Here is a 57,671-nt window from a genome sequence, read left to right on the forward strand (position 1 = left end):
GGCCTGCGCTCGGCCTCCTGAAGTCGCAATCTGCGTCGCCTGAACTACCGCGCGCTTAGAAGCAAGATCAAAAGCGAAAAGCGAAAAGCGCTCAGCGCCGCACCTGCTTGAGGGTTTCGGCAATCAGGAATGCCAACTCCAGCGACTGATCGGCATTCATCCGCGGATCACAATGGGTGTGATACCGGTCAGACAACGCATCCTCGGTGATCGGCCGGGCACCGCCGATGCATTCGGTGACGTTCTGCCCAGTCATCTCGATATGGATACCGCCGGCATGGCTGCCCTCGGCCTGGTGTACTTGGAAGAACTGCTTCACCTCATCCAGAATCTGCGCAAAATCGCGGGTCTTGTAACCGCTGCTGGCCTTGATGGTGTTGCCGTGCATCGGATCGGAACTCCACAGCACCTTGCGCCCCTCGCGCTCGACAGTGCGGATCAGCCCCGGCAAGTGGTCGCCAACCTTGCCCGCGCCCATGCGCACGATCAGGTTCAGACGCCCCGGGTCGTTGGCCGGGTTGAGCGTGTCGATCAGGCGGATCAGCTCTTCGGGGTTCATGCTCGGGCCAACCTTGACCCCGATCGGGTTGTGCACGCCACGCAGGAACTCCACATGAGCGCCATCGAGCTGGCGGGTGCGGTCGCCGATCCACAGCATGTGCGCCGAGCAGTCGTAGTAGTCGCCAGTCAGGCTGTCCTGGCGCACGAAGGCTTCTTCATAGTTCAGCAGCAGCGCTTCGTGGGCTGTGAAGAAGCTGGTTTCGCGCAGTTGCGGCGCACTGTCCAGGCCACAGGCACGCATGAACGCCAGGGTTTCATCGATGCGATTGGCCAACTGGTGGTACTTGTCGGCCAGCGCCGAGTTGGCAATGAAGTCCAGGTTCCACTTGTGCACCTGGTGCAGGTCGGCAAACCCGCCTTGGGCGAACGCGCGCAGCAAGTTGAGGCTGGCGGTGGCCTGGTGGTAGGCCTGCAGCAGGCGTTCCGGGTCCGGAATGCGGCTTTTGGCGTCGAAACCGATGCCGTTGACAATGTCGCCACGGTAGGCGGGGAGGGTGACGTCGCCGATGGTTTCATCGCCAGATGAGCGCGGTTTGGCGAACTGCCCGGCCATACGCCCCACTTTCACCACCGGGCAGCCGGCGGCAAAGGTCATGACAATGGCCATTTGCAGCAACACCTTGAAGGTGTCGCGGATTTTTGCAGCCGAGAACTCGGCGAAGCTCTCGGCGCAATCGCCGCCCTGAAGCAGAAAGGCACGGCCTTCGGTGACCTCGGCGAACTGCCGGCGCAGCTCGCGCGCCTCACCCGCGAACACCAGCGGCGGGTAGCTGGCCAGGGTCTGTTCAACCTTCAGCAGGTGCGCGGCATCGGGGTAGGTCGGTTGCTGCTGGATCGGCAGGGCGCGCCAGCTGTCGGGGCTCCACGGTTGGTTCATCTTGGGCTCGGTCTTGTCGGTTGTAGGCTATGGGCCATGGTAACAGTTGGCGCTGCGCTTGTTGCATCAAGGGTGTTGGCGGACAATGCGCGTTTTTGCGCAGGTGGGTGGTGGACATGACGGCGGAACGGCAAGAGCGGCTGCTGGCACGGGTAGAAGATGCTTTTGGCGTCATCAGCGTGTACGAAGTAGACGACTACCGATTTCTGGAATTCGGCGATGCGATCGAGCAAAGCTGCGTGTTCACGGCCGACCCCAGCTGGCTGGAGTACGACTACACCCGCGCCATGCTGGTGGGGGCGCTGTGTCACGAACTGCCGGAGAGTGCGCTGTTTCTGGGCCTGGGCGCCGGCACGCTGACCCAGGCCTGCATGAAGTTCCTGCCGCTGGAAGACATCGAGGCCATCGAGCTGCGCCCGGATGTGCCGCGCCTGGCCATGGATTACCTGGGCCTGGACGACGACCCGCGGCTGTATGTGCGCATCGGCGATGCGCTGGAGCTGCTGCCCACGGCAGAGAAGGCCGACCTGCTGTTCGTTGACTTGTACACCGACCATGGTCCTGGGGTCGGGCACCTGGCGTGGAACTTTCTGGAGAACTGCCAGCAGCAGCTGAACCCGGGCGGCTGGCTGGTGATCAACCAATGGGCCACTGATGATGGCAGGCCGCTGGGCGCGGCATTGCTGCGCGGGTTGTACCACCGGCATTACTGGGAACTGCCTGTGAAGGAGGGCAATGTGATTCTGCTGGTGCCGGCAGACCTGGAGCAGTCGCTGGACCTGGACGGTTTGAGAGCCCGGGCCGAGGCGCTGGCGCCGCGTTTGGGGTACAGCCTCGAGGGGCTGATCCGCGAGATTCGGCCGGCTACCTGAAAGGCTCAACCGCTCCGACACCGAGCGCGTAAGGCTTAAAGGGATTATCGATTCAGCCTGTTGCGCGCGATGGCCCGATACTGGCCCTGCCTCCATGAAAATTTTCCTCACGTACGCGACTATTTCAGGTATAGTACGCGCCGGTCTTTTAGCGGACCTCAAAATCAGGTGGTGCAAATCCTCCGAGTCCAGCTTCGGCTGCGCGTCCGCTAGGCGGACCTTCCCAAGTTTTCTTTTTCAATCGTTTTCGCAAATCCCCGCCGCCAAAGCTGCCTGGGTGACCTGACGGTCTTTCAAGGCATGTGCAGCTTTGGAGCATGGGTCTTTGCGGATGCACCTAGAGGCAGACCCATGACCCAGGAAACCGGCGGCTTCGCCGCTCTCGATCTTAACCCGAACATTGTTGCTGCCGTTGTGGCTACCGGCTACGAAGAGCCGTCCGCCATTCAGCAACAATCGATCCCGATCATCCTCGCCGGTCACGACATGATCGGCCAGGCGCAGACTGGCACCGGCAAAACCGCTGCCTTCGCCCTGCCGATCCTGAACAAGATCGATGTGAGCAAGCGCGAACCGCAAGCCCTGATCCTGGCGCCAACCCGTGAGTTGGCGCTGCAAGTTGCTACCGCTTTCGAAACCTACGCCAAGCAGATGCCGGGCGTGAACGTTGTCGCCGTCTACGGTGGTGCCCCGATGGGCCCACAGCTGCGTGCGATCCGCAACGGCGCGCAAATCGTCGTGGCCACCCCGGGCCGTCTGTGCGACCACCTGCGTCGTGACGAAAAAGTCTTGTCGACCGTACAGTACCTGGTACTGGACGAAGCCGACGAGATGCTGAAGCTGGGCTTCATGGACGACCTCGAAGTGATCTTCGACGCAATCCCGGCTACCCGTCAGACCGTACTGTTCTCCGCAACCCTGCCGTCGTCGATCCGTTCGATCGCCGAGCGTCACCTGCGTGAACCCAAACACGTCAAGATCCAGACCAAGACCCAGACCGTTACCGCGATCGAGCAGGCCCACCTGATGGTCCACGCGGACCAGAAGATCCCGGCTGTGCTGCGTCTGCTGGAAGTGGAAGAGTTCGACGCGCTGATCGCCTTCGTGCGTACCAAGCAAGCCACCCTGGACCTGGCCGCCGCGCTGGAAGCCAAAGGCTACAAGGCTGCTGCACTGAACGGCGATATCGCCCAGAACCAGCGTGAGCGCGTGATCGACTCGCTCAAGGATGGCCGCCTGGACATCGTCGTCGCCACCGACGTCGCTGCCCGTGGCCTGGACGTACCGCGCATCACTCACGTATTCAACGTTGACATGCCGTACGACCCGGAGTCCTACGTACACCGTATCGGCCGTACTGGCCGTGCCGGTCGCGATGGCCGTGCACTGTTGCTGGTTACCCCGCGTGAGCGCCGCATGCTGCAGGTGATCGAGCGTGTTACCGGGCAGAAGGTTGCCGAAGCGCGCCTGCCGAATGCCCAGGCCGTGCTGGATGCCCGCATCAAGAAGCTGACCTCGAGCCTGGCGCCGCTGGTAGCCGAAGCAGAAGCCACCCATGGCGAGCTGTTCGACCGCCTGACCACCGACCTCGGTTGCAGCGCGCGCGCCCTGGCTTCGGCCCTGCTGCGCAAGGCCACCAATGGCCAGGCGCTGGACCTGGCGGCGGTAGAGCGTGAGCAGCCGCTGGTGCCGAGCTTCGCCCCGCGTGGTGAGCGTACCGAGCGCGGTGAGCGTGGCGAGCGTCCTGATCGTGGTGACCGTGAGCGCCGTGCACCGCTGCCGTTGGCCGAAGGCCGCGTGCGTTGCCGTACCGCCCTGGGTGCCCGTGATGGTATCGCTGCCAAGAACCTGCTGGGTGCGATCCTCAACGAAGGTGGCCTGGCGCGTGACGCTATCGGCCGCATCCAGGTGCGCGACAGCTTCAGCCTGGTCGAGCTGCCGGAAGACGGCCTCGAGAAGCTGCTGTCCAAGCTCAAGGACACCCGCGTGGCTGGCAAGCAGCTGAAGCTGCGTCGCTACCGCGAGGATTGATCCTGGCGTAATGAAAAAATCCCCGGCTTAGGTCGGGGATTTTTTTTGCCTGTACCGGCCCTTTCGCGGGCCTTCAGTCGAACCGATAGATGTCCATCCCCAGCGCGCCCAGGGTAAATCCCTGATGCACCACGCCGAACTTGCTCCCGGCCCCAAGGGCAAAGAACAGCGGCAGCAAATGCTCATCACTGGGATGGTTGCGCACCGCAAACGGCGCCTGCTGCCGGTAATCCAGCAACGCCGCCTGGTCATCCTCCTGCAGCCGGTCTACCACCCAACCCCTGAACGCCAGCGCCCACGGCTCGATCACATCCGGCCCTGCATGCCAGTCCAGCTCACCCAGGTTGTGGGTAATGCTGCCCGAACCCATCAGCAGTACATCCTCGGCACGCAACCCCGCCAGTGCCTGGCCCACCTTCAGCTGCAGCGCCGGCCCCATGTGGCTGGGCAGTGAAACCTGCACCACAGGAATGCGCGCATCTGGATACATCAGCGACAGCGGCACCCAGGCGCCATGGTCGAATGGGCGCTGCATGTCCAGCCGCGCGGGTAGCCCCGCAGCCTTCAACCGCTCACTGACCTCGCCAGCAAGCCCGGGCTCGCCCGGCGCCGGGTACTGCACCGCATACAGGGCCGGTGGGAAGCCGTAGAAGTCATGCCAGGTTTCGGGCTGTGCGCTGCCGGTGACCAGCAGCTCGCGGCTTTCCCAGTGTGCCGACACCACCACGATCGCTTTCGGCCGAGGCAGCGCGTTGGCCAACCCGGACAGTGCCGGCCCGCTGGCGCCGGGTTGCAGGGCAAGCATGGGGGAACCATGGGAAATGAACAGGCTGGGCAGCATGGCGGGGTCCTGAAGGTTAAGATGCAACCATCTTCGATTAAGTACAGATCGAAATCCAAACCAAGTTTTACCGACAAATCATCAAAAAATCGGGAGTGATCATGGAACCAGCGTTCTGGCAGCAACGGTGGGCCGACAACCAGATCGGCTTTCACCAAGCGCAGGTGAACCCCTATCTGCAGACGTATTGGCCACAGTTGCAGTTGGCGCCCGGCAGCCGTGTGCTGGTGCCGTTGTGTGGCAAGAGCCTGGACTTTGCCTGGTTGGCAGGGCAGGGCCATCGCGTATTGGGTGTGGAGCTGTCGCGGCGGGCGGTGGAGGATTTTTTCCGTGAGCACGGGCTTGAGGCCGAAGTGCGGCAGCAGGGCGCATTTGAGGTTTGGCGCAGTGGAGATGTGCAGCTGTGGTGTGGCGACTTCTTTGCCTTGCGGGCAGAGGATGTGGCTGACTGCGTGGGGCTGTATGACCGGGCGGCGGTGATTGCGCTGCCGGTGCAGATGCGTGCGCGGTATATGCAGCTGTTGTCGGGTTTGCTGCCGGCGAATTGCCGTGGGTTGGTGGTGACGCTGGAGTATGACCAGTCATTGTTGGCCGGGCCGCCGTTTTCGGTCAGGGATGAAGAGCTGAGGCAGGGGTTTGCGGGGTGGCAGGTGGAGCAACTGGAGGCTGTGGAGGTGATTGAGGAGAGCCCGAAGTTTGTGCAGGCCGGGGCGTCGAGTTTGTTGGAGCGGGTGTACCGGCTCAGCCGGTAAGCAGATAGGGCAGGCTGCGCCGACCCATGTGGGAGCGGGCGTGCCCGCGAAACAGGCGACGCGGTAGATGGCACCGGCTTTGCCGGTGTTCGCGGGCGCGCCCGCTCCCTCAGAAACTGCGTGAGGCCGGGTGAATAAAAAAGGGCGACCGAAGTCGCCCTTTGTTTTTATCAGGTGGATCAGCCGCGCTGGCGCAGGGCCTCGATGCGGTCTTCCAGCGGTGGGTGGCTCATCAGCAACCCAGCCAGGCCGTGCTTGAGGCCGCCATTGATGCCGAAGGCCTTCATGGTGTCCGGCATGTGCACTGGCAGGCCTTGTTCCACGCGCAGGCGCTGCAGGGCGCCGATCATTGCCGCGGTACCGGCCAGCTGCGCACCGGCTTCGTCGGCGCGGAATTCGCGGCGGCGCGAGAACCACATCACGATCATGCTGGCCAGGATGCCAAGGATCAGCTCGGCAACGATGGTCGCCACATAGTAGGCAATGCCTTGGCCCTCTTCGTTCTTGAAGATGACCTTGTCGACAAAGTTGCCGATGATGCGTGCAAAGAACATCACGAAGGTGTTCACCACGCCCTGCACCAGCGCCAGGGTGACCATGTCGCCGTTGGCAACGTGGCCGATTTCGTGGGCCAGTACCGCGCGCACTTCATCGGGCGAGAAGCGCTCCAGCAGGCCCTGGGACACCGCGACCAGCGCGTCGTTGCGGTTCCAGCCGGTGGCGAAGGCGTTGGCCTCGTAAGCCGGGAAGATACCCACCTCAGGCATTTTGATGCCCGCTTCGCGGGACAGCTCTTCGACCGTTTGCAGCAGCCATTGCTCGTGGCGGGTGCGCGGCTGGCTGATGATCTGGGTGCCGGTGGTCATCTTCGCCATCCACTTGGAGATGAACAGCGAGACGAGGGAGCCGGCAAAGCCGAACACGGCGCAGAACACCAGCAGGCTGCTGAGGTTCAGATCGACCCCGTTGGCGGCCATGAACCCGTTGAAACCGAACAGGCTCAGGGTAATGCTTGCAACCAGCACCACCGCGAGGTTGGTGGCTACAAACAACAGAATGCGCATCATGGTTGTTACGTTCTCCTGACGGATGAGTTGTCGCTTACTGCGGGGTATATAAGGGGCCTGCCGCGCCGATTCAATCGGGGGACTATTTCAAACTGTGTACGGCGGAGTATGGCAGAGGATGGCGTGGGGGCTGTGGGATAGAGCGTTGCAGGATGTAAGAAACATTCGGCTTGGGGTTGCGTCAAGGCCGCTGGGTGTTTGCCGCAAGTGGTGTGGCGCCTGTGAGATCGAGCGCCGCCCGCGCGGCGCTTCGCGGGTAAACCCGCTCCTACGTTTGTTTCGGACCAATTATGCCTGTGGGATTTGCGCGCGAACGCCCTGGCGCATGGCTCGATATCGCGTCGTACGAACAAGGCGATCGCGCGCTCCTGGCACAGGATGGACTGGCCCGAAACAAACGTAGGAGCGGGTTTACCCGCGAAGCGCCGCGCGGGCGGCGCTCGATCTGCGCCCCACCACCACCACCTCGTCGAACCTCTCGTCGCCCCCACGGCGCTCCCATCAAATCCTACTGCGAATAACCCTTCAGGAAATTGCCGATCCGGCCAATTGCTGCTTCCAGGTCATCCACGCGCGGCAAGGTCACCACGCGGAAGTGGTCCGGCCACGGCCAGTTGAACGCCGTCCCTTGTACAATCAGCAGCTTCTCTGACAGCAGCAGGTCAAGGGCGAACTTCTCGTCGTTGAGGATCGGGCAAACCTTCGGATCGATCCGCGGGAACGCATACAGCGCCCCCATCGGCTTCACGCAGCTGACACCGGGGATATCGTTGAGCAGTTCGTAGGTGCGGTTACGCTGCTCCAGCAGGCGGCCTGGCGGTAGCACCAGGTCGTTGATGCTCTGGTAGCCGCCCAGCGCGGTCTGGATGGCGTGCTGGGCCGGCACGTTGGCGCACAGGCGCATGTTGGCCAGCATGTCGATGCCTTCGATGTAGCTTTGTGCGTGGTGCTTGGGCCCGGAGATGATCAGCCAGCCGGAGCGGAAACCCGCCACCCGGTACGACTTGGACAAGCCGTTGAATGTCAGGCACAGCAGGTCCGGGGCCAGCGAGGCGGTGCTGATGTGCACGGCTTCGTCGTACAGGATCTTGTCGTAGATCTCGTCGGAGAACACCACCAGGTTGTGCTGGCGCGCCAGCTCCAGCATGCCCAGCAGCAGCTCCTTGGAGTAGACGGCGCCGGTCGGGTTGTTCGGGTTGATGATCACCAGCGCTTTGGTGTTCGGGGTGATCTTGGCCTTGATGTCCTCAAGGTCAGGGAACCAGTCGGCCTGCTCGTCGCACAGGTAGTGCACCGGCTTGCCGCCGGCCAGGCTCACGGCGGCTGTCCACAGCGGGTAGTCGGGGGCCGGGATCAGTACTTCGTCGCCGTTGTTGAGCAGCGCCTGCATCGACATGACGATCAGCTCGGACACACCATTACCCAGGTAGATGTCCTCGATGGTGACGCCTTCGATTTCCTTCTGCTGGCAGTACTGCATCACGGCCTTGCGTGCGCTGAACAGGCCCTTGGAGTCGCTGTAGCCCTGTGCGGTGGGCAGGTTGCGGATCACATCCTGAAGGATTTCATCAGGCGCCTCGAAGCCAAACGGCGCCGGGTTGCCGATGTTCAGCTTGAGGATGCGGTGGCCTTCCTCCTCCAGGCGTTTGGCGTGCTTGAGCACTGGGCCGCGAATGTCGTAGCAGACATTGGCGAGCTTGTTCGATTTGCTGAACTGCATGATGGGATCCCGATTGAGAAAACGCGCTACGCCCCGCCGAAAGGTTTGAAAGGGCAGGAAGCGGGTGCCAGACTGAACGCCTGGCACACGAAGCCAACTAATATACGTGCCACCCGCGCCCCGGAAAAGACGGTGTGGGGTGAAATTCAGCCTGCCGAGGTTTCTACATGAAAAAGATCGAAAAAACCCTGGACGAATGGCGGTCGATGCTCGACCCCGAGCAGTACCAGGTCTGCCGCCTCAAGGGCACCGAACGGCCATTCAGCGGCAAGTACAACAGCGAGCGCCGCGACGGCATCTACCACTGTATCTGTTGCGGCCTGCCGCTGTTCGATGCGCAGACCAAGTTCGACGCCGGCTGCGGCTGGCCGAGCTTCTACGCGCCGATCGAGGACAGCGCGATGATCGAGATCCGCGACACGTCCCACGGCATGATCCGCACCGAGGTCACCTGTGCCCGTTGCGACGCGCACCTGGGGCATGTGTTCCCTGACGGCCCGCCACCGACCGGCCTGCGTTACTGCATCAACTCGGTGTGCATCGACCTTCGTCCGCGCGACTGACCGGAGCCCGATCATGGCTGCAACGATGCTGAACATCCCCTGCGTGACCCTGGGCGGCGAGCACAAGACGCTCGGCGACTTCCCGGGCAAGGTGCTGTTGGTGGTCAATACCGCCAGCCAGTGCGGATTTACCCCGCAGTACAAAGGCCTGGAGCAACTGTGGCAGGCCTACCGCGACCGTGGCCTGGTGGTACTGGGTTTCCCGTGCAATCAGTTCGGCAAGCAGGAACCTGGCGATGCGCGGGAAATTGCGCAGTTCTGCGAGCGTAATTTCGGCGTGAGTTTTCCGCTGTTTCGCAAGGTCGAGGTCAACGGCCCGGGCGCTCACCCTCTGTTCGTTGAACTCAAGCAACGCGCGCCGGGTATTTTGGGTAGCCAGAAGATCAAGTGGAACTTCACCAAGTTTCTGGTCGACCCGGCCAGTGGCCAGGTCAAGCGCTATGCCCCCACCACCAAGCCACAGGCCCTGGAGGCGGACATCGAGCGATTGCTCAGCCGCTGAAGGGCACCCAATGGTCGACCAGGGCCAGTAGCTCTTCGCGGCGGAAAGGCTTGGCCAGGTAGTCGTTCATGCCCGCCGCCCGGCAGCGTTCGCGCTCTTCGGGCATCGCGTTGGCGGTGAGGGCGACGATGGGCAACTCGGGCCAGCGGCCGCTTTGGCGGATACGCCGGCTGGCCTCGTAGCCGTCCATCACCGGCATGTTGCAGTCCATCAGCACCAGGTCGAATTCCTCACGCGCCAGCAGCTCAAGGGCTTCCGCACCCTGGGTGGCCAGTTGCACCTGGCAGCCGAGCTTGGCCAGCATGCCCTTGGCCACCAGCTGGTTCACCGGGTTGTCTTCTACCAGCAGTATCCTCGCACGGCCTTGCTCCTGGGTAAGGACCGGGATGGCCAGCGGGTGTTCGGGCTCATGGCCTTGCAACGTGCGGCGCAGGGTCTGGTACAGGGCGTTGCGTGCCAATGGTCGGGCCAGCTGGTGCAGCGGTGCCAAGGCCAAGGACTGCTCGTTGGGCAGGAAGTTGCCGTAGGCAGTCACCAGCAGAATCGGGGTTTTCAATGCCGGGCGCAGTTCGAACAGGTGCTCGACGTCGTCGGTGATCAACAGGTCGACCACTGCCGCATCCAGCGTGGCGTAACTGTCATGGCGCTGGTAGGTCAGGCCCCAGGCGGGCAGCAAGTGCTGTAACAGTTCATTGAGCCCGCTGCCGGCTGCGCTCAGTGCGGCCACGCGGCCATGCAAGGGCGCTGGCGGGATGGCTTCGGTGTGCACGGTCAGCGGCAGCTCGGCGGTAAAACTGCTGCCAAAGCCCGGCTCGGAGCGAATGTGCAGGTGGCCTTGCATGGCCTTGCACAGGTTGCGCGTCAGCGCCAGGCCCAGGCCGGTGCCACCGTACTGGCGGGTGATGCCGGCGCCGGCCTGGGTGAAAGGCTGGAAGATGCGCGCCTGGGCGTCTTCGGGGATGCCGATGCCGGTATCCCGTACCTCAAGACGCACACCACCGACAATGGCCGCCAAGCGCACATCGACGCGGCCGAAGCGGGTGAATTTCAGCGCGTTGGACAGCAGGTTGCTGACGATCTGCCGCACACGCGTGGGGTCGCCGAGCACGCTGCTGGGGAAGTCGCTGGCGATCAGGCAGGTCAGCTCCACACTTTGCGCGGTGTTCTGCGACAGCAGGTTGGCAGTGTCTTCCACCATCGAGCCCATGTCGAACGCAATGCGTTCCAGTTCCAGCTGGCCGGCATCGAACTTGGACAAGTCGAGAATATCGTTCAGCAGCTCTACCAGCACCTTGCCCGAGTCGTGGGCGATAGCCAGTTGCTGGCGTTGTTCGCTGGGCAGCGGGTTGTCCAGCGCCAGGGCGATCATGCCCAGCATGCCGTTGAGCGGGGTGCGGATTTCGTGGCTCATGTTGGCCAGGAAGGCGGCGCGAGCCTGGGCCATGTCCAGCGCTCGGCTGCGGGCTTGTTCCAGCTCCTGGTTGGACAGGCTGAGGCTGCTGTTGCTGGCCTTGAGCTCGTTGGTGCGCGCCGACACGATGTCTTCCAGCTCGTTCAGGTACTGGGTCAGACGGTTTTCCGCAGTGCGCCGCTGTTCGATCTCGGTGGCCATGCTGACGAACTGCTGGTTGGCGACCTTCACCAGCACGCCGATTTCGTCATGCTCATGTCCGTGTGGGCATTCCAGGCGCGTTTGCCGGGGTTTGCGCGGGTCGCTGCCGCTGAGTGCGCCAATCACCGTCACCAGCGGCTTGGTCAGCATCATGTAGAACAGCGCCAGCAGGAGGCCGGTGAGCACCAGGCTGCGGGCAAAACCATTGAGCAGGGTGATGCCGGCACGTTCGAGAAAGCGGCTGCCGAAGGCGAAGGTGTCGATGTCCAGGTACAGGGTGCCCAGGTATTGCTCCGGCATCTGGGTCAGGTACAGGCGCTCCTTGAACTGGCGTTGCTCGCCGAACAGGAAGTCGCTGAGTGGCCGGGAGCGGTCCTGCAGTTTTGGCCGCTCGACATCGGCCAGTACCGTTTCGTTGTTGTCGATCAGTCGTGCGCGGATGACGGCCGGCGACTGCAGCAGGCCGCGGGTCAGCTCCAGCGCCAGTTCCGAGTCGATGTTGTAGGCGATGCGCGAGGCCGGGTTGTGGCTGATTTGCAGCAACGCGTTCACTTCACGGTTGATGGACGCGTCTTCGCTGGCATAATCGATGCCGATCTGGATGAGACTGAGCAATGTTCCCAGGATGAAGCCGACCAGGACTGTCAACCGGGCTTGCTTGTATGACAGGCGATTGGTGAACTTGATATCCATGAGTCCCGAGCCGGTTTCCCGTTCCTTGCGCTGCGCAAGCATAGCCGAATAGCCCCGGCTGCTGGTGGGTCTGTCTGTTCATTTCAGTTGATCGCCAAGCGGGGGCCGCTTGGCGCCCCTTCGCGGGCTTGCCCGCTCTCACAGGTACAGCTTAGCCCCAGGCTGAAGGCAAGCCCTGTGGGAGCGGGCAAGCCCGCGAAGGGGCGCGCAGCGGCCTCCAAAAAACTGAAATTGTTAGGAGTCGTCATGGACGCTCGCTTGATCGCTTTTCTGGACCGCGCCGAATCGGTACTGGCGCGCCTTGAACCCCTGTTGCCGGCACAACGCCCGCACATCGACTGGGGCACCACACTGGCCGCGCGCTGGCAGCGTGATGGCCGCAGCGGCTACCTGCTGCCGCTGGACGTCAGCCTGGACATCCGCCTGACCGACCTGATCGGCATCGACAAACAGCGCGACCAGCTGGGCCGCAACACCCACCAGTTCATCAACGGCCTGCCAGCCAACCACGCGTTGCTGTGGGGCTCGCGTGGTACAGGCAAGTCGTCGCTGGTACGTGCCCTGCTGGCCGAGCACGCCAGCGCCGGCCTGCGCCTGATCGAAATCGAACGTGACCACCTGGCCGACCTGCCGCGGGTGGTCGAGCAACTGCAGAAGCTGCCGCAACGCTTCATCCTGTTCTGCGACGACCTGTCGTTCGAAGCCGGGGAGGGCGATTACCGGGTGCTCAAGAGTGTGCTCGACGGCTCGCTGGAGCAGGCCCCGGACAACGTGCTGCTGTACGCCACCTCCAACCGCCGCCACCTGGTGCCCGAGAAGGAAAGCGACAACGAGAACTGGAAGCGTGTCGACGGCGAGCTGCACCCCAGCGAAGCGGTGGAGGACAAGATTGCCCTGTCTGACCGTTTTGGCCTGTGGCTGTCGTTCTACCCGTTCACCCAGGACCACTTCCTGAACGTTGTCGAGCACTGGATTGGCCAGTTGGCGCAACCTGCTGGCCTTGCCTGGCAGCGCACCGAAGAACTCGACATCCTCGCCGTGCGCTGGGCCACCGGCCGCGGTAACCGTAATGGCCGTTGTGCCTATCAGTTCGCCCGCTACTGGGTCGGGCTGCAATTGCTGGAGCAAAAGTAAATGATCGACCTCAATGCCAGTGGCGCCGGCCTCGACGGCTATAACCTGCTGGCGGCGCAAGTGCAGGCGCTGTTCGCCGACGAGCGTGACTTCATCGCCAACGCCGCGCAGTTTTCCGCGTTTCTGTATAACCAGGTGGACGACCTGAACTGGGCGGGGTTCTACCTCAACCGCAACGAAGAGCTGGTGCTGGGCCCGTTCCAGGGCCAGGTGGCGTGTGTTCGCATTCCGTTCAGTAAAGGTGTGTGCGGGGCCGCGGCGGCAACGCGGCAGACCCAGCGGGTAGAAGATGTACATGCATTCCCGGGCCACATTGCCTGTGACAGTGCCTCCAACAGTGAGCTGGTGATCCCGTTGGTGAAGGACGGCAGGTTGATTGGCGTGCTGGACCTGGATAGCCCGACGGTCGGGCGGTTCAGCGAGGCGGACCAAGTGGGGCTGGAGCGGTTGGCGGCGATCTTTCTGGCGTTGACTGACTGCTGATCGATGTTGCCTGTGCCGGCCTTTTCGCGGGCAAGCCCGCTCCTACAAGGGCCTGTGTCCGGCCGCCGATGTGTGTCCACCTTTGGTGTAGGAGCGGGTTTGCCCGCGAATACGGTGGCGGCGGCCGCGATGAATGACCAGGGATATTGGCCAGCAGCCCCGGCCCTTTCGCGGGTACAGGTTAACCAATCAGTCGTAGATCACCTTCTTCTTCCAGGTTTCTTCCTCATCGGTCTTGAGCCCATCGGTCAATTCGTTGTGCTCGTCCTCCGCCGGTGCCATGCGGTCCAGCACCTGGGCATTGGCCCGGGCCAACAGTTTCTCAAGATACGTCAGCTGCTCTTCATACACCTTAGGCTCGGGCTGCTTGCGCAAATACTGCACACCGCGCTCGAAGGCCAGGCGCGCCTGGCCGGGCTGGCCTTTTTGCAGGGCCTGTTGGCCGAGGTTGTTGAAGAACTCTATATGCAGCAGCACCAGGATATGGCGGATTTCCTTGACCCAATGCTTGGCCTCGACGGCGGGCAAGAAGCCCTCATGGGCAGCGCGGGTCACCTGATTGTGCAGCGCCTCCAGCAAGAAGCGTACGTCCTTGGCCTTGATCTCGGTGTGGATCGGGTTGGGTGGGTTGTTGACCGGGATCTTGTCGCCCAGGGCAATCAGCCCTTCCAGTTCGGCGATGCGCGCCTTGTATTCGGCATTGCGCTTGTCCACCGCCAGCAGGCGCTGGTTGAGGTTCAGCTCCAGGCGGGTCAGCAGCAACTTGAGGGGCGGGGTCATGAACTGGCCGGGGAACGTCTCGGTAATCTCGCCACAGCGGCGCAGGCGGTCGGCGAGCTCGATCTTCGTCCGGGCGCGTTCAAGCTTGCCATTCTCGACCACATTGTTGAGGTAGCCGATCACGATCAGCAAGGCGATGCCCGCCACGATGAGCAGGGTGATCAGAAGTGGTGTCACCGTTAATGCCTCATGAATAGGTTTGCATGATTGAGTGTAGGAGCGAGATTGCTCGCGAGAGGCCCTGACAGCCATTCTCTTTTTCTATCGGCAAACTGTGCCATGACTGGATGCTGGCACATTAATGCTGACTTGACGCCAGAAAATCAACGCCAAACCCTGGCAGGGGTACCAAAACAGCGCTGGGTGTACCCGGAAGTCATTGATTTAAATAAATTTCTACAAAGGGGTTGACGCCTTCCCGAACCATCCATAGAATGCGCGCCACTTGCAGCGTAAAGCACACAGCGAAACGCGGCAGGGAGTGAAAGCAGGCAGTAATGCCAGCAGCGTGTCCCCTTCGTCTAGTGGCCTAGGACACCGCCCTTTCACGGCGGTAACAGGGGTTCGAGTCCCCTAGGGGACGCCAATGCGGGAATAGCTCAGTTGGTAGAGCACGACCTTGCCAAGGTCGGGGTCGCGAGTTCGAGTCTCGTTTCCCGCTCCANGGAATAGCTCAGTTGGTAGAGCACGACCTTGCCAAGGTCGGGGTCGCGAGTTCGAGTCTCGTTTCCCGCTCCAGTTTCTCCGGCACTGCTTAACGGCGGGGCAGGAAAAGAAAATCCAGGCTGAATCGTGAGGTTCATGTTCTGGTGCACTGAAAAGTGTTGTGTGTCCCCTTCGTCTAGTGGCCTAGGACACCGCCCTTTCACGGCGGTAACAGGGGTTCGAGTCCCCTAGGGGACGCCAAATGCGGGAATAGCTCAGTTGGTAGAGCACGACCTTGCCAAGGTCGGGGTCGCGAGTTCGAGTCTCGTTTCCCGCTCCANGGAATAGCTCAGTTGGTAGAGCACGACCTTGCCAAGGTCGGGGTCGCGAGTTCGAGTCTCGTTTCCCGCTCCAGTTTAAATACTGTGGCGTCTATGCGGTGCAGTGGTGGTGAAGGCTGTAAAGGCGCTTCACGCCGAACGTGGTAAAGCTTCAAATTGCGGGAATAGCTCAGTTGGTAGAGCACGACCTTGCCAAGGTCGGGGTCGCGAGTTCGAGTCTCGTTTCCCGCTCCANTGCGGGAATAGCTCAGTTGGTAGAGCACGACCTTGCCAAGGTCGGGGTCGCGAGTTCGAGTCTCGTTTCCCGCTCCAAATCAAGATCTACAGAGTTCCATGAGATTCTGTAAATCCTCGAAAACAGACGCTTCGGCGTCTTTTTTCGTTTCAGCGCAGTTCGCCCAAATCCATCATCAGCCTTGAAATTCAATGTGCCACTGCTAGGCGCCCTTCGCACAGACGACAGTGCAAAGCCTGCGGGGGCTTTGAGGGCGTGGTTCCTTGTCGAAGCCGGTTTCCTTGATCAGCAGAGGGAGTGGTTTTTGTCAACCCACCAGTGTCACGGGTACGTAAGGGAACGGGATCCAGGTGAGTTTGTTGTCCACGCTGAAATAGCACAGGATGTCGATCTGATAAGAGACCGTGAACACGCTCAGCGCTGCCGGGGTTACCGAACCTACCGTCATGATCCCTGTTGCCGACGTTACCGGGGTCGCGTCTGTGACCACGACAGGAGCGTCGCCTCCATCGTTACGCTTGCCGGTGATGTGCAGCCTGACGAACTGACTGGTATCCCTGAGTGGCCACGTGTTGAGGGTAAAGGTGGCTTGGTCTCCCATCCCACTCAGGCTCAGCTCACCACTCTGGATCGCCTCACACTGAGGCGCGGGCAGATTGGTGGGGGTTCGTACCGTCAGCGTGTGAAGCCCGGATGTATGAGTTGTGCCGCGACGGGTTACCGTGTAATACAGCGCAAGGCTACTGCCCATGCGTGCCGCAACGTTGGTTCTGGGGATGGGGCAGGCAATGTCGCCGGTAGCCACCTCGACGGGGGCGTCATAGGCGCCGTGTTCCCCTGGGTTTGCCCAGTATACCCTCACGCTGTCAGCGGGCTCGAAGGGGTTACCCGCTTTTATGATGATGGTTGCGCCATTCGAGGCCCGAACCGGGTCCAGCGTGCTGCTGCTTCCCGTACTGCCCGTTTCCTTCAGGTAGGGTGTGGAGAAGTTCACGGGTAACGGAGTGGGTTTGGCGTCCAGCAGCACAATTTGCGACTGTAGTTCTGGCGTGCCCAAATAATCCTGAACCGTGTACCGCGCATAGCGTAGGCCGTCAGCCATATCACGGATGTGCTTGCCTGGGATGATCACCTTCAGCGGTTTGTTGATGTCTCCCTGTGTTACGGGCCTGCTCCCCGCCTGGTGCATGCCGGAGGGGGAGGTGGACCAATACCAGGTCAGCACATCACCCACACGGATACCTGAATAAAGGGGCACAGTGGCCTCCAGTTCTTCATTGTGCTCCACCAGATAGGCGTCGGTGACACCGTTTTGGACTACCTCAGGGTCGAACACCAGCATGTTGTCCGCCGGTAGTTGAGGGGGCGTTCGGTCGATGGTGATGTGAAAGGGTAGTGAAGACGAAGGGTTGCCGCTGTAGAGCTTTACATGATGAAACAGGGTATGTCTCCCCTCGCTGAGCAACAGGTGTTGCGGTACGTGGAGGAACAGGTCGTCCTCGGGCACCGGCGCTGTCCATGACTTTTGAGCGACTGCTGTATCGTCCCAGTACAGCGTCAGCGTTTCCTCACCCATTGCGGGATTGGAGTTCTTCCACATCTTGAACCTGACTTCAAGCGGCTGATGCGTTGCGCTGAAACGCAGTAAATGGGTTTCGCCACCCTCAAGGTCTGGTAGCAGCGCCGCGATCTCGGGTGGATCGAGTGGGTCTGCCTGAGTGGTCCGCCCCTTGAGCGAGGACCAGAGTGAACGGATCAGGGTAATCAATGGCATGGCTTGGTCTCCTGTCAAGGACAAGCATTGAGTGCTGATTTGTGCCCTGCGTGCGCCGGACTGCGCCGCAGGGTGCTGCAATCACCAGTTGTAACGGACGCCCACGCTCACCCCCCAAGGCTGTTCGAGCTGCTCGCCGTTGGCATAGTCGAACTCCGCATGTACCTGCCATTGCTGGTCCCAGGCTGCCACCACACCGGCGCCCAGTTCGGCGCGCGAGCCCGCCAGGTCATTGTCGAGGCTGTTGCCGTTCACCTTCACGCGGTTGTTGTTGACGAACTCGTGAGCCCCGGCAACCCGTACATAAGGCTGAATCATGCGGCCCTGGCCGTAGTCGAAGGTGCGCCCGGCAGTTGTACCCAGCTTGCCCTGCAGCGAGCGGGTGTCGTCACCGCTGGCCTGCAAGCCATTGGCCAGGTGATACGACTGACCTTCGATGGCCATGGCTGCCAGTTGGGCATAAGGCTCGATGAAGTAACCATCCTCCAGCTTGATATGCCGACCGGCCTCCAGTGACACCCCGATGCCGTGATTGCTGTAGTCGCCTTTGGTCTTGCTGCCATCACTCAACTGCACATCGGCACGGTTCTGGTAGCGGTTGACTTTTACAACGCCATCGAAGTAGTAGCCGTTTTGCGAGTCGAGCCAAGTGGTGTAGGCCCCCATGTGGTAACTGTCGACCTTGCCCGAGCTGCCGCCCTGCAAGTTGAGGTCTGAGTTGCTGTAGCCCGCTGTGACCCCGATCAGCCAGTTGCCATCGCCGATTGGCAGGCGACCGTCGGCACCGAACGACAGCCCTTGTTGCTGCTGCTTGTAGCCGAAGCCGGAGGTAGAAGCGTTGAACTGGTTGCCATAGCTGCGCATCCAGCCACCCGATGCGCCGTCGTTACGGCGTACCTCACCCATGCGGCTGCGCAAGGTGGTAAGTTCGCCATACCAGACGGTAGGGGCGGTATTGGCCAGTGCCAGGATGGTCTTGGTGCCATTGCTGAGCGAGCGCATCGAGGCGTCCAGGTACCAGTCATTACCGCGCTGGGTCAGGCCATAGGCGAAGGTGCCCAGGTCAACCGGGCCGCCAGCCAGCGAGAAGCTCGCATCGCCTGCGGCGGTATGCACCAGATGCAGTTCGGTGTCGGCCAGCGGGTCTTTGCCTGTGCTGGTCACGCGGATCTCATGGTTGCCGGTGGCGGTACCCGTCACCTCGAGCAGGTCGCTTTTGCCGTCGGCAAAGTCGGCGTTCATGATGAAGGTGCCGCTACCTTCCAGGTTGGCCACCTGCAAGGTGTAGAACTCGCCATCATCACCAAACGCCACTGCGCCGCCGTCCAGCGCCAAGTCCTTGAGCTGTGCGTCGCCAGTCATGGTCCATTGGCCACCGCTGTTCAAGGCCAGCAGGTCAAGGTTGTGCAGGCGGCCTTTGAGGGTTGCCTGGTTGGCCAAGGTCAGCTTGCCGCTGCCGCCTTCGGCGACGACGATATCGCCCTCCAGGGCGCTGGCGCTCACCACGATGTCGGCGGTGCCGACGGCGCCGACTTCCACCAGTGTGCCATTACCGGCCTTGAGGGTGGAGCCGTTCAATACCTCGATCCTGGCACTCGCCGGTGCGTTCCCCGCCGTAGCGACGGCAATGGCAGAACCGTTCAGGCCCTCTACGTGGCTGGCATCCAGTACCACTGTGCTGGTTCCGGCGGGCTGGCCGCTGTCGCCACGCACGCGGAGGCCATCCTGGTCGCCGACGATGCGGCTGCCTGCAGTGGCCTGCAGGTTGCCATCGAACAGGTTGATCCCGGCACTGTTGGTGTTGGTGCCAGTGACTTGGCTGGCTGACAGCGTCAACAGGCTATTGTTGATGACCGCGCCCACCGCGCCGCCGCTGATGGTGCTGTCAAACGCGTCAACCCGTGCGTCGCTGCCTATGGACAGGCCCTGGAAGGCAGATGTCACGCGGCTGTTGCTGATAGTGGCCCCGGCCGCGCTGATGCGCAGGCCTGCGGCGTTGCCAGTGGCGTTTACCTGGCTACCATTGAGCACCAGCCTTGAGCCCTCCAGCACCCTGATGTCACGGGTAATGGCGCCGTTGGCCGTGAGGGTGGCGCCGTCCATTACCGTGTAGTTGTCAAGTGCTGCGCTGCCATCGATCGTTGTGTCATTCTTGATCAGTGTCTGGGCCCAGCTGTCCGGGCTGAGCAGAAGCGCAGGGGCCAATGTGGCTGCGCGCAGAACCTGGCGTAGGGGCAAGGGGGAGAATGCTGACATACGAATACCTGTGTCTTGTCCAAGTCGGAACCGGCCAGCGCCTGTTGCAGGCTGGCCATTGGCGCCGAAGTCTATGGATTTAGCGGACATTTCCTGTAGGAAAAGCCTGATTAAGCTCGCGGCTTTTCCTATCTATGAGCGCGGGCTACCTTGCCAGCCCGTCCTTGGGCGCCCCGTTCATGGAACCGCACAGGTGCCTGTTCCAGCAGTGCCCAGGCTGACCACAGCTTCGGCTGTTTTCGATGTGACGGTTTCTCCCCCGTGCTGGAAGCTGTACTGCACGCGGCCGCGACCATCCGCGCCAAAACCAGTGGGGTCATAGATACTGAGGATGTGGGGATTGTAGGGTTTGACTTCCCAATAAAAGCCCTCAGCCGCTTCTGCTGCGTTGATTGTGCGGGTCTCGGTCAGTCTGGCTTCTGGGATCTCATTATCCCCGGTGTAGCCACCCCATCCAGTCCATGTCAGGGTTACCTCACCGCCATTGGGCAGGTACTGGTTCAGTGGTGGCACGAACACCTTGAACGCAGGGTCGCCAGTTGGCTTCAGTGGGTCTTCCCAAAGGGATTCACAGTTGAGGAATCTATTATTGTACAGACGTTGAAACTCGGGAGCCTCCGGCTCGATGACAACGGCGTTGGCATTGACCATTGCAGTAGGCGAATTTTGCTCGTTACCTGCCCCGGTCGCTTTGCGGATGGTGTAGTGCACCGGTAACGTGGGGTTATTGCTGGCATTAAGTATGTAGGTCCAGGGAAGCGGTCGCTCGATATCTGCAGGGTGGCTTAAATCGACATCATACCTAGCCTCGGTGACCAGCGTGCCGGCCCAATAGAATTCCATGATGTCAGTATCTTTGGCATCGTCATGACGTTTGACCTTGAACGTTGCCGCCTCGCCGGTATCACTCCGATCCAGCACGTTTTCCTGTTGAGAGTTCTTGCCCCAGACCGCAGGGGCGTCGAGTTTGCTGTTGATGGGGTCTGGCCAATCAGGGTCGGGGTCGGGACGGCCGGGGCCTGCGACAGAGAAATCAACCTTCAGCGTGGTGCTTTCAGGGCCATAGGGAACACCATGGCGCAGTACACGATAACTGACGTCGGTCTCAAGTTCGGTATCTGCGGCGCCATAGGCTTCACGCAGGCGATCGGGCGGTACACTGATGTAAAACGGCAGATTACGCGAGCCAATCTCTTCGGTGAAAGGTTTGGAGGTGCCCCAGGTGACCTCGACAATGTCGCTTCTCCGATAGTTGGTATAGTCGACTTCAACCGTGACGCCTGCCTGCGCATCGGCCAGGTCGATCATGCCATCACCTTGGGCGAGGGGTACTACCGGCGCTTGCAGCGCGGTGGGTAATGACCCAAGGTTTACATAAACCTCTGCGATCTTGGAGATGCGGCTGCGGTTGGTGGCTTTATCCAACAGGATATAAACAATGTAGAAGTGACCGTCACTCAGGCTTTCTATGTCGGTCTTGGTTATCAGCAGTTCCCGGTTCGCGGGTAGTGTGCCATGACCAATGGGGGGCGGTATTTGCCCCTCAACCGGAACGGTGTCAGAGTAATAAAGTGCGTAAGTATCCTTTTCGTCCTGATCAGTATAAGGCGGTAATGTTACTGTCAGGCCGTTTGGGTTGGTGCTGAAAAAAGCGTCTGTCACCACGTTTCCATTGAGTGCCGCTGGTTCAGGTTCAACAGCATCCCACGGTGGTGTTTTATCGAAAATCAGATCGATTGCGGGAGAGTATTCTGGCGTAGGTGTATTGTACCTGTCGATTCTATAGCGCAGTTGGCGCTTGCCATCATGGGGGTAATCAGCTTTGGGGATCTGCAGCGTCGTAGGGAATACACTGTCCTTATCGTATTGGGCGCTGGCGCCAACTTCCAGAAAGTCACCGACACCTGGCCCGTCAACGATAGCCATTTCCAGTTGCAATGTGTCCTTGTCACCCTGGGTTGGGTCGGGCAGGTTTAGCCATGCCCGTATGAGCACATCAAGGTCCGCATCGAGGACGTCCTTGTTCAAGGTCCCGTCCGCTGGGTCGACTATCCCTTGGACTTCAGGGGGCGCCACGTCATCGACCTGCTGCGCCGCCAACCTGGCAACACGCTGTTTTTGATAGTCAAGACGTGCTTTTGCTGCAAGTAGACGTGCCGAGTCATTGCTCATGCGAAGTGCTCCCATACACATCACGATAAGGAGGGGCCGGGTTGGCCTGCTACCGGTTGTTGGTGAGAGAAGGCTAGCGTGGAGTGGAAGTTGTGGATACTGGTAAAAATGCTAGGTGGGTCGATAATAAGTAAATAAAAAGCCAGCCCAGTTTAAGCTGCAGCCCAGGATTCGGGTTGCAGGTACTTGCTGAGCAGGCTTTTTAGGTGGCATCTACTAGGGGTTTGAGAATGAGCTGCTCCAATTTTAATCAAGTACTAGGCTCTGTACGAAAAGCCTTGATACTTGTTCATGCTGCGTTGAAAACAGCCTCGGAATGCTCATGTACTCCAGTACAGTCGGGCGCGACCCCGGCCGTTCCTCGGCTGTTTTCGCCTTGCCTGACCTGCGTCTCAAGACTTTTCGTACAGAGCCTAGTAGATTGTGTTGCTCAGTTAGGCGCGGGGGCGTAGATGAAGCGACCCAGTTTTGTATGTCTGTTTACCCACTGGGTAAACAAAAAACTAGGTTGATTATTACCCCCGCCAGCTGCGCCAGCGGCTTCGTCCAGATTGCTAGCTGTATTCTGCACAATACCCGTTGGCACTACATTAGTCGCTTTGCTGCCAGAGAAAGCCAACTTGCCCACAGAGAATGCTACTTTGCCAACTGCTACAGAGGCAGCTGTTATACCCAGAATCATTGCCGCCGTTCCCGCAGCCTCATCGTTGTTGATGACTGAAACTGCCTGCGCTACGGTACCGCCAAGGGACAGCCCTGCAAAGAGGGTGTTCGTGAGCGTTCCTTTAATGGTGGTAGCTGCAACCTTGACCAATAATCTTTGCACGAAACCGGCGGTACCTGCTCTGACGGCCATGGTCGCAGCGCTCATCCCGGCTTCCGCGGCAGGGCCGAGTGCCCCTACCGCAGCCAGTGACGCACCTGCGGTAAATACTGCTGCAACGGTAAGCGCTACCCCAAGGCCCAACATGATCCAGTTCAATGTGCCGCCACCAGGCTTCCTGCGCCCCAGCCAGTTAGGGTCATCTTCGTCAGGGCGCCGCGGTCTGCCACCGTCGCCCGTGGCAGTCAAGCCGCTGGGGTCGCGCAGGGCAATCGGGTTGTTCAGGCAGTAGGTGTAGGGGTTCAGTTCACCGGTGTCGAACACGCTGCGCGGATCGGGGCTGTTGAAGCGCCTAAGCCCCGGATTATAGGCACGCATGCCCCGCCCCAGCAGGTACCAGTCACTGCCTTCATCCAGTGCCTCACCGTTGAAGCCCAAGTTGCTGTGGACAGGCACCGTGACGTGCCGCTGACCATAGGCGCTGTAGCGTATGTCGCGAACCGCGCCAGCTTCGCATTCGGCGATGACACTGTGGCTGGAATCGGTTTGCAGCAACAATGTTCTGGCGGGGGCATCGCTTTGCTGGGCCAGTGGTATATCGGCATGGAAGCTAAATCGTGTGTAGTTGCCGTCCTGGATGGCCAGACTCAGTCGGTTCTCGTCGAACCACAGTTGCCTTGGCGAGCCACTGGCTGTCTGGCTGGTCAGTAGTTGCCCTTCACCGTCGTATTGATATTGGCTTTGGCCTCTGATTTGCAACAACTGGCTTTCTTCGTCGTACTCCAGCACGCGGCCATGCTGGTCGACCGTCAGGTTACCATTGGCATCATGGAAGAATGTGACGGTTTCTGGCGTACTGCCGCTCGTGGAGAGCGTCAACGATTTCAGCAGGAAACGGTCGTCTTTGTTGTATTCATACGTCGCACTCTCACTGGTGCCGTCATCAAAGCGGGTGAAGCAAACACGAATATTGTCAATGCTGTCGTAATCGAACGCCTGTTGGCGGGGGGTGCGGCCTGCCTCGTCTTTGGGGATCTCGCGGCCGCTGTATTCGACCATGCTCAGTCGCCCCAGCCGGTCGTAGCGGAATGCTTCCCCGAGCACAACATCATCATCAGGCCCGGGCCCGTCGTGCAATACGCGGCTTTGGAGCAAATTGTCCTTGCCCCACACCTGAGTCAACGTAGGCAAAGGCCTTGTGTCTAGCTGCTGGGTGCGCTTGTTCTCACGCCCATGGTCGTCGTACTCAAGAGATGTGGTCAGTGTGCTGTTGTTAACTGTGTCGGTGCTGGTTACGGATATCAGCCTGCCCAGGCCGTTGTAGCCGAAACATGCCAGCAGGTTGCCTTGGCGTGTCGCCGTGATGAGCCCTTTCTCGTCGTATTCATGGACGGCAGTCATGCCCCCGGCATCTTTGCTCGATGTCAGGCGGTTGTGGAAGGTGCGGACATACTCGGCCGTGCGCGGCACATCGCCTGCCGTTTCGAGGGTTTCGCCGGTCAACTGATCATGCGCATTGTAGTGATAGACCCGTTTGCCGTTGGCACCGCGCGACTCCTTCATCCTGGCTGTGATCGGGTCATAGATGTACTCGTCGCCTTTTTCGTCAGCATTCACGCGCATATGGGTAGGAAGAGGGGAGAGCGCCAGGTTGTACTCGTAGCTGATGGTATCGCGCGCGCCGGTGATCATGGCCGCTGGTTTCGATTGGCCGGGTTTGTACCGCAACTCTTCGGTGCGCTTGCCAATGGTGCGCGAAGTCACCTTGCCCACCCCGTTATAGCACTGGCTGCCCACCTCGAAGGGTGGGTCGGACTCGCGGTTGGAAAAGGCGGTGATACTGGTCGACCATTCGGCGTCCGTGTGGTGGGCATAACGATGCTCGATACGCGTTTCGGTTGGCCGCGTGCTGGCACTCAAGCGGCCGAACGGGTCGTATTCGAATGTTGTCTCATACTGGCGTTCATCGAATTTGCTCACGCACCGGCCAAGGCCGTCGTAGTGCATCACCTGTTCCGCCTCGATCACATCGACAGGGCTCAGGCGTTCTATCCGTACCGCCTTCTCGAACGCGTTGCTCCAGGTCCTGACCTTCTCGCTTTTCTCCGTTTGCTGCGCCACCTGCAACCATGTGGTCTTGCACACATTCCTGTTTTCATCTTCCACGGTGGGGTCGAAAAGCGTGTGTTCCTGAACGTTGTCGTGGCGGATCACCACACTGCGCCCTTCCCAGTTGTCGTACAGGTATCGCTGGGCCAGGTACGGCACGTCGGCAGGGAAGGGTTTGCCCTCCAGCCAGTCGTACTGCCTGTCTTCAATTTCGCGTCCCCAGGCGTCGTGCACCAGTTCCTGGACCTGGAACAAAGCGTTGGGCCTTGTCGGGTCTATATGGCTCGCCAGCACCTGGTGCACGCGGCCCAAACCATCGAACCGCGTTTCAGTGATCACGGATGTAGGTGAGGTATAGCGCTGGCTCGCCTGCTCACCCTCTTCGGCACAAAGCGCATACTCATTACTGCGCACCGCTTCGCTGGCGCCACCCCCTGCCACGACTTCAAAGGTCTTGCGGTGCAGTTTGTCGGTGACGATGCGTCTCTCTACCCTGTCCTCGTCGTTGCTCAGCACCAGTTCGCCAGAGAACAGTGAGTGCCCTTCGCTGGTCTGCATGCTGGCCTGGTCATGCCCCACGGTGTCATGCACCGTTTTCAGCACGGTAATTGGAGCCAAATCATGCAAGCGCTCGTCGTGCATCTTGTCCCAATCGAGCGTCTCGAACTGGTAGGCATAGTCAACAGTGCTTTCCAGCATTTCAGGCTGGCCCGGCTCGCCAAAGGCGGGGTTCGGGAAGCCCGTGGTGCGTTTTTGCAGGCGACCATGTTGCAATGGCTCTGCCAGTTGCACTTCTTCATTTTCCTGCTCGTGATAGTCATAGGCTGTGACTTTCAGTGTGCGATCGTTGTGGCTCAGTGTTTCGCTATGAAGGGCACACCAGCTTTCCTGCCCGGTCGCTTCGCTGCTGCTGGCCAGTACTTTGATTTGTTTGTACGTATGCGTCGTGACCAGTGTCTGGGCGTTTCCACCGTGCCCAGCCGCCGGTGTCACGGTTTTGGTGTGTAGGTCGCACACAAAGTTTTCAGCATTGCCTGGGTAACCCGCATCCCCATTCCGGTACCAACGGTTTGTCTCCACGACGCCGGTCGCTGCTTGCTGCATCAACACATTTCCGTGATCGTCGTACTCGACCCTGATGGTTTCCACGCGTTGACGGCCGCTATCGCGCAGCCGCCAACGGGTTTCGATTTTGATCGGGTACTGACAGGCGTTCACTTGCTCCTCGAAGCGCCCGGGCTTCAGGTTATATGTCGTGATTTTCTCTTCAATGAAATTGCCGATGACTTCAGTGTTGTCGGCGTTCAGCTTGGTGCCCCGATACACAGCTTCACGGGTGTTCAGGTGAAACTTGTTGAACTCTCGGACGGTGCTGCGTACGGGCCTTTCATCCACCCAGAGTGTCTCTGTGGTGGCATAGTCATAGTCGATTTCCTTGCGGAACAGGTTGTCCAGGCCATCGTCTATCCACTCCAGTGGTGCATTGCCACCCAGGAAGTTGTGACCGTTGCTGGAATAGGTGTAACGCGTGTCGATCGGGGGTTGCTTATTGCCTGGGTGCTGCACATGCTGTGTAACCCTTGGCAGCGGGTCCAGGCCCGAACCGATCGGGAACTGGTGGCCGTAATCATCGTATTTCAGTTCTTCGAAACCGCCCGCAGGGGTGTACACCGTGCTGATGCAATCGACATTCCTGACGCTGATATAGGAAAAACGCCAGCTCGCCTGGTTGTCGGTGGGCAGTTCGATGCGGGTTACCCGGTTGTTGGTGCCCAACACCATGGTATAGGTGGCGTTACCCGTGTCAGTTGGCATCCTCAGCTGCACATCACCGTTACGAACGGCCTCCAGCAGCGTGACGCCGCGCATGTCGGTGATCTTGGTCAACATCGGGAAGCCGTTATGGGTGCCGTATTCCAGGTTCAGCCAATGCCCCTGGCGGCTGAAGATGCGGGTCGGCACCGCCCTGCCATTCGTGCTTGAACCTTTTCGCTCGAGCACTTCCACCATGCCGGAGCGGTGCACCACCCGCCAGCGGTCTTCAGCGTCCTCATACAGGTGGAACGTGTCGATCTTTTTCTCCGACATCGTCAACTGGTTGGTAGCGCCAACACGGCCGTCGGCTTTGAACGTTTCGCCATTGGCCAGGGAAATGATCCTGCGTTTCTGGGCAGGGTCGAACTCGGTGGTGGGCAGGCTCCAGCCCCTGCCAAAGCCGCGGTCCTGTGTGTTCAGTTGGCTGTAGCGTAGGTTCAATTCGATTTCAGGCGCCAACAGGTCACTGCCGTAAAACGCGGAGAGGGCGATTTGAAAGGAATAAAGGCCCGTTCGCGAGTCAACACCGCTCTGCATGTGATTGAAAAAATTGAAGGCATTGGAATTGATACTGGATTCAGTGGCCATGATGAAGAGCGCTCCAGGGGTGAGGTACGGGATGCATAAGCACGGACACTAGCAAACGGCATAACAGTTGCCACCTGTTAAAAGTGCTAGTTTCGGCAAGGCGGGCCAAGGTGTAAAAAATCCCCATCGAGATCAGCAGTTAAAACCAGTGCTGATCAAAGCAATTAATAGGGTGGGGATTAGCGAATGAAACTTCGCAAGCGGCATGGCGAGCAATCCGAGGGCTTAATGGCTTCAACTGCGGCGCTGCCGCGCCCCGAGATTCCGTTATTGAAGGGTGATTCGCTGAGTCTTGATGACTTAGGGGCTGAAGCGCTGAAAACGTACATCAAGTACCCAGGAATAGACCTGGGGCATTTCGTCGCTCCGCGCTTTTTCGGGTGTGGTGCACTGGGGGAAATTCACGACCGTGACCCAAACCCGCTAGAAGTGACTGATCTGGAGCCTGATGGCAGTTTCTTGATTGAAATAGATAATAGCCTGCTGCAAGGCCTGGACAAGGGCTATGCGTTCTATTCATACGCGCGAACCGATATTCGGGGTAACGTCATGCCAGGCCCGGCCCTGGAAGAGTCATCCGGCCGGCTGTTTTTTTATATCAACAAGCAAGTTGAGCCTGCTCTGATGTTGCCGCCGCCGCACTTTATGGACAGTGACGGTCTTGTAATTGACCTCGAACGCTTGAAGGGAGATGGCCGTGTTGTTACCACCCATTATCCCTTCATGACGGCGGGTGATAACGTTGTGCTTTCATGGAAAGACGAATTTGGTAATTCCGAAAATTACACCAAAGAGCTGGGTGAGGGCTCTGGCGAGCCATTGGTTTGGGTAATTGACGAAATCAAGTTTTTAATAGCCGGTGGGTGGTGCGAGCTGAGCTATACCGTCAACTATAAAAACGGTGGAATAAGCCAGTCTCCGGTCCAGCGCTTCACCATCAAGCTAAACGCGGGGCAGTCGCCAAGTTTGCCCCCCCCGGTAATACCGGGGCACAGTGGCGGCTGGCTCGACCCGGCCAAGTATGGGGACGGCTTACCGGTTGAAGTGGATGATTACGGCATTCGACACGGTGATGAACTGCTGCTTACGGCTGTGAGCAAGAAGGTTAGCCGACACATGCTGCGTATAGACCGTTCAATTCTGGATAGCAAGCGCTTGCGTTTTCTTGTGCCGGCGCAATGGTTGCAAGAACACATCGGTGAAGCGGTAAAGCTGACTTGGCAATGGGCCAGGGTGGGCGGGGCAGCCGACTCCACACCCTTGGATTTTGTCTTGAAGAAGCCGTTGGTTCTTAAGCCTCCGTTCAACCCGGATGCTACACAGCAAGAACCTGAGCCGGGCGAGGAAGTTGATCCAGAGATGGTTTCATTCGCTTTCATCAGCCCGAGTCTTTTGACGTTGGGGACAAAAATCCGAGTGCCGCAGGAGTCGGAAACCAATGATGGCAAGATAACCATGTACTGGGAGGGGTTTGGTACTACAGGTAAGTACCAAACCGATAAACCCACTGTCGGTAATCCCTGGGAGTTCCAGATTCCCCGTGCTGTGATACCTGCCAATTTTGGCAAGCGGGTCAAAGTGTTTTATACCGTTAAAGATGCTGATGATGGCGAGCAACGCTCACCTGCCTATGGCTTGAAAATTCAACCACTGACATCCGATGCTTTTCGAGCGGTTCAGTGCCCGGACTTTGCGACCTCGGACATTCCAGTGTCGCAGGTTATCGATAGTGTAACGTTTACGTTGAACAGTAATAGCTGGCTTTTCTTCGCGCAGGGCCAGATTGTACGCGTTTATGTTACGGGGAAGTCAAAGCCGGGCGAGCCCTCCTTGCCAGAAGAAGTGATACGCGATGACAAGCCAGTCTCTGCGGATGAATGGAATGAGGGTTGGTTGCGAATGAGCCTGAGCAAGGAGTATCTGTTGAAGCTTGAGGAGAATACTCATTTCCATGTGTACGTAAAAGTCAGTTTCGATGAGGGTACAAGCTTTGTTCAAGGCCGGACTGCCGAGTTCAAGGTAGTGCCTTGAATTCCAGGTCTTGCGGCAAGTGTTGGTTAGATGACTCGTGATCGGTGAATGTCACTGATTTGTTATTTTTGTGAGGATAGAACCATGGCTGAATATAGCTTTGAACAATTGTATGCGTGGCTGCTAGAGGAAAAGCGCAGCCTGAAGTGGGGCATGATTTCTTTCATGGACAGGGAAAAGCTGAATCGTCTGCTGCTGCAGGTTTACATTCGTCGGTTCAAAACAGACTCTTACCTCAAGCCCTTGACCGGGAGTATCGAGAATGGCCCGGACCGGCGTTTTGCACTAAACCAATTTACCCTGGATTGGCCGCGATTGGGCTTCCTGGGCGGGGACGCCAACGATTCCACCGCGCGCTTGACCACACAGGTCATGTCGGGAACACAGTTGGGTTTGCGTAACGCAGCCGGGGAGTGGGAAGTTCGGGAAATACGCGAAACCAGTCCGCTGCTGGGGCCGGAACTTAACCTGAAACTGCTACTGGCCAACGTGCCCGGCGTGGTAGGTGAAGAGGGGCGCGTGCGACTTGACTTGAAAGAAAGCTCCGACTTCAGCATTAACGTATCAGACGACCCCGGTGAGCAACGGCTGGTGGGTGAGTGGTTCAAGCAAAAGTTTGACGGGCTGGAGGCCCCAGAACGTGTGTTTACGCTTGGCCAGATAGAAGCAGGTGGTGATCCGTTACTGCGCGCCAAATCGTTTGCCTTGCGCACGCAGGCACGCAAGCGCGACCCAGACGATGACGAAGGCGCGGTACTGGCCATGGTGCGCTTTGAAGGGGATGAAGAAGGGAACATCCCTGGAAATGATTTTCGCTACCTCCTTCCCAATGACATGTCCTATGACGCGACGGTGTTGGTTGAACCCTCGCGAATCATGTTGGCACAGTTGGTCGAATCCCTGAAAACGGTCGTGCGTGGCGTCGAGTTTGACGTTGTTCACGACGAAGAGGGCAGGCTAGTAGGGGCTGTGGCTAAAAGTGGAGAGATGAGCATTGCAGCGCAGACGCTAGAGCATAAATTCACCACAGACCCAGATATGCTCGGGCGAACACTGAACGTGACCTTTAAGGTCTTCATGGATGAGGTTGTAATTAAGCTTGATAAGGTTTTTAAAGTTTCGATCAATGATGATGAGGTAGAGATCGAGTGGCACGTTACAGGTGTAATGGCCATTGAGCCGATATCTCTTGATGATGACACAGGGATGATTGGCAGGACGTTGGATAAAGATTGGGTAGATACTTCTGAGTTTTACCGGCGCACTCAGGATGATTTCAGCTATAAGTTTATTTGTTCATATGAGCTTGATAGTTCAGGTGTTGCCTTGAAGTTTGTTGCTTTGAATCTGGAGGAGATTCATGCGCCGGCGCCTGTGATTGGAGATATTAAACTTCCCGAGGTGCCACCAGTTGATCAAGATTACTGGATTATTTTTAATCTCATGATGTTTTATCTTTCGTTCATGATTGTTCAGATTCACAGTTTTCTGCACGCTGTATTCAGCGCGGTTGAGGGTGTAGAAACCCCAAGTGTTGAGGTGCTCCTGCGTGAAGCGTTTGAGACAAATTTTGAATTTACCAGCCCCCTCCGTGAATTGGTCGATAACACCATCAAGCTTAATTTTGGCAATGCCCTTATCAGCCAGTCTCTTTACGCTCCTGGTGATCTCGTCTTCTTTGGCGCTGTCAATCCGACCGTAACCGCGTTCGCCATCGATCCCATGCAACATACCCTGGTGGCGGGAAGCGCGCCCTTGCAGTTCAACACGGTCCCGGCGCACCCCGGCCTGATTCGCTGGACGTGCGAGCCTGTACTGGATTCTGTTTCCAACGGGCAGATTGGTTCGATCGATGAACATACCGGCTTGTACACACCGCCGGCTGCCTCGGATTTCGATGGCGACTTTGTACGGCTGCGTGTCAATGCGCGGCACATAGGCACCGACTTCAGCAGTTCGGCACTGATGACTGTCTTGAGGTCGGGTTTGCACATCAGTCCGCTCCTCTATGTGACACAGGTCAACAGCACGCCCCCCACGGTCAACTTGCGAGCCGGCTACCTGGGTGATGTAACGAACTTGAAGTGGGAGCCGCCTCAATATGGCCAGTTGGCCGCCGACGGTAAGACTGCAGTTTATACCCCCCCTGCAGTGATGCCCCCCCTGGATGGCTACCCTGACGAGCTTGCCTCTTTCGCGCTCGATAAAATTACGCTGAGTGATTCCACTGATGGGGAGACCGCGCGCGTCGCATTGGTAATCACCGAAGGCAATGCGGGGCTGCCAATGAAAATTACGCGTGAAGTGGATGTTGCGGCTGGCACTGTGCAATTGAAAGCCAAGGTGGGTAACGTTGAATTAACTCCGGCTCAAGCCCAATGGAAAGTAGTGTACGGCTCAGGTGTCATCGACCCCAATACCGGTATCTATACCCATGATGCGTCCAGCAGTGATCCATTTGCTGTGATATCAGCAACGCATGATACGGTTTATTACGGCGTTTCTCACCAGTATGTAGTGCAAACTTTGCCCCCGGCGAGGCTGGAGGATGCTGTGCGCGGCGTAGGTGCTTTCCAACTGCCCAAAGTATAAAGGAAGATTCGTCATGAGCATGAACAAACCGTCATTGCTGGGTGATTGGTTGGTCGATAACCCGGACCTGATGAAATGGGACAGTATTACGGGCGTGTGCCTGACCGCAGGCAATACCGCGCTTCGGCAAACCCATGCCACCCATCTAAGCCAGGGACACGAAATTACAGATTTATCTGGCCAGCTTGAAATCGACATGAGCGATATCGTTTACCACTTTGCAGGGTACCAGTTGTCAGGGCCACAAGTGGGCATTAATCGCGCGAGTTACGAGAGCACCCGGTTGGAAATGGTGGCCAACTTGCATGGTGGAACCCTGGTCATGACCGAAGGCGGCAATAAAGTCCTCAGCCTATCCGAGCATGATGCGCTACAAGGCCTTGAGCTTAAACAACAAGCCAGCGCAGATTTCAAGAATGGCGCATTGGTGCTGGATGTGTCCAAAGGCGAAGACATGCGCCTTGCAGTGAGTGAGCACGACAGCGAACAACTGTTGGCGGGTGACTGGTTGCGTCAGCAATTGCCAGTAGAAGCCGAAAAACTTGAGTACCCGCTGGTCAAGGGGTTGCAGGGGCAACCGGAGCTTGAATTGAGGGTTGCCCAGCTTGCCACACAGGCGGATGCCCAGGACAAGGGCGACACCTTGGTCGTGTTTGCGTCTTCGCAGTATGGCAGTGCGGGGGACTTGCCCAATATCAATGGCGATTTCCCACGTCTGCTGCCAGACCCGCCTGAGCCAGAAGATGCGGTGCAGTTGCTCAGTGCACGTGTGCTACACCGTAATGCCTTCCTCGCTGGTTTCACCCAGCTGTTGGACGGGGGGCGTTTCAGCTACCGCAGTGAAGACGGGCGGCTTGTCGAGGTGGTTGCTGAAGCGGGCACCTTGCAGATACCGCCTACGAATTATGAGTCCCAAGGATATATCTTTGCCGCCAAGCCCTTCCAGATAGGCGCGGCAGGTGGGGTTACAGCCACTTTCGAGCTGGACCTGATCACCTTGCAGTGGCATGGCGAGGCCACGATTGACTTCAGCTGCCTAGCCAAGGGTGAAGAGGTACCTTCGGAGTTCAATGCGGATTTTGCCCTGTCGCTGCGACACCGTTTTTATTTGCTACCCAACATTGAAAACGATCAGGGCTTGCTGGAAGGGCAGTTTTTCTCCCCCTGGCCGGAAGCACTGGAAGCCCATGCCCGGCGCGGCCTTCCCGAGGGTGATGAATACGAGGAACTGCGCTTGCAGGCAGGGGACTTTGCGGCCTACGCGGTGAAGCGGGCAATCCTGCTGGCGATTGCAAAAAAACTCAACCCTGCAGCCCCGGAGCAGTGGATGGAAGCGCTGACAATCGGGGGTGGCCATACCATAAAGTTCAACCCTGCCGACCTGGCGTTTCCCGGTGCGCTGTTGGCTTCGGGTTCGCTGAGCCACGATGCTGCGTTTCGCATTCGCGATGACGATGTGAATGTGCTCGCGGGCGGCTTCCATGAATTCATAGTGGATAACCCGCACAACGAGGCGCTGACCTGGACATTGGAAACCCTCCCTGGCGGGCCTTCCGACCCTGGCAGCTTCGTCGATGGCAAATTCCGGGCACCTCCTGCGCACACCTTGCAGAGGCGCTCGGGGCAAGTGCTGGTGATCGCCTCCAACGAGGCGGGCCAGAGAAGCGTTGCCGTCGTTACGGTGCTGCGCCAGCCACTGACGGTCAACCCATTCATCACCGTGATGCAAGCCGGCACACAGCGCCTTTTGAATGCAGGGGTGCTGGACGAAGCGTCCCTCGAAACCAAACCGCTGAAATGGACGATGGTCAATCCTGACCCTGAGTACAGCGGCGAGAAGTTGGAAGAAGACCAGGGGCGTCGTTGCCGCTACATGGCCAAGGCAGCCGATTCGAACGAAGAACAAACCTATTGGGTGGAATCGTTTGAGGTGGAGCTCGAAGAGCCCGCCGGCAAGCAGGCCGTACATGTGCTGGTCACCCTGCGGCAGCCCATGCTCAGGGTGAAGTTGGCCACTGCACCAAAGCGCGATGGCAGCATGCAATTTGAAGCTTACGTAGGTTCGAACAAAGACCCGGTGGCCGCACAGTGGCGCCTGGCAGTGGGGACGGGGCAAATCGACCCTGACACCGGCCTGTACGTGCCCGCGCAGAGTGGGCCGCAATCCCCCGGCATTGTGGTGATTGCCTCCCATGAATCAGAGGGGTACGGGCGCTTTGAAGGGCACCTGATCATGCCCTCGCAGCCCGACCGCTTTACTGCCTTGTGCCAACAGATGCTGGCATCGAAGACGCGCTCGGTATGACCCACTCGCGTTCACTGACAGGAGAATGACATGTCAAACCCCATTTCCTATGTGTTGCAGCGGATGGACAAGCGTCCCATTACCGAAGGTTGGGGGGCCGTTGCGGCGTTCAGCCGCGCGCGCCTTAACGAGGTGCTGCTCGAGCAATACAAACAGCGTTTTAGTGCGTTGAGTTTCGTTCCGCTGTTCAATGCAGACGTCGACCATGAAGACCATATCCGCACACAAAGCGTGTTGCGCGGGATCGAATTTGGCCCGCCGCTGCTTTCATTTGCCAATGCGTCGCTGGAGAACTCCACAGCACAGCTGACCTTCCCTATCCTGGCCGGGGTCTACAGGCGTCAATCGCCATTGGCAGAAAACCTGCAGACGCGCTTCATCATCGATGCGTCCATGGGTTATTCGCTGATGATGAACGTCGACCTCAAGCTGGTGACCGGCGAGATCGACCGGCGCGGGAGGGTCACGCTGGACCTGGCGGAGGCGTCCAGTTTCAGCTGCAACCTGGGGGGTGAAGACGAGCACCTCAATGGCCTGATCACTGCCGCCATGCTGGATTGGTTCAAACGGTTACCCGCGCACCAAGGCCAGTTCGAATTGGGCATGATTGACTTCTCAGGCTACTCGGCTTTGTCGCCCGTCAACTTCACTATCCTGACCCAGCCGGCGCCAGGCGCCAAAGTCTTGGGGGCGGACAATTATGGCGACGGTGCGGTACTCACCTTCATTCAGTTGCGGGCAAATACGCAGCCAGGCCAGATACCAAAGTCGTTTCCCTACCTGATTCCCGATGACCTGGACGAAGACGGAAGCGAGCTTTATTCGGCGACCATCGTTGTGGACAAAGCCCTGCTAGGCCATGTGAGTGACGACAATCTGGATGTTCTGGCATCGATACTGTTCGGGACGTTGCACAAGTTCGAGGAGCGCGAACGGCATACCCCGCACGACCTCGCAGTGTTTGGCAGCATTGTCGCTGTACCCCCGTTATATACCATCGACTCGCCCACCACTACCGTGCCTGCGGGCGGATCAGTCAAGTTTACCCTGCGCGATCAGGCAGGGGAGGAGGTGCAAGCCAGCCAATGGTATGCCCGCAGCCGCCAGAGCCATTTGGCGGTGGGCGATGGTGAAATCGGCCCTGATGGTCTTTACCAGGCTGTTGGGCTTGAGGATATTGGCCATCACAGCCTGACAATCTTTATTACAGCCGAGCTTGATTCTGACGATGGTAAAGAAACGCATCGCGTGACCACCCAACTGATCGTGCAGTTCGAGCAGGTTCAGATCGCGCCGCGGGTGGGTGTGTTTGCCGCGCGCACGCCGATTGCACTGAGCGCGGCCATGCCGGGGGGCAATATCGAGTGGTCGCTGCTCGGAGATCCGCGCGGTCAGCTTGCGCAGACCCACGGCCACCGAAATTCCTATACCGCCGAAAAGGCGGCCAGCCGGCGCCAGCTGACTGTCCAGCAAGTGCAAGCCACAGGCAGCCAGCAGCGTATGTCGACACTGGTCATGCTCAATGGTTTGCAATCGATGGTCATCGACCCTGTACGTGCAACCGGCCTGAAGCCAGGTGAGGTCGTGCCGCTGATAGAGCGAGACCCGGAATTACTGCCAGACGCACGTCGGCGCTGGAAACTGATCGGCCCGGGTACCCTGGATGGCGAAGGTAACTATATCGCCCCTTCAGGTGAAGAACAGGGCGCCAGTGTCGTGACCTGCGAGTTGGTGGAGAATGGCGTGGTGCTGGCGTCAGGCTACAGCTTGCTCGAATTTGGCGAAGCGCAATTGGTGGAAGAGGGCACCTGGATCAGGTTGAAGAGCTATACCATCACCGTACCGGGAGGGACCGAGCAAGGTGCCAAGGGCGAACTGCTGAGGAACGGGTTCCAGTCTTTACGGCTGCAGGTAGTTATCGAAACCGAGCCTGTGGATGGCCAGTACTATAAATTGACTGCAGACGAACGCGCCACCATCGGCTTGACCATCAAGCAAGATAAACAGGAAGTGGCTTCGCTGCCTGATCACAACAACCCCAGTGGCGGCTTGGATGCAGCCGACAAGAGAGTTTGGGGTATCCGTCGTGTGGCTAACCGTTTTGATTTGGTGTATTCGCAATTGGCCGAGGCGCTTCCTGCCAGAAACGAAGAAGCGATAACCCGGCAGGATCTCTACCTTCATACCAAGGCGCGGGCAGGGCAGGCGACCACCTTCTACAGTATGTTCTTAGCCGACGCGGGGGGGCCCTATCAATCCGATGATAACAGCGGCAACGTGGGGGCCACGATTGAAATAACGCCCAAATCACCTCCTGTCTTCGGGGAACAAAACTATTCCTGGACGCGCGTGCGTGTAGAAGGTAGTACGGGTCTCCCGAACGAACCCGGTGACCCGGCGTTCGATTATAATTTGGTAACGCAGGATTACTGGATACTCAAGTTGATTAACAGCAGCTTCGAAACCATCGAGTTTCTGGCGCGGAACGCATCGGACCCCCATATCAGCACTTCCATGATTCGTTGGGAGTCCGAAAACAAAAACGAGGTAATGTTCAGTTTTACCGGTTCTATCTTCCGGGACAGCGAAGCCAAGGACGCCGCTAAATGGAATTCAGGGGAGGCTAATAGCGTCCCTATCGACTTTGATGAGAACTTGTCAAAGCTCATGGCCAACCGAGAGGAACTGAAAAAAACAGTATTTGACGATGTTTTTGAACAGGGTACCTTGGTAATCACTAATCATCGGTTGATGGATTTCGACTACGTCGGGGGAGAAAACGCTACGCGTGATCAACTTTCGAGATCCCTGGTGGTTTTGCTACGGGATCGACAGGGTAATGCCCATTATCGGCGCTTCGCCTACAGAGGCCCCACTACGCTCGGTCATCGAAACTACATCGACCATACTTTGTTCACGCCAGTTTAAGCGGATGGGCCGCCTGCTGCGCGGGCGGCCTGTTAAATATATTGAAAGGAGTGTAATCATGAAACTCTGCCAGTCTGCGTGGTGCGTTGGTATGCTCTCGGCTTTGTTGTCAGTGGTGACAGGTGTTTATGCACTTGACAATCCTTCCGAGGCGAAAAGCACGGCACAAGTGTATTTTGCGGGTGGTAAGGATGAGCCTGATGCTGGAAACACCTGCTCAATTGAAATAGAACCGAATGGACCTCATAAATTTAATTTTCCGAATAATGGTTGTAAAAACGACGATATGTATTGGTATCGAGTCGAGAACGCCCCGTCGGGTACATTGATCACAATGTACTCCGAGGCTCACTGCCCCGATGGCGAAAGTTGGTGGTTCACAATTAGAACATATATACAGCCGACAACAACCGGCTGGCGAAAGATCGCAGATTTAGGGCCGGCCGCACTGAAATCTATTGTTACGGGAGGTGTTCTTCTTGATCAAAAGAAATATTCAGAGGGTTCCCAAGTGGGCGGTAAACTCTCTTGCGTGAAAATTGACCTCTAATCCCGAGCTACTCCAAGGAGAACGATGATGTCCGATGAACGTTCGGTGCATTCCAACGCCTTCAACTTCATGAGCCACTTGACGGGCGGCGTCGATTCACGCACGGGCTTGTACACTTTCACCGCCAAGCTTCGCAGCATTTCGGGCAACGACCAGTCGGGGCCCGAGTTTGACGTGACGTTGCGCTATAGCCCGCTCAGCCTTGCCGACAGTGGTTTTGGTACAGGCTGGAACCTGCGCACCACCGAATTCGACCCTGCCCAGAACCGCCGGATCATTTCCCTGGCCAATGGCGAAACGTTCAAAGCCGACGGCCGTGCCGGCGCTACCAACCAGTTGACGATGTCGGAGAAAAAGATCGACACGTTCCACCTTTATGAGGACGCTGAAGACCGCTGGCGGGTGGTGCACCGCTCCGGCGTGGTGGAAGTGCTCGAGCGAAAAGGTTCGAGCCCGTACGTCAGGGCAGTGCCGACCCGCATCTTCAGTCGCCAGGGCCATTGGCTGAATCTGGAATACGGCACCCATAACGGTTTTCCGATGTTGACCAAGATTACCGACATGCGCGATGTCACCTTGTTGGAAGTCGTTCGCAATGACAATGTGCAGTTGACGATGCCGACAGACACGGGTATCGCCACCTATACCCTGGTGTTGGGTACCGGCAACCGGGTGGACCGCATCGAACTGCCCATCGACAACCCGGTGGACCGCGCCGGGCTGCGCATCGAAAAACCGCCGAGGTGGGGCTTTACGTATAGCCGCATCAGAGATATCTATTGCATCAGCACGGTCTACACCCCTTCGGACGGTAAGGATGAACTCACCTATGGTGATGGCGGCCACCAGTTCCCGATCGGTTCGGGCCTGGACCCCCTGCCAAGGGTTACACGGCATGTGCAGCACCCAGGCCATGAGCAACCTTCGATCGACACGCGTTATACCTATTCCAGCAACGGTTACAACTTCCTGGGTGGCAATGCACCGCTGACCTGGGTAAACGATGGCCTGGACAATCTGTTCCGCCAGGTTATCGACTATGACTATGCCACCACAGAGACACTCTGGGTTGATGAAAAGCCCGTACGCAGCACCGTCCGCGAGTTCAACAAGTTCCACCTGCTTACCAGGGAAACGACCTATGTAGGTGAGGCGCTGAATGCCGACGAAACCGAAGTTATCGGCAACCAGATCAAGGAAGTCCAGACGGGGTATAACCTCAAGCCTGGCGCCCTGTTCAAGGAGCAGCCAAAGTATTGTCAATTGGTCCACAGCATCGATACGTCCTGGTGGTTGAAGGACGACCCGTCCGCCAGGTTCACGTTGGCGGAAGCCAGCACCTACGACGATCACGGCAACCTGAAGACGCATAGGGCCGTCACTGGTATTGAAGAGACTTACACTTGGTATGAGGCAGAAGAGCCGGGCTTCCCAGGCCATGCAGAAGGCTTCGTTACCTACCTGAAGGAAAAAATCCAGAAGCCGGCAGCCGGCTATCCCGGCAGTGCTGCGGTTCGCACCACGCATTACACCTATCAGCAGTTGCCAACGCTGACCAGTGCCCAACCGCATACCCAGCAACAGAACTGGCTGGAAGTGCAGGTCGAAACCTATACCAGTGGCAATGAAACAAAAGCTACACACCATGCTTTTGAGCAGGCTAAGGATGAAACGGGCAATGAGGCTGATAAACCATTGCAACATGGTCGCCTCAAGAGCCAGCAAACGCGCTACCCGAACCCGAAAAAGGGTGAACCGAACGAACCGGACACGCTCGACACCCTGATGGCGCATACTTACACCTTCGAAACACTCAGCTGGGATGCTGCCGAGGGTCGGGGCCCCTTGGTCAAGGGCACCATGAAAGTGCTGCAGGACAAGCAGCTACTGACTGGCTACGACGGCACCAACAAGGAAATCAGAGTGCAGCGCTCCCTGGCATCGGGAGAAACGGTGCTCAGCCGTGATGAAACCAATACGGAAATCATGACCGTATGGGACGCACTGCTGCGCGTCGAGCGGGAGATTGTCAGCCCGGGCAAGGAAGAAGAGGCGTTTAAACGCTACGAATATCAACTGAGCAACGACGAGGGCGTTCAGGCCACCCAGACACAATACGATGTGAAGGGTGTGATGACTGTGGCCTATTTCGATGGTGCCCATCGCACGATCAGGGAAGAACGGGAAGACCCGGACAATGGTCTGCCCAAAGGGGGTACCAAACCCATCTACACGGCCCGGTTCGACGCATGGGGCAGGTTGCTGGAAGAGACTGAAATTGACTGGCTCAAGGGCCGTGACCTGCCTTTGAAAAGCGGCTACAAGTACGATGCCTGGGGTGAGCAACTATGTGTCGTCGGCCCTGATGGCGTAGGCGAGTTCGCGCAAACCAACCCGATCGGCGATGGAGAAACCGGCCCGATCAAACGCGAGTGGCGGCAGAAGGTGCTGGACGCTGAGGGGAACGAACTGGAAAACGGCGCCAAGACCGGGGTCACTGAAACCCAGCTGAACCGCTTTGAGTTGCCTGTGCAGGTTCGACGGTGGGTGCAGGAGAAGCCGACTGATGAACAGGAAACCGTACTCAAGAGCGAGACGCTGACCCAATACGATGGATTGGGTCGCAAACATCAGGAAGAGTCAGGGCTGGGTAACGCGGAGCAAAAGCAGAGAGAAAAATTCACCTACGATGGTTTCGATCGCCTGCTGGCTCATGAACTACGTAAGGATGAGGTTGTTTACAGAACCTTTGCGGCACACACCGACAAGGACTTACCCATCACCATTCGGGTGAATGACCTTGAGCTGCTGGGTGAGCAACACTTCAACGGCCTGGACCTGATGGATTGGTCGAAAACCGGTGGCCGTTTACAGGAATATGAATACAAGACGGGTGAGCTCAAACCCAACAAGGTAAGCACGCCATTGGGTGTTATCGAATACGATTATCGTCCCTACCTGACAGAAGAACCTGTGCTACGAAAACTGGGGGGCAAAGAAGCCAATTATGTGTTCGACAAGCAGAACGCACGCCTGGAAAGCTGTGTCGAGGCCCAAGGGCAATCGATTTCGCGCACGTACTACAGCACGGGTGAAGTACGCGTTGAAACGCGTGGTGAATACGACATGGAGTATGGCTATAGCTACAGGGGGCGAATGGAGTCGTACCGGGATGTGCTGAACCAGACCCAGATCAATGAATACGACAATGTGGGTCGGCTTGATACCACCACACTGGGAGACCTGTCGAGCCAATTCGCATACGACGACCTGGGGCGTACAGCGAGCTATGCAACCACTGATGCATCAAGCGACCCGGTCAATACGCTTAAAACGACGTTGGAATATGATGACCTGGAGCGCGAGCGTTCGCGAACGTTCACTTTCAGCCAAGGGCCCGAGCAAGTACTTACCCAGGAATATGACGAATTTGACCGCATCATTGAACGCGTTCTTGCAGAAGGCCCTGCGACACCGCCCACCGTGCTGCGTAAAGAAACGTACAGGTATGATTTGCGCGGTCGGCTGGTCGATTATACCTGCGAGGGCGACCTGTGCCCAATTGACCCTCATGGCAAGAAGATAGCCCGCCAGGTGTTTGGCTTTGACGCGGTGGATAACATTCGTCAGGTTGTGACGCAATATGACGGCGGTGGGCGTAATCTGGCGATCTACCATTTCACAAACCCTGCGGATCCTGCTCAGCTTTCAGGCATTGAAAACAAAGTCGACGATCTTGAGCCCACTCATACAGAGCTTTTTTACGATGAAAATGGCAACCTGACACACGACGAAGCTGGTCGTATTCTGGAATATGATGCGCTCAACCGTCTGATCAAGGTGACAGACCCTGAAAAAGGGGAGTGCCTGTACGGTTATGACCCGCAGAATATTCTGAGTTCGACCGAGAGTGAGGCTTGATACTGCAACCTGAACCTGGATCAATCCGGCGCCCAAGTCCTTAATGGACGTTGGGCGCCTTTTTGTCCGCTCGGTTCAACGGTAGCGAAGGGTGAAGTTCAAAGCGCCGAACGCGTCGCCGGCAACGACTGCGCTGGCCTCGTCAGTCTGGTAGAAGCGTGCGCCAAAATTCAGCACGGTGGTGTTTTCCTGGATCGGTTGGAGGTGCTCTTCCCGTTGCAGCGGTAGGGGGGTACCGTCATCTTTCAGCACCTGGATGCCAACCCCTTCCGCTGTGGAGTCAGTGGTGAGCGTGAATACGCCGTCCAGCCCCGGTACGGGGGTCGACCCCTTGGTGGGTTCGAGTTCGATGGTTGCCATGGTCAGTCCCCCCGGGTCTGTCTTGCAGTTGCTCAGGGTAATTGAAAACGGCACGGTCGCTGTTGTGGTGCCTTTGCCGACGAAATGTGATTTGTCCCATGTCTGCAGCTCTACGGGGGTGTCGCTTATCGGGTCGCCGATGAGGGCGCATTGGGTTTGCAACACCTGGGCCTGTAACCGATAGCGCAGTACCAGGCCCAAGCCTGTGGCATCGAAATGCCCGGTGAACAGTTCGGTGTCTATCGTATGCTGGCCGGGGGCAATATCCCCCGTTTTGACCAGGGTGACCTCGCTCGTGATACCGCTGAGCTTGAAGCCCCCAAGCTGGTTGTTGGCCTGCATGGTCGACCGCATCGGGATGAAAGGGTTGTGTGGGCCACCCTCTGGCATGAAGAAAGTGGGGACTGCGCCGTTGAAAGGTGCCCGTAGCCGGATGCGCGCGCCGACCCCGTCGATGTTGGTTTTCAGGATATAGCCATCGGAGGGCTCACCTTCAACGGGGGGGAGCGGGTCGGGAAATACATCCCTGGCGTTCATGTCGAAACGCCAGAGTACGTCGCCATCGTTGAAGCAGAGCAGTTCCGAGCGTGGCATGGACTGGGTATACGAGGACAGGTTGGGTGTGCCGATGGCGCTGCCTGGCTCGGCGTTCGCAGGGACATGCATCACGCCGCTGAGTATGCGCGTTATGGTCATTGGCTGGCTGCCGACGGTCCAATTGCAGCGGTCGGCGGCGTGGGCTTGATAGCTGCTGAGCAGCGCTATGGGCAGCGCCCAAGGCATGAGGCGTTTCATTCGCAGTTCCTGGTGTTGAGCGGCCGTTCTGGGCACGAGTTGCATGGCGAGAAAGGCGCGGGTGAAGTCATTCACATGTCAGCGATAGCACGCGATAGCCTTGCTGTTGAGCAATGGTCTGCGGGTCCAGCGCGAAGCTGCAGCGGTTTTCGGACGCTTCGCCCCAGCGCGCTTCAAGGCGCTGCAGGCCGTCGGCAACAGACACCATCACGCGGCCTGCCGGGCCGATCATGCCCAACACGTTTTCATTGGCGTCGTGGAGCTGGCTGCCAAAGGGCAAAGGCTGCTGGTCTTTGGTGGCAAGGGTCAGCACCACACGGTTGGCGCGACGGGCCTGGAACTGGGTTTTGATGACTGCGCCGCGGCGAGGTATGGCATTGGCGATGCCGTTGCTGATCTCGACCTCCGGGTTCAGCCGGTCGGTGTCGAGCACGAGCTGGTTCAGCCGGTAGGGACGCAAATGGGGAACCAGGGCATAGCCTTTGGTGTTGGTGCGCACGGCGCCGTGGCTCTGTAACCCCACGTCAGCGGTATCGGGGACATGCAGCAGACCAATGGTTTCGCCCAGGTAGGGCCCGAATTCCAAACCATCAGCGTGCAGCAATGCCGCGCCACTCATATTCAGCGACAGGCTGCTGTAGTCATCCGATACCGAGAGGCCGGCGCCGAGGGTTGCCTGAGGTGCCTGGTAGGCCACGGAAAGGCCGGCGCTTTGTTGCCGCTGTTCGCTGGATGCGACTGTGGCATTGTAGCTTACGCGGTCCACTTGGCCGTTCAACGCTGCCCGCTGCGAAGTACCGTGGGCAGAGTTTTGCAAGTCAAGGCTTAAACTGCTGCTGCGGCCGAACTCCAGCGGCAGGGATACGCTCAGGCCAAACTGACGGTCACTGCCCGAACTGTTTTGCGTCAGTGATTGCGACCCGTAGAGGTTGTAGCTGACGCCGTTGTGCGAGGTGTTGAAATTGAGTTGGAACTGACGCTGGCTATCGCTGCGTTGCCAGTAATCCTGCTGCGAAAGCGTAAGGCTGAGTGTGCTGCGCTCGCCCACACGCTGGTTGATCGAGCCCTCTATTCGGCTACGCCGGCTGCCCAGGAACAATCGGTCGCTGCTGCGCTGGCTGACCCACTCGTCGAAGTCTCGATAGCCTTGGGTGGAATAGCGATACCCGGCAAAGCGCAAGTGTGTGCCGTTGTTGAAGGCTTTGCTGTATCTGGCGCCATAGCTCATGCCTTGCAGGGAATGATGTTCCATGGGGGCGATATCGCTGCGTGCATGGGTGATATCGAAGGAAAGCGCCCCAATTGTCCCCAGGTCCCGTGCGATGCCGATGGCGCCGGCGGTGTAGCCTTGGCTGGCCATCAAGCCGCCATACAGGGTGGCATTCCAGACCATGCCCAAGGCCATTGTTCCTTGCCACAGCAGCGGGTCATCTTGGCTTTGGGCCGGGTTGTAGCGGCCCAGCGTGGTGCTGTAGCGCCAGACCCCGGGACGAAGCAGGTTGGTAATGCTGGCATAGGGCTGGATGAACCGCCGCACCTGGCCATCGGCTTCGGTCAGTACCACCTCCAGCTCGCCCGTGGCGCCCACGTTCAGGTCGTCGATAGCGTACGGGCCAGGGCTGACATACGTTGAGTAGATCGGGTAGCCGTTCTGCCACACTTCGAGTTTGGCGCGCGATTGCGCCACGCCGCGCAGGGTGGGGGCATAACTGCGCATCGCGTCAGGCAGCATGTCGAAATCGGAGGCAAGACGCACGCCGGTGACTGGCACGCTGCGGAATATGTCGCTGCTGGTGAAGGTTTCGCCCAGCGTGATGTTGCCCCAACTGCCTGGCAGGTCGTGCTGGGCGTAGGTGTAGGAACGGTCCCAGGTTTGCCGGCCCTGCTCGTCGCGGCGCCAGGACTGGTTGCTGCGCAAACGCCAGCCGGCGAGGTTGATGCCGCTGTTCAGGAACAAATCCTGGCTGTTCTGGCTGCCGCGTCCGCGGCTTTGGCTTTGCTGCGTGGCCGCCTGGTAACTGACGAAGGCGGCCGGTATGCCATCTTCCCAGCGCGCCGGGTCTACCTGGCCTGCCATATCGCGCTGCAGTGCGATTTGCGGTATGGAAATAGCCAGTTGCAATAGGCTGGCATCGAAGTCGACGCGTGCGCCCGGCACCAGCCTGGGCAGGTCGAGGCAGGCGTTTTCAAGTGTGGTGGGGTCAGAAATGGCATCCAGTCGCAGCCCCAGTTCGGCCATCAGGCCGGGGGGCAGGCACGGCTGCAATTGCCCATCCCCGGCTGGCGGCTCGAACGCAAGTTCATGCACGCCGGCGGGGCTCAGGTTGACCAGCACTTGCACGGGATAGCGCCCGGGCGGCAACTCTTGCTGTTCGGACAGCGCGTGCAGGGCCTGAGCGGCGTTCGTCCTGGGCTGCCCAGGGGACAGGTACAGAAAGCTTGCCTCGAACTCGGCGCCTACCGGTGGTGTGGGTGTTGCCAGCACCTTGCCGGACGCCAGGCAGAGAACCATTGGGCAAACGTGGCGCAGGCGAATACGCCTGCACCCGTGGGGTTGCAGGATCATTGTGGTTCCTTCAGGAGTGGCCGGAGGTCAGGGGGTGTCGTGCACCGGAAGCGTCAGCGGTTTGCTGATGCCGCCGTAGTCATTGATCACCGCTACGATGGCCTGCAAGCCGGGGCCTTCCAGGCTGGGGGGCAGCAGGTAGCTGAGCTCGGACATGGGGGGCACCATGTCTACACCCGGCAGGGCTTCCTGTTGCTTGCCCTTGACCAGGTCCAGCCGGTTGAAGGTGTAGTGATAGGGCGTGGGGTTGTGCAAAGTCAGGTGTGGGCGGCCGTCGCGCAGGGTTCTGACCAGGCGTAGCTCCTTGAGCCTGTGCTCCGGATTACCTTGAACCTGCGTCGGGCGGTAGAACAATTTAATCCGCGTGCGCAGGGCAATGTTCAGGGTGTTCTGTTTACCGTCGATGGCCTGGGGAATTTCTTGCAGGTTGAAAAAGAACAACGATTCGCGGTCCTGGGGCAGGTCGTTTGGCAGGCCGCTGATCTGAACCGACTGGTCCTTGCCTGCAGCCAGCCTGAACAAGGCCGGGGCGGTCATGAGCGGTACGGCCGTGGTGGTGTCATCGGCCTGGGTATTGACCCAGGTCTGGGCGGCGAAGGGGCGCTGGCTGGGGTTGGCAACTACCACCGAAGCGCTGCGCTGACTGCTTTCGTAGATGATGCGCGTGCTGCTGATGGTAAGGGCGGCCTGGGCGCTGTTCAGCAAGCTGGCCAGAAGCAGCAGGCAACCGCCCAGCATCGTCGAAGTGCGGGTGACGGGGAGCATGGAAAATGACCGATTTTGAGTGACAGTGGGATCCAGGTGCGCGAAGGCACCTGGCAGGGCATCAAGGCAGCGTGATACTGAAGTTCACATCTGCGTTGGCATCACCATCGGTCACTGTGCCGGTCTTCAAGTACGAAGCGTAGAACTTGAGGTCTGTTACGCCTGTGGATGCAATGTCGTACTCCTTGGATGGCGTTCGCGGAGCGACATTTCCCAACATATCATCCTTGATGGCCAACGCCAGGCCCTGCGCTAATCCACCGCCGCTGCGAATGGCATAGTAAGCATTTCCAGGGCCTGCATCGCCGTGGTGAGAGTTGAATGTGACTTGGGTTTTGTAAGGACTTGGAATATTGCAGGTGCCTACATCTGCATCAACGCGTAACGCGAATGGGATGTCGGGGGTGACGGTGTTGGTGTCGAAGTATTTGACCGCGTAGTTTCCAAGCTCAACGGCGCCAATTGCGCCCGAGCCCGGTATGACAATCTCGATCGGGCAAGTACCGCCGCCGTTGATATGCCCTTTGAAAAGGATCTGGCCTCTTTCATCGGCAAAAGCCGTGGTACTTGCCAGGCCCAAGGCTAGCGTCATGAAGATCTTGTTCATGGTTCAATCCATACGTTGATAGGTTGGCTGGCTGCGTGAAGGCACGCAGCGTTTCAGGGTTGCCAGGGCATCCTTGAAACGAGCGACAGCGTACGGGCGGGGGGGCGAAGCGGATGTAGGGCGGAGTGCGACCAGCGTGTTGAAATGTCGACAACCACCCGGCTAGAGCGCCGGGTGCATGGAAAGATCAGTGACGGGAGGCTGGGCCGGTTGGGCTCAATAGCTGTTTTTCAGCATGCCAGTCGAAGGGTTCGTCATTCTGCTCTGCCTCGTAGCGGCGCTCCTCCAGTTGCTGGTAAACGGACAGTTCTTCATCGGGCATGTAGTGCAGGCAGTCGCCGCCGAAGAACCACAGCAGGTCCCGTGGCACCAGGTGGGCGATTTGCGGGTAGCGCTGAATCACCTGGCATGTCAGGTCCTGGCCCAGGTATTGGCTTTCCAGTGGGTTTTGCGGCAGTAGGGTCAGCAGTTCGTCGAAGCGTTCGAGGAACAGGGCGTGGCTTTCCTCCGGCACCTGCTCGGCTTCACCCAGGGCCACCAATATGGTGCGCAGGTGGTTCAGCAGTTGCAGGTGATATTCCAGGTGGGGGTTAGCCATTGGGGTGGTCCTCGAGGTGGTTGAAACGGGGCGCGGAGTATACGCCGGTTGGGGAAGGGGCCGCAAAACGGCCCCTGTCTCAGCGTACCTTGCCTTGCTCCGGTAGCAGCTGTGCCTTGTCGAAGGCATCCACGTCGATCACCGCACGGCGCGCCTGCTCGGCAGCATGCAGGTGTTGCGCCTGATCAGGCTGAAGTACACCACTGTCGACTGCCGCATCGATCACCGACTGCCCGGGCGCTGGCTGTACCTTGCCTTCCTTGATTGCCCGATGCAGCGTGTTGTGCAGCGGCGTCGCCTCCTCCAGCAGGTCGCAGGCCCGTTGCAGGGCTGCCACCGGGTCGCCGTCGGCTTGCGGCCTGAAGCAACCGGCAAGCAGCTCTTCCAGCGCAGGGTCGCCTTTGCTGCGCCCGATCAGCGCTGCCACCTCGGCGTCCAGTTCATCGCTCGGCCCGGTGTGCCGGCGGCCGAAGGGGAATACCAGCACCCGTAGCGCGCAGCCGACGAAGCGGTTGGGGAAGTTGTCGAGCAACCGGTCCAGCGCGTGCTCCGCCTGGCCCAGGCTTTCTTCCATCGCCCAGCGCAGCAGGGGCTGCATGTGCTCGGGCGAACCGAGATCGTGGTAGCGCTTGAGCGCGGCACTTGACAGGTACAGGTAACTGAGTACATCGCCCAGCCGGGCACTCAGGCGTTCCCGGCGCTTTAGCGCGCCGCCGAGCAGCATCATCGACAGGTCCGCCAGCAGGGCAAAGGCGGCGGCCTGGCGGTTGAGGGCCCGGAAGTAGCCTTGGCTCAGCGTGTCCCCCGGTACTTTCTCGAAAAGCCCCAGCCCCAGGTTGAACACCAAAGTGCTGGCCGCATTGCCGGCGGCGAACAGGATGTGTTTCATCAGCAGGTCATCGAATTCCTGAAGCGCCTGATCGTGGTCTTCACGCCCGGCCAATGCCATTTCCTTGAGCACGAACGGATGGCAGCGAATGGCGCCCTGGCCGAAGATCATCAGGTTGCGCGAAAGGATGTTGGCGCCTTCGACCGTGATGAAGATCGGCGCCCCTTGCCAATTACGGCCCAGGTAGTTGTTCGGGCCCATGATGATGCCCTTGCCACCGTGCACGTCCATGGCGTGCTGGATGCATTCGCGGCCACGCTCGGTCAGGTGGTACTTGAGGATCGCCGACAGCACCGAGGGTTTCTCGCCCAGGTCCACGGCCTTGGCGGTCAGCAGGCGGGCACTGTCCATCAGCCAAGCGTTGCCACCGATGCGTGCCAGTGATTCCTGGATGCCTTCGAAGGCCGCCAGTGGCACGTTGAACTGCTCGCGGATATTGGCGTACTGGCCGGTCACCAGGCTGGTGTACTTGGCGGCACCGGTGCCCACGGCTGGCAGGGAGATGGAGCGGCCCACCGACAGGCAGTTCATCAGCATCATCCAGCCTTTGCCAAGCATCGCTTGGCCGCCAATGAGGAAGTCCAGCGGGACGAACACGTCCTTGCCGCTGTTGGGGCCGTTCATGAACGCAGCGCCCAGTGGCAGGTGGCGTTTACCGATTTCCACCCCGGGGGTATCGGTGGGGATCAGCGCCAGGCTGATGCCCAGTGCTTCCTCATCGCCCAGCAGGTGGTCCGGGTCGTAGGCCTTGAATGCCAGGCCCAGCAGGGTGGCGACCGGGCCGAGGGTGATGTAGCGCTTTTCCCAGTTCAGGCGCAGGCCGATCACTTCTTCGCCTTGCCACTGGCCTTTGCAGATGATGCCGGTGTCGGGCATGGCGCCAGCGTCGGAGCCGGCCAGTGGGCCGGTGAGTGCGAAACAGGGGATTTCCTCGCCACGGGCCAGGCGCGGCAGGTAGTGGTTGCGTTGTTCGTCGGTGCCGTAGTGCAGCAGCAGTTCGGCAGGGCCGAGGGAGTTGGGCACCATTACCGTGGAGGCCAGGTCACCGCTGCGGGTGGCCAGTTTCATCGCCACCTGGGAGTGGGCGTAGGCGGAGAAGCCCTTGCCGCCGTATTCCTTGGGGATGATCAGGGCGAAAAAGCCATGTTGCTTGATATGTGCCCAGGCTTCGGGCGGAAGGTCCAGGTCCTGGCCAATCTGCCAGTCGCTGACCATGGCGCACAGCGCTTCGGTAGGGCCATCGATGAAGGCCTGCTCTTCTTCAGTCAGCTTCGGTGCGGGGTAGGCCAGCAAGGTGCGCCAGTCGGGGCGGCCACTGAACAGTTCGCCGTCCCACCACACGGTGCCGGCGTCGATGGCTTCGCGCTCAGTCTGCGACATGGGCGGCAGGGTGCGCTGGAACCAGCGGAATACCGGGGCGGTAAAGACTTTGCGTCGCCACTGCGGCAGCGCAACCAGGGCGATCTTCAGGGCAAGCACCACCCAGATCAGGGCCAGCAGCCAGCCGGGGGCACTGCTGAAAATGCCCATCAACAGCACATAGGCCGCCATGATGCCGAGAATCTGCAAGGGCGCCAGGCGCCGGTGCGTGAGGTACGCCGCGCCGATCACCAGCACCACCAACCACAACAGCAACATAATCGGTCCTCCTTGGAACCAAGGGCTTGAGCCGTCCCAGACAGCTTAGACGCAATGCTGTGAACGGCATGTTCAGAACAGTGACAGGGTGTGGCGGTGGGAGTTTCAGTTCATTTGTTCGCCTGTACCGTTCCATTCCCTCCTACAACGGTATGTGGCAAGCCCCCCCGATCGATGTAGGAGCGGGCTTGCCCGCGAATGCGATGGTGAATGATCTGGGATATTGGCCGGCAGGTCCGGCCCTTTCGCGGGTGAACCCGCTCCTACAACGGAACGTGGCGATGCCACCGATTGATGAATGTGGTGGCGGCTGCGACGGTGAATGACCGGGGATTGGCTGGCAGGCTCGGCCTATTTGCAGGTAAAACCCATGCAGGAATACCGGTGACGTGAAGACGGTGGTGATCCTGTGGGAGCGGGCTTGCCCGCGAAGAGGCCAGTACAGGCGGTGAAGGTCTGGAGTAGACTGTGCCACCTCCGCATTCAAAAGGATGTTGCCATGCTGAAGATCTGGGGCCGCAAGAATTCGAGCAATGTGCGCAAGGCGCTGTGGATCGCCCACGAGTTGGGCCTGGACTTCGAATCCATCGACGCCGGCGGCGCCTTCGGCGTGGTCAACGAGCCGCACTACCGCGCCCGCAACCCCAACGGCCTGGTGCCGATGCTCGAAGACGGCGACCTGACTTTGTGGGAGTCCAACACCATCGTTCGCTACCTGTGCGCGGAGTATGGCACGGAGCAGGGCTGGTATCTGGCAGACCCACGCCAGCGCGCCCTGGCCGACAAGTGGATGGACTGGACCACATCGTCCTTCGCCGCACCCTTCCGCCCGCTGTTCTGGGGCCTGCTGCGCACGCCGGAAGACCAGCGCGACTGGGTGGCAATCAACGCCGCGCACAAGCAGTGCGCGCAATTACTGGCTATTGCCGACGAAACCCTGGCCAATCAGCCGTACCTGTCCGGTGACCAGATCGGCATGGGCGACATCCCACTGGGTAGCTTCATCTATGCCTGGTTCGAACTGCCCATCGAGCGCCCGGCCATGTACCACCTTCAAGCCTGGTATGAACGCCTGAAGCAACGCCCGGCCTACCAGGCCGCAGTGATGACCGCGCTCACTTGAACCCGCTTCGATAGTCATTATCAATAGATGTGACTGTACTTGTGCAGCCTGGCCTAGCACCATGGCTGCACTCACTGCGCCAGTGACTTTACCTGGCGTGTCCTGCACCTTTTTCTTCGGTAAGTGACCCGCTATGAGTTCCGCCCTGTCCATCCGACAGCTGACCAAGACCTACGGCAATGGCTTTCAGGCCCTCAAAGGCATCGACCTCGATGTTGCCGAAGGCGACTTCTTCGCCTTGCTCGGCCCCAACGGTGCCGGTAAATCCACCACCATCGGCATTCTCTCGACCCTGGTGAACAAGACCAGCGGCACAGTGAACGTGTTCGGTCACGACCTGGACCGCGAGCCCTCCGCGCTCAAGCGTTGCCTGGGCGTGGTGCCGCAAGAGTTCAACTTCAACCAGTTCGAAAAGACCTTCGACATCGTCGTCACCCAGGCCGGGTACTACGGCATCCCGCCCAAGCTGGCCAAGGAGCGCGCCGAGCAGTACCTGACCCAGCTGGGCTTGTGGGACAAACGTGATGTGCAGTCGCGTTCGTTGTCCGGCGGCATGAAGCGGCGTCTGATGATTGCCCGTGCATTGATCCACGAACCGCGGCTGCTGATCCTGGACGAACCTACCGCCGGGGTGGATATCGAGCTGCGCCGCTCGATGTGGAGCTTCCTCACCGAGCTGAACCAGAAGGGCATCACCATCATCCTCACCACCCACTACCTGGAAGAGGCTGAACAGCTGTGCCGTAACATCGGCATCATCGACCATGGCACCATCGTCGAGAACACCAGCATGCGCCAGTTGCTGGGCAAGCTGCATGTCGAAACCTTCGTGCTCGACCTCAAGCAGGACCTGGCCGCGGCGCCGGTACTGCAGGGCTACCCGTGCCGGCTGCTGACCCCGCATACCCTGGAAGTGCAGGTGGAGAAGGACATCGGCATCACCGCGCTGTTCGGCCAGCTGGCGCTGCAGAACATCGAAGTGCAGAGCCTGCGCAACAAGACCAACCGACTCGAGGAGCTGTTCGTGTCCCTGGTGGAAAAAAACCTGTCGAAGGTGGCCGTATGAGTGTGGAACTGCGCACCAACTGGGTCGCCCTGAACACCATCGTCTACCGCGAAGTGCGGCGCTTTCTGCGCATCTGGCCGCAAACGTTGCTGCCGCCAGCGATCACCATGGTCCTGTACTTCGTCATCTTCGGTAACCTGATTGGCCGGCAGATCGGCGACATGGGTGGCTTCACCTACATGCAGTACATCGTGCCGGGGCTGATCATGATGTCGGTGATCACCAACTCCTACGGCAACGTGGTGTCGAGCTTTTTCGGCAGCAAGTTCCAGCGCTCGATCGAAGAACTGATGGTGTCGCCGGTGTCGCCGCACACCATTCTCGTCGGCTATGTGCTGGGTGGGGTGCTGCGTGGTTTGGCGGTGGGTGTGATCGTGACCATCCTGTCGATGTTCTTCACCGACCTGCAGGTGCACCACCTGGGCGTGACCGTGGTGGTTGTGCTGCTGACGGCCACCATCTTTTCGCTGCTTGGGTTCGTCAACGCAGTGTTTGCGCGCAACTTCGACGACATCTCGATCATCCCGACCTTCGTGCTGACGCCGCTGACCTACCTGGGCGGGGTGTTCTACTCGATCAACCTGCTGCCGCCGTTCTGGCAGACCGTGTCGTTGGCCAACCCGGTGCTGCACATGGTCAACTCGTTCCGCTACGGCATTCTAGGGGTGTCGGATATCAGCATTGGCACGGCGATCACCTTCATGCTGGTGGCTACTGCGGTGCTCTACGTTGTTTGCGTTCGCTTGCTGGTCAGCGGCCGCGGCATGCGGGCCTGAAGCCTTGCACCGGCATTGGCGACGACGCCACTGCCGGCCCACCCACCAGCGCCAGTAGAACATGGTGGAGAAGTAGGCAAGGATGCCCAGCACCACGCCGCACACCACCGAGCCGAGCAGGAAGGGTTGCCACAGCGTCGACAGCTGGTCGGTGATCCACTGGAAGGTCAGTTCGTCGGGCAGGGTGCGCGGCGGCACCTGCATCAGCCAGGCCCCGGTCATGTAGGTGACGAAGAACACCGGCGGCATGGTCAACGGGTTGGTCAGCCACACCAGGCTGACGGCGACCGGCAGGTTGCCGCGCACCGGGATCGCCAAGGCCGCCGCCAGCAGCATTTGCATCGGGATGGGAATAAGCGCCGCGAACAGGCCCACACCCATGGCTCTGGCCACCGAATGGCGGTTCAGGTGCCAGAGGTTGGGATCGTGCAGCAACTTGCCGAAAAAGCGTAAGGACTTGTGTTCCCGAATGCTGGTCGGGTCCGGCATGTAGCGTTTGAAAAGTCGGCGCGGCATGTAGGCTCCCGGAGCGTTGACCCTGGCAGTATGCCCTTAATCCTGCTCCGACTCGTTTAGAGTTTGTGACAATTGTTGAGCAAGCGTTGCCGGCAATTGGGCTATGCCTCAGGAGGTGATTCGCCTTCTGGAGCTCTACCTCATGCGCACAGGGATGTTTGCGCTCGCGCTCGGGCTGTTGTGCCTGGGCTTTCTTCCTGCATTGCCATCGGTCGGATGGTTGATAACCCTGGCAGCCTGCGCTGTCGGCAGCCTGTTTACCCGCGTCTGGCCACTGGGTTGGTTTCTGCTGGGCTTGTGTTGGGCGTGCGGGTCTGCTCAGCAGGCCCTTGATGATCGTCTGGCTGCCGGCCTGGAGGGGCGCACCTTGTGGCTGGAAGGGCGGGTGGCGGGTTTGCCGGCCCGCACAGCACAATGCGTGCGTTTCGAACTGGAAGCGCCACGCTCGCGGCGGGCCGAACTGCCTCAGCGCTTGCAACTGAGCTGGTTCGACGGGCCGCCGCTGCGGGCGGGCGAGCAGTGGCGGCTGGCGGTGACCTTGCAGCGCCCGGACGGGCTGCTGAACCCGCATGGGCCCGACCGTGAAGCGCAGTTGCTGGCGCGACGGGTGGGCGCTACGGGTACGGTCAAGGCGGGGCAGTTGCTGGCGCCAGTCGCCGGTGGTTGGCGCGATGCGCTGCGTCAGCGCTTGCTGATGGTCGAAGCCAATGGCCGACAGGCAGCGCTGGTGGCCCTGGTGCTTGGCGATGGTGCGGGCCTGGCCCGGGAGGACTGGCAGACGTTGCAGGCCACCGGCACGGTGCACCTGCTGGTGATTTCCGGCCAGCACATCGGCCTGGTCGCCGGTTTGCTCTATGGCCTGGTTGCCGGGCTGGCGCGTTGGGGGCTATGGCCGGCAAGGCTACCGTGGTTACCCTGGGCCTGCGGCCTGGCCATGGCCGCAGCGCTGGCCTACGGGTGGCTGGCTGGCGGTGGGGTGCCAGTGCAGCGGGCCTGCCTGATGCTAGCCGTGGTGCTGCTCTGGCGTCTGCGCTTTCGCCACCTTGGCGTTTTTTTTCCGTTGCTGGTTGCACTGGTCGCTGTGCTTGTCTTCGAGCCACTGGCGGCGTTGCTGCCTGGGTTCTGGCTGTCGTTCGCCGCCGTGGCCACGCTCATCTACTGCTTCAGTGCCCGGTTGGGTGGTTGGCGGCCCTGGCAGGCCTGGACGCGTGCGCAATGGGTGATCGCCGTCGGCTTGCTGCCGGTGTTGCTGGCCACCGGCTTGCCGGTGAGCCTCAGTGCGCCGCTGGCCAACCTTGTGGCGGTGCCGTGGGTCAGCCTGGCGGTCTTGCCGTTGGCGTTGCTGGGCACGCTGATGTTGCCGCTGGCGGGCGTTGGCGAGGCGTTGCTCTGGCTGGCAGGTGGCCTGCTGGATGTGCTGTTCCGCGGGCTGGCGCTGGTGGCGCAGCAGCGCCCGGCATGGGTGCCGCCGGCCCTGCCGTTGTGGGCCTGGCTGCTGGTATGTCTGGGTGCGCTGTTGATTTTGCTGCCCCGTGGTGTGCCGCTGCGCGGGTTGGGAGGGGTGATGCTGCTGGCGCTGTGGGTGCCCCGGGAGCCGGTGCCGTTCGGCCAGGTCGAGGTCTGGCAGCTGGATGTTGGCCAGGGGTTGGCGGTGCTATTGCGTACGCGGCATCACAGCCTGCTCTACGATGCCGGGCCGGCCAGGGGGGAAAGCGACTTGGGGGAACGCGTGGTGCTGCCAACCTTGCGCAAGCTGGGGGTGGGCGGCCTTGACGTGATGGTGATCAGCCATGCGCATGCCGATCATGCGGGCGGGGCCGGAGCCATTGCGCGTGGTTTGCCGATCAAGCGGATAATCGGTGGGGAAGCGCTGGTTGATATTCCCTTGCAGCCTTGTGCCAGTGGCGAGCAATGGGATTGGGATGGCGTGCGCTTTTCGCTGTGGCGCTGGGTGGACGGGCAGAGCAGTAATGACCGTTCCTGTGTGCTGTTGGTCGAGGCGCAGGGCGAGCGCTTGCTGCTGGCGGGGGATATGGAAGCTGCTGCCGAACGGGCCTGGCTGGCGGACACTGAAGTGCCGCGTATCGACTGGCTGCAGGCGCCGCATCATGGCAGCCGCAGCTCGTCCACCGAGGCGTTCGTCCGGGCTACCGCACCGCGCGGGGTATTGATTTCGCGGGGGCGCAACAACAGCTTCGGGCATCCGCACGTGCAGGTGGTCGAGCGGTATGGGCGGCATGGAGTGGTGATGCATGATACGGCAGTGGAGGGGGCATTGCGGTTGGTGCTGGGGCGGCATGGGGAGGTTGAGGGTGTGCGCCGACAGCGGCGATTCTGGCGTGATGTTGGTGGTGGCTGATCTGGCCCTTTCGCGGGTAAACCCGCACAGTTACTGCACGGCCCAGAGGCCCGACCCGGTCGCCTGACAGCCGAATTCCCTGACCTCCGGCAGATGAGCCCTCGGCGCGCCTATGGTAGAGTGGCGGCCTTTTTCCGAAGGGGCGTTTATTGTGTGGGAATTGGTCAAGTCCGGTGGTTGGATGATGCTGCCGATCATTCTGAGCTCCATCGCTGCCATGGCTATCGTCGTCGAACGCCTGTGGACCTTGCGCGCCAGTCGCGTCACCCCGCCGCACCTGCTGGGCCAGGTATGGATGTGGATCAAGGACAAGCAACTGACCAGTGACAAGCTCAAGGCCCTGCGTGCCGATTCGCCACTGGGTGAAATCCTCGCGGCGGGCCTGGCCAATTCGCGTCACGGTCGGGAGATCATGAAAGAGTGCATCGAGGAGGCCGCCTCGCGCGTCATCCATGAACTGGAGCGCTACATCAGCACCCTCGGCACCATCGCCGCCATGGCGCCTCTGCTCGGCCTGCTGGGCACCGTGCTGGGCATGATCGACATTTTCAGCGCCTTCATGGGCTCGCAGATGACCGCCAACGCCGCCGTGCTGGCCAGTGGCATCTCCAAGGCCCTGGTCACCACTGCGGCTGGCCTGATGGTCGGTATCCCGGCGGTGTTCTTCCACCGCTTCCTGCTGCGCCGCATCGATGAACTGGTGATCGGCATGGAGCAGGAGGCGATCAAGTTGGTGGAAGTGATCCAGGGTGACCGTGAAGTGGAAGTGGCCGGAGGCAAGGCGTGAAGTTCCGGCGCAATCGCCAGCGGGAGAACGTCGACATCAACCTGGCGTCGCTGATCGACGTGGTGTTCGTCCTGCTTCTGTTCTTCGTGGTTACCACTACCTTCACCCGCGAAACGCAACTTCGCGTCGAGCTGCCCGAAGCCACCAGCGCCGAGCCGGCGCCGGCCGACCCGGGCAAGCTGGTAGAAATCACCATCAGCGCCGAAGGCGTGTATTCGGTGAACAACCACCTGCTGCCCAAAAGCGACCTGGCCACCCTGAGCGAGGCCATAGAGCGCGAGTCGGGCGGCGACAACACGCTGCCGCTGGCCATTAGCGCCGACGGCAAGACCCCGCACCAGGCTGTGGTCACCGCAATGGATGCTGCCGGCAAGCTCGGTTTCAGCCAGTTGCGCATGACCACCGTCGAGGCGGCCCAGGGCACGCCTTGATGGCGTTCGCCGACCGCTTGCTCGCTGCCTGGTACGCCGGGCATCCGGCGCTGGCGCTGCTGCGTCCGCTGGAGGCCTTGTATCGCCGCGTGGTCACGCGCAAGCGGGCACGTTTTCTAAGGGGTGACAGTGCCAGCTACCGAGCACCGGTACCGGTCATTGTGGTGGGCAACATCACCGTCGGTGGCACCGGCAAGACGCCGATGATCCTCTGGCTGATCGAACACTGCCGCCAGCAGGGGCTGAAGGTGGGTGTGGTCAGCCGCGGTTATGGTGCCAAGCCTCCACAGCTGCCCTGGCGGGTGCAGGCCGATCAGGCGGCCGATCAGGCGGGCGACGAGCCGCTGCTGATCGTGCAACGCACTGGCGTGCCACTGATGATCGACCCCGATCGCTCCCGTGCCGTGCAGGCATTGCTGGCAAGCGAACCCCTCGACCTGATCCTGTGCGACGACGGTATGCAGCATTACCGCCTGGCCCGTGACCTGGAACTGGTGCTGATCGACGCTGCCCGCGGCCTGGGCAATGGCCGCTGCCTGCCGGCGGGGCCGTTGCGTGAGCCGGCCGACCGCTTGCGTGAGGCTGACGCGGTGCTGTTCAACGGCGCCAGCGAAGACCGCACCGATGGTTTTGGTTTCCGTCTGCAGCCGTCCGCCCTGGTCAACGTGCGCACTGGCGAGCGCCGTGCGCTCGACCATTTCCCCGCCGGCCAGCGCCTGCATGCGGTGGCCGGTATCGGCAACCCGCAACGTTTCTTCAACACCCTGCTGGGGCTAAACTGGCAGCCGGTGCCGCATCCCTTCGCCGACCATGCGCAGTTCA

36 protein-coding genes, 6 tRNA genes and 1 pseudogene (1 of these 43 running past the window's edge) are annotated in these 57,671 nt (G+C 59.7%); 26 read left to right on the plus strand and 17 right to left on the minus strand.

Features of this window, described 5'->3' with window-relative positions; all coding sequences use genetic code 11:
• Positions 1-91 precede the first annotated feature (91 nt).
• Positions 92-1,438, minus strand: a complete 1,347-nt coding sequence (locus FQ668_RS08600) for a class II 3-deoxy-7-phosphoheptulonate synthase (RefSeq protein ID WP_010952895.1) — start codon at positions 1,436-1,438, stop codon at positions 92-94.
• A gap of 116 nt (positions 1,439-1,554) precedes the next feature.
• On the opposite strand from FQ668_RS08600, the gene FQ668_RS08605 reads away from it, so the two are divergent.
• Positions 1,555-2,310: a spermidine synthase gene (locus FQ668_RS08605; protein WP_019437432.1), complete on the plus strand. Its 756-nt coding sequence runs from the start codon at positions 1,555-1,557 to the stop codon at positions 2,308-2,310.
• A gap of 317 nt (positions 2,311-2,627) precedes the next feature.
• Positions 2,628-4,341: pseudogene (locus FQ668_RS08610) on the plus strand (DEAD/DEAH box helicase).
• A gap of 73 nt (positions 4,342-4,414) precedes the next feature.
• Here FQ668_RS08610 and FQ668_RS08615 read toward each other — a convergent pair.
• Positions 4,415-5,182 carry a class III extradiol ring-cleavage dioxygenase gene (locus FQ668_RS08615; RefSeq protein WP_019437431.1) on the minus strand — a complete coding sequence of 256 codons (768 nt, stop codon included), beginning with the start codon at positions 5,180-5,182 and terminating at the stop codon, positions 4,415-4,417.
• A gap of 101 nt (positions 5,183-5,283) precedes the next feature.
• On the opposite strand from FQ668_RS08615, the gene FQ668_RS08620 reads away from it, so the two are divergent.
• Positions 5,284-5,934 (plus strand): thiopurine S-methyltransferase, encoded by a 651-nt coding sequence (locus FQ668_RS08620; protein WP_019437430.1) that lies wholly within the window; start codon positions 5,284-5,286, stop codon positions 5,932-5,934.
• A 179-nt stretch (positions 5,935-6,113) separates the two neighbouring features.
• On the opposite strand, the gene htpX is transcribed toward FQ668_RS08620, so the two are convergent.
• A complete protein-coding gene (gene htpX / locus FQ668_RS08630) occupies positions 6,114-7,001 on the minus strand; it encodes a protease HtpX (protein WP_010952899.1) in 888 nt (295 codons plus the stop codon).
• A gap of 508 nt (positions 7,002-7,509) precedes the next feature.
• Positions 7,510-8,721 (minus strand): pyridoxal phosphate-dependent aminotransferase, encoded by a 1,212-nt coding sequence (locus tag FQ668_RS08640; protein WP_012271123.1) that lies wholly within the window; start codon positions 8,719-8,721, stop codon positions 7,510-7,512.
• Between the two features lie 167 nt (positions 8,722-8,888).
• On the opposite strand from FQ668_RS08640, the gene msrB reads away from it, so the two are divergent.
• Positions 8,889-9,284: a peptide-methionine (R)-S-oxide reductase MsrB gene (msrB, locus tag FQ668_RS08645; RefSeq protein ID WP_010952901.1), complete on the plus strand. Its 396-nt coding sequence runs from the start codon at positions 8,889-8,891 to the stop codon at positions 9,282-9,284.
• A 13-nt stretch (positions 9,285-9,297) separates the two neighbouring features.
• Positions 9,298-9,786 carry a glutathione peroxidase gene (locus FQ668_RS08650; protein ID WP_010952902.1) on the plus strand — a complete coding sequence of 163 codons (489 nt, stop codon included), beginning with the start codon at positions 9,298-9,300 and terminating at the stop codon, positions 9,784-9,786.
• Here the strand turns inward: FQ668_RS08650 and FQ668_RS08655 are convergent.
• Positions 9,776-12,133: a response regulator gene (locus FQ668_RS08655; protein ID WP_014591949.1), complete on the minus strand. Its 2,358-nt coding sequence runs from the start codon at positions 12,131-12,133 to the stop codon at positions 9,776-9,778. The two genes, FQ668_RS08650 and FQ668_RS08655, sit on opposite strands and share 11 nt — an antisense overlap.
• 204 nt (positions 12,134-12,337) lie before the next feature.
• Here FQ668_RS08655 and FQ668_RS08660 point away from each other — a divergent pair, with 204 nt between their 5' ends.
• Positions 12,338-13,225, plus strand: a complete 888-nt coding sequence (locus FQ668_RS08660; protein WP_014591948.1) for an ATP-binding protein — start codon at positions 12,338-12,340, stop codon at positions 13,223-13,225.
• Positions 13,226-13,708: a GAF domain-containing protein gene (locus FQ668_RS08665; RefSeq protein ID WP_003247105.1), complete on the plus strand. Its 483-nt coding sequence runs from the start codon at positions 13,226-13,228 to the stop codon at positions 13,706-13,708.
• A 189-nt stretch (positions 13,709-13,897) separates the two neighbouring features.
• Here FQ668_RS08665 and FQ668_RS08675 read toward each other — a convergent pair whose 3' ends face one another.
• Entirely contained in the window at positions 13,898-14,665 is a 768-nt protein-coding gene (locus FQ668_RS08675) for a hypothetical protein (RefSeq protein ID WP_014591946.1), read from the minus strand.
• Between the two features lie 333 nt (positions 14,666-14,998).
• Between FQ668_RS08675 and FQ668_RS08680 the strand changes: the two genes are divergently transcribed.
• The 6 genes from FQ668_RS08680 (at position 14,999) to FQ668_RS08715 (ending at position 15,786) form a co-directional block, all read left to right on the plus strand.
• Positions 14,999-15,074, plus strand: a tRNA-Glu gene (locus FQ668_RS08680).
• 2 nt (positions 15,075-15,076) lie between these two features.
• A tRNA-Gly gene (locus FQ668_RS08685) sits at positions 15,077-15,152 on the plus strand.
• Positions 15,153-15,318: 166 nt separating this feature from the next.
• Positions 15,319-15,394 (plus strand) — tRNA-Glu (locus tag FQ668_RS08695).
• 3 nt (positions 15,395-15,397) lie between these two features.
• Positions 15,398-15,473, plus strand: a tRNA-Gly gene (locus FQ668_RS08700).
• Positions 15,474-15,632: 159 nt separating this feature from the next.
• Positions 15,633-15,708, plus strand: a tRNA-Gly gene (locus tag FQ668_RS08710).
• A 2-nt stretch (positions 15,709-15,710) separates the two neighbouring features.
• Positions 15,711-15,786 (plus strand) — tRNA-Gly (locus FQ668_RS08715).
• Between the two features lie 230 nt (positions 15,787-16,016).
• On the opposite strand, the gene FQ668_RS08720 is transcribed toward FQ668_RS08715, so the two are convergent.
• From FQ668_RS08720 to FQ668_RS08735, 4 genes are all read right to left on the minus strand, one after another.
• Entirely contained in the window at positions 16,017-17,483 is a 1,467-nt protein-coding gene (locus FQ668_RS08720) for a hypothetical protein (RefSeq protein ID WP_019437429.1), read from the minus strand.
• An 81-nt stretch (positions 17,484-17,564) separates the two neighbouring features.
• Complete coding sequence (locus FQ668_RS08725; RefSeq protein WP_144180003.1) at positions 17,565-19,739, minus strand: autotransporter outer membrane beta-barrel domain-containing protein; 2,175 nt, start codon at positions 19,737-19,739, stop codon at positions 17,565-17,567.
• Positions 19,740-19,916: 177 nt separating this feature from the next.
• On the minus strand, positions 19,917-21,911 hold the full coding sequence (locus tag FQ668_RS08730) for a hypothetical protein (RefSeq protein WP_144180006.1): 1,995 nt from the start codon (positions 21,909-21,911) through the stop codon (positions 19,917-19,919).
• A 430-nt stretch (positions 21,912-22,341) separates the two neighbouring features.
• Positions 22,342-27,246 carry an RHS repeat-associated core domain-containing protein gene (locus tag FQ668_RS08735; RefSeq protein ID WP_144180009.1) on the minus strand — a complete coding sequence of 1,635 codons (4,905 nt, stop codon included), beginning with the start codon at positions 27,244-27,246 and terminating at the stop codon, positions 22,342-22,344.
• Positions 27,247-27,432: 186 nt separating this feature from the next.
• Here FQ668_RS08735 and FQ668_RS08740 point away from each other — a divergent pair, with 186 nt between their 5' ends.
• From FQ668_RS08740 to FQ668_RS08765, 6 genes are all read left to right on the plus strand, one after another.
• On the plus strand, positions 27,433-29,277 hold the full coding sequence (locus tag FQ668_RS08740) for a hypothetical protein (protein WP_019437425.1): 1,845 nt from the start codon (positions 27,433-27,435) through the stop codon (positions 29,275-29,277).
• A gap of 84 nt (positions 29,278-29,361) precedes the next feature.
• The gene (locus FQ668_RS08745) at positions 29,362-31,869 is read left to right on the plus strand and encodes a hypothetical protein (RefSeq protein WP_144180012.1); all 2,508 of its coding nucleotides are present in this window, start codon (positions 29,362-29,364) and stop codon (positions 31,867-31,869) included.
• 13 nt (positions 31,870-31,882) lie between these two features.
• Positions 31,883-34,174: a hypothetical protein gene (locus tag FQ668_RS08750; protein ID WP_019437423.1), complete on the plus strand. Its 2,292-nt coding sequence runs from the start codon at positions 31,883-31,885 to the stop codon at positions 34,172-34,174.
• Positions 34,175-34,204: 30 nt separating this feature from the next.
• Positions 34,205-37,102, plus strand: a complete 2,898-nt coding sequence (locus tag FQ668_RS08755; protein WP_144180015.1) for a hypothetical protein — start codon at positions 34,205-34,207, stop codon at positions 37,100-37,102.
• Positions 37,103-37,160: 58 nt separating this feature from the next.
• Positions 37,161-37,652, plus strand: coding sequence for a hypothetical protein (locus FQ668_RS08760; RefSeq protein WP_134698102.1), 492 nt, complete (start codon positions 37,161-37,163; stop codon positions 37,650-37,652).
• Between the two features lie 27 nt (positions 37,653-37,679).
• On the plus strand, positions 37,680-41,573 hold the full coding sequence (locus tag FQ668_RS08765) for an RHS repeat domain-containing protein (RefSeq protein ID WP_144180018.1): 3,894 nt from the start codon (positions 37,680-37,682) through the stop codon (positions 41,571-41,573).
• A 75-nt stretch (positions 41,574-41,648) separates the two neighbouring features.
• On the opposite strand, the gene FQ668_RS08770 is transcribed toward FQ668_RS08765, so the two are convergent.
• The 6 genes from FQ668_RS08770 to FQ668_RS08795 form a co-directional block, all read right to left on the minus strand.
• Positions 41,649-42,803, minus strand: a complete 1,155-nt coding sequence (locus FQ668_RS08770) for a fimbrial protein (protein ID WP_172830934.1) — start codon at positions 42,801-42,803, stop codon at positions 41,649-41,651.
• Complete coding sequence (locus FQ668_RS08775) at positions 42,796-45,294, minus strand: fimbria/pilus outer membrane usher protein (protein ID WP_026031865.1); 2,499 nt, start codon at positions 45,292-45,294, stop codon at positions 42,796-42,798. Before FQ668_RS08775 ends, FQ668_RS08770 begins: the two co-directional genes overlap by 8 nt.
• A gap of 27 nt (positions 45,295-45,321) precedes the next feature.
• Positions 45,322-46,059 carry a molecular chaperone gene (locus FQ668_RS08780; protein WP_019437417.1) on the minus strand — a complete coding sequence of 246 codons (738 nt, stop codon included), beginning with the start codon at positions 46,057-46,059 and terminating at the stop codon, positions 45,322-45,324.
• A gap of 61 nt (positions 46,060-46,120) precedes the next feature.
• Positions 46,121-46,666: a fimbrial protein gene (locus FQ668_RS08785; RefSeq protein WP_019437416.1), complete on the minus strand. Its 546-nt coding sequence runs from the start codon at positions 46,664-46,666 to the stop codon at positions 46,121-46,123.
• A gap of 187 nt (positions 46,667-46,853) precedes the next feature.
• Complete coding sequence (locus FQ668_RS08790) at positions 46,854-47,264, minus strand: PA2817 family protein (RefSeq protein WP_014591942.1); 411 nt, start codon at positions 47,262-47,264, stop codon at positions 46,854-46,856.
• 79 nt (positions 47,265-47,343) lie between these two features.
• On the minus strand, positions 47,344-49,791 hold the full coding sequence (locus tag FQ668_RS08795) for an acyl-CoA dehydrogenase (RefSeq protein ID WP_019437415.1): 2,448 nt from the start codon (positions 49,789-49,791) through the stop codon (positions 47,344-47,346).
• 499 nt (positions 49,792-50,290) lie between these two features.
• On the opposite strand from FQ668_RS08795, the gene FQ668_RS08800 reads away from it, so the two are divergent.
• From FQ668_RS08800 to FQ668_RS08810, 3 genes are all read left to right on the plus strand, one after another.
• The gene (locus tag FQ668_RS08800) at positions 50,291-50,914 is read left to right on the plus strand and encodes a glutathione S-transferase (protein ID WP_014591940.1); all 624 of its coding nucleotides are present in this window, start codon (positions 50,291-50,293) and stop codon (positions 50,912-50,914) included.
• Between the two features lie 133 nt (positions 50,915-51,047).
• Positions 51,048-51,980: an ABC transporter ATP-binding protein gene (locus FQ668_RS08805; RefSeq protein ID WP_010952922.1), complete on the plus strand. Its 933-nt coding sequence runs from the start codon at positions 51,048-51,050 to the stop codon at positions 51,978-51,980.
• Positions 51,977-52,756 (plus strand): ABC transporter permease, encoded by a 780-nt coding sequence (locus FQ668_RS08810; RefSeq protein WP_003247128.1) that lies wholly within the window; start codon positions 51,977-51,979, stop codon positions 52,754-52,756. Before FQ668_RS08805 ends, FQ668_RS08810 begins: the two co-directional genes overlap by 4 nt.
• Here FQ668_RS08810 and FQ668_RS08815 read toward each other — a convergent pair.
• Positions 52,640-53,272, minus strand: coding sequence for a DUF2062 domain-containing protein (locus FQ668_RS08815; RefSeq protein ID WP_019437414.1), 633 nt, complete (start codon positions 53,270-53,272; stop codon positions 52,640-52,642). The genes FQ668_RS08810 and FQ668_RS08815 overlap by 117 nt on opposite strands.
• Positions 53,273-53,414: 142 nt before the next feature.
• On the opposite strand from FQ668_RS08815, the gene FQ668_RS08820 reads away from it, so the two are divergent.
• The 4 genes from FQ668_RS08820 to lpxK all read left to right on the plus strand — a co-directional run.
• Positions 53,415-55,631 (plus strand): DNA internalization-related competence protein ComEC/Rec2, encoded by a 2,217-nt coding sequence (locus tag FQ668_RS08820; RefSeq protein ID WP_144180021.1) that lies wholly within the window; start codon positions 53,415-53,417, stop codon positions 55,629-55,631.
• Between the two features lie 151 nt (positions 55,632-55,782).
• Positions 55,783-56,418, plus strand: a complete 636-nt coding sequence (locus FQ668_RS08825) for a MotA/TolQ/ExbB proton channel family protein (RefSeq protein ID WP_026031862.1) — start codon at positions 55,783-55,785, stop codon at positions 56,416-56,418.
• Positions 56,415-56,849, plus strand: a complete 435-nt coding sequence (locus FQ668_RS08830; protein ID WP_014591937.1) for a biopolymer transporter ExbD — start codon at positions 56,415-56,417, stop codon at positions 56,847-56,849. Before FQ668_RS08825 ends, FQ668_RS08830 begins: the two co-directional genes overlap by 4 nt.
• On the plus strand, positions 56,849-57,671 hold the 5' portion of the coding sequence (gene lpxK, locus FQ668_RS08835) for a tetraacyldisaccharide 4'-kinase (RefSeq protein ID WP_014591936.1). 179 nt of this gene lie beyond the right edge of the window; the window shows 823 of its 1,002 coding nt (coding positions 1-823); it begins with the start codon at positions 56,849-56,851; its stop codon lies off the right edge, out of view. The genes FQ668_RS08830 and lpxK overlap by 1 nt, the downstream gene beginning before the upstream one ends.

Source organism: Pseudomonas sp. Kh14 (assembly GCF_900291005.1).
Taxonomy (GTDB): domain Bacteria; phylum Pseudomonadota; class Gammaproteobacteria; order Pseudomonadales; family Pseudomonadaceae; genus Aquipseudomonas; species Aquipseudomonas alloputida.

Excerpts from the sequence above, each read along its gene's own strand:
- FQ668_RS08600 (WP_010952895.1), bottom strand. The coding sequence starts at position 1,438 with ATGAACCAACCGTGGAGCCCCGACAGCTGGCGCGCCCTGCCGATCCAG.
- FQ668_RS08605 (WP_019437432.1), top strand. The coding sequence starts at position 1,555 with ATGACGGCGGAACGGCAAGAGCGGCTGCTGGCACGGGTAGAAGATGCT.
- FQ668_RS08615 (WP_019437431.1), bottom strand. The coding sequence starts at position 5,182 with ATGCTGCCCAGCCTGTTCATTTCCCATGGTTCCCCCATGCTTGCCCTG.
- FQ668_RS08620 (WP_019437430.1), top strand. The coding sequence starts at position 5,284 with ATGGAACCAGCGTTCTGGCAGCAACGGTGGGCCGACAACCAGATCGGC.
- htpX (WP_010952899.1), bottom strand. The coding sequence starts at position 7,001 with ATGATGCGCATTCTGTTGTTTGTAGCCACCAACCTCGCGGTGGTGCTG.
- FQ668_RS08640 (WP_012271123.1), bottom strand. The coding sequence starts at position 8,721 with ATGCAGTTCAGCAAATCGAACAAGCTCGCCAATGTCTGCTACGACATT.
- msrB (WP_010952901.1), top strand. The coding sequence starts at position 8,889 with ATGAAAAAGATCGAAAAAACCCTGGACGAATGGCGGTCGATGCTCGAC.
- FQ668_RS08650 (WP_010952902.1), top strand. The coding sequence starts at position 9,298 with ATGGCTGCAACGATGCTGAACATCCCCTGCGTGACCCTGGGCGGCGAG.
- FQ668_RS08655 (WP_014591949.1), bottom strand. The coding sequence starts at position 12,133 with ATGCTTGCGCAGCGCAAGGAACGGGAAACCGGCTCGGGACTCATGGAT.
- FQ668_RS08660 (WP_014591948.1), top strand. The coding sequence starts at position 12,338 with ATGGACGCTCGCTTGATCGCTTTTCTGGACCGCGCCGAATCGGTACTG.
- FQ668_RS08665 (WP_003247105.1), top strand. The coding sequence starts at position 13,226 with ATGATCGACCTCAATGCCAGTGGCGCCGGCCTCGACGGCTATAACCTG.
- FQ668_RS08720 (WP_019437429.1), bottom strand. The coding sequence starts at position 17,483 with ATGCCATTGATTACCCTGATCCGTTCACTCTGGTCCTCGCTCAAGGGG.
- FQ668_RS08725 (WP_144180003.1), bottom strand. The coding sequence starts at position 19,739 with ATGTCAGCATTCTCCCCCTTGCCCCTACGCCAGGTTCTGCGCGCAGCC.
- FQ668_RS08730 (WP_144180006.1), bottom strand. The coding sequence starts at position 21,911 with ATGAGCAATGACTCGGCACGTCTACTTGCAGCAAAAGCACGTCTTGAC.
- FQ668_RS08735 (WP_144180009.1), bottom strand. The coding sequence starts at position 27,246 with ATGGCCACTGAATCCAGTATCAATTCCAATGCCTTCAATTTTTTCAAT.
- FQ668_RS08740 (WP_019437425.1), top strand. The coding sequence starts at position 27,433 with ATGAAACTTCGCAAGCGGCATGGCGAGCAATCCGAGGGCTTAATGGCT.
- FQ668_RS08745 (WP_144180012.1), top strand. The coding sequence starts at position 29,362 with ATGGCTGAATATAGCTTTGAACAATTGTATGCGTGGCTGCTAGAGGAA.
- FQ668_RS08750 (WP_019437423.1), top strand. The coding sequence starts at position 31,883 with ATGAGCATGAACAAACCGTCATTGCTGGGTGATTGGTTGGTCGATAAC.
- FQ668_RS08755 (WP_144180015.1), top strand. The coding sequence starts at position 34,205 with ATGTCAAACCCCATTTCCTATGTGTTGCAGCGGATGGACAAGCGTCCC.
- FQ668_RS08760 (WP_134698102.1), top strand. The coding sequence starts at position 37,161 with ATGAAACTCTGCCAGTCTGCGTGGTGCGTTGGTATGCTCTCGGCTTTG.
- FQ668_RS08765 (WP_144180018.1), top strand. The coding sequence starts at position 37,680 with ATGTCCGATGAACGTTCGGTGCATTCCAACGCCTTCAACTTCATGAGC.
- FQ668_RS08775 (WP_026031865.1), bottom strand. The coding sequence starts at position 45,294 with ATGATCCTGCAACCCCACGGGTGCAGGCGTATTCGCCTGCGCCACGTT.
- FQ668_RS08780 (WP_019437417.1), bottom strand. The coding sequence starts at position 46,059 with ATGCTCCCCGTCACCCGCACTTCGACGATGCTGGGCGGTTGCCTGCTG.
- FQ668_RS08785 (WP_019437416.1), bottom strand. The coding sequence starts at position 46,666 with ATGAACAAGATCTTCATGACGCTAGCCTTGGGCCTGGCAAGTACCACG.
- FQ668_RS08790 (WP_014591942.1), bottom strand. The coding sequence starts at position 47,264 with ATGGCTAACCCCCACCTGGAATATCACCTGCAACTGCTGAACCACCTG.
- FQ668_RS08795 (WP_019437415.1), bottom strand. The coding sequence starts at position 49,791 with ATGTTGCTGTTGTGGTTGGTGGTGCTGGTGATCGGCGCGGCGTACCTC.
- FQ668_RS08800 (WP_014591940.1), top strand. The coding sequence starts at position 50,291 with ATGCTGAAGATCTGGGGCCGCAAGAATTCGAGCAATGTGCGCAAGGCG.
- FQ668_RS08805 (WP_010952922.1), top strand. The coding sequence starts at position 51,048 with ATGAGTTCCGCCCTGTCCATCCGACAGCTGACCAAGACCTACGGCAAT.
- FQ668_RS08810 (WP_003247128.1), top strand. The coding sequence starts at position 51,977 with ATGAGTGTGGAACTGCGCACCAACTGGGTCGCCCTGAACACCATCGTC.
- FQ668_RS08815 (WP_019437414.1), bottom strand. The coding sequence starts at position 53,272 with ATGCCGCGCCGACTTTTCAAACGCTACATGCCGGACCCGACCAGCATT.
- FQ668_RS08820 (WP_144180021.1), top strand. The coding sequence starts at position 53,415 with ATGCGCACAGGGATGTTTGCGCTCGCGCTCGGGCTGTTGTGCCTGGGC.